A 57,671-nucleotide genomic window follows, 5' to 3' on the forward strand; every position below is an offset into this window, starting at 1 on the left:
GGAAGCGCCTGCGCGAAGCCGACAAGGCCGCCGATCAGCAGGCCGCCTGACCTTCACGCATCGCCATCATAGAGCCCGCCGCGCCCACGCGCGCGTGCCAATCATGCGGCCTTCGTCGTATGCGTACGTTTGTGTGTTCCTCTTTGTTTGTCCCTTTTCTTGTTTCATGCTGATGCGAGACTGGCGAAGCGGAACTCTGTCTCGTCGCTCCGCATGCGATGCAGGATGACAGCGAGCTTGCGGGCAACAGCAACTCGGGCTCGGGCCATACCGCGCCGCTTGGCCACGTTGTTTCGCCAGATTGATAGCGTGCCGGGGTCAGACCCAGATGTGCGCCAACATTGACTTCGCCGCGCTCGGCCCATTCGCCATCCCTGTAGACCGCGATGTCGTGTGTATTGCGGAAGCCCCGCACACGCGACTGTGTCCATCCATTCGATCGACCTGTCCGCTTTCCCATCCGGTTGAGCATGCCGGCAATGGCTTTGTCAGGCATCATTCGTGCGCAGGCGCGGATCAACTCCACCGTCTCAGGCTCGACGGACCACAGCGTCTGACCCCGCCGGTTCTTTCTCACCGTCAGGCGGGTATGATCGCCGCCCTGCCAACGCAACAACAAATGAATCTGGTCACCCTCGACGTGTGCCACGACCTCGCGCAACACAACCCGAATGATACGCTTACGCGTGACGGAAGTGGCCGCCTGATGATACCAGTTGGCCTCCATGTCGGCCCCCATTTGCAATAGGCGCTGGCGCTTATAGCGCGACAATCTGGGAGAGAAGCCGTATTGCCTCGCCGTGGAATGCTCCCGACCGACATTATCCGTTGCCTCATCACAATGTTCCCCACGACTGGGATCCGGATCAATTCGTCATCGGCTCGATTGCCGGCTCGAACTGCATCACGCCGAACACCATTGCGTGCGCCTTTTCCTTTCGCCAGATCTTCAAGCGGCGCTGCAACGTGCTCAGCAACTGATCGGGATATTGCCCCGGACGCTCCGCTAGATGCTCAGTTCCTCGAACATCTTGCGTATCTCAGCACTCCGCTGTCGCCGCTGGTTCCAACTAAGCCCGCCGATCAAGCCGCCGTCTACCACCAGATCGTGGCCATTGATGAAGGTGGATTCGTCGCTTGCCAAGAACACCGCGGCATAGGCGACATCTTCGGGTAGGCCCGATCGCGGGATCGGCTGCCATCCCTTATTGACTTCGCGCAATACCGACGCCTGTTTCTCGGCGGCGACGCCCGACGCACCCATGCCGGTTGCGATCATCCCGGGCGAGATCGAATTGACGCGGACGCCGGCCTCCCCCAGTTCCATGGCAACACACTTGCTGAAATGGATCACGGCGGCCTTGGCGGCGCTGTAGTCCATGTACACGGAGACGGCCTGTTGGCCCGCGACGCTGCCGGTATTGATGATGCTGCCAGAGCCCTGCCTTTTCATATGGGGCGCAGCGTGTTTCATGCCGAGCATTACGCTGCGCACATGCGACGCCATGATGAGGTCGAAGCGCGCTACCTCCAGCCCCTCAATACCGCCAGTCTGCCCCAAAATGCCGGCGTTGTTGAACAGACAATCGATGCGGCCGAACCTATCGACCGCATGCTCAATCAGCGCCTTGACCTGCTCCTCGACCGTGACGTCGGTCTGGCGAAAGACGCAGTTTGACCCCAGCCGCTTGACCAGAACCTCTCCTTCGGGAACGCGGCGGCCCGCAACGACAATTTTTGCTCCCTCGGCTATAAACATTTCTGTGGTGCGCCGGCCAATGCCTTGGCTACCCCCGGTGATCACCGCGACTTTTCCATCGAGCCGGCCCATGTCGTCCCTCTTTCCTTGCAACTTGATTCGAACTGATGCGAAAAGCAACTCCGGCCCATGAACCATATTCCAGATTAACTCTATTCCCGACCAACTTTTGTCGCGCAAATAGAAGTAAGCACGAAGCCAGCCGAGCTGCCACCGATCACTAATCCGAGGCTAACGCAGTTTGCGTTTTCTCCGTTATCCCCTCATACCCGTCAGTAGCGTCTCCTGTTCACATTGCCTCCTGTCCTCTGTCTAGGCTCTGCCGGACATAGATACATTCCCTGGCCTCCCTGCGCACCTATCGTTCCTGGTAGGTATCTCGCGATCGAGGTTGGCGCTGCATGGTTGTCGTCCTTCCGGATTGCTCAATCATCATAAGCTTGCTGTTCTCGTCTTCGAGGCGTCAGCCAGGCGACCTATTTCAACTGGAAGAAGAGGTATGACGGGCTGTTTCGACCGAGATGCGCCGACTGAAGCAGCTCGAAGACGAGAACGCCAAGCTGAAGAAGCTAGTGGCGGATTCGTCGCTCTAGAATGAGATGCTGCGGGGTGATTCGCCGAAAGCGTGAAGCCTGCTCGGAAGTGTAGGCTGGTCGATGAGGTTTGCCCTAAGTTTGGAATCGATCGGCACGCTTGCTAAACCCTTGAGTTCGTTCGATCGACCTATCACCACAAATCGCGTCGCTGCTCCGGCGAGATCGGCGCGGCCTATTGCATCGAGGCTTCACCCCTGGCACGCAACGGACGCGACGCGCTCACGCTGATCGAATTTTGCGGTCTGGTTGGCGCGCCAATCGTCGATGAGGATGGCATCTACGAACCCCGCCATCCAAACGATCGGTTATTGCTGGCCATGAAGGTCTATGGGTCTCCCCATAGGGGCGCCCCATAGATTCATCACATCAAAGGGCCGATTGACAAAAAATGCGAAACCTACCGCTTGGGGAATCTCGTCGTCACGATGTAGCTTATGCGTGTTCCGTCTCAGACCCTAAGACTTACGTTGTAGCTGGTCAGGAAATCCTGGAGAGCCAGGATACGTTCCACCCCCCTGACGTTCTCGGTCGCGTTTAGCAGTGTGCGGGAGCTTTCGACTGACAGCAGTGGTGCCACTGCCGCATTGTGGTCATTCAGCAGCGTAGCGAACTGGGTGCACAATATTCTGTCGTAGGTGCGATCCTGGATAGTCGGATACGCGCTCTTCACTCGCTGCACCACAGACTCCGGCAGCAGGTCCGCTGTGGCGGCACGCAGCAGGCTCTTTTCGCGCCCGTCAAAAGTCTTGTGGGCCCAGGGGGTGCCGAAAACGTACTGAACGAGGCGGTGGTCGCAGTATGGGACCCGCACCTCGAGGCCCGAAGCCATGCTCATCCGGTCCTTGCGGTCGAGCAGCCTTGGCAGGTGGCGCGTGAGATAAAGGTAGCAGACCTCGCGCATGCGACGTTCGTGCGGATCGGCCGAGGCCGGTCCGGTCAAGGGGGGTACTTCGGCAAGTGCCCTGCGGTACTGTCCGTCGAGGTACTCGGGTAGGTCGAGCTTTTCGATGAGCCTGGGGTCTAGGTACTGCCGGCCGGTATCGTTAACGTACGCCCTGCTGCCGTGCCAAGGAAACGTGTCGGCCTGAACATGCGCGGGATCGCGGAACTCCGGGTAGCCGCCGAAAATCTCGTCGGCCGATTCCCCGGACAAGGCAACCGTCGAGTGTTGCCGGATCGCCCGGAACAGCAGATATTGCGAGCTATCGAGGTCGCCGCTTGTCAACGGCAGGTCGCGGGCTCGGAGGGTGGCGGCCCGCACGTTCGGGTCCATGAGTTCGTCTGCGGACAACGTAATGTCCCTGTGTTCAGTACCAACGAACTTCGCGACCTCCTGTACATATGGTCCATCGGGTGTAGCGCACATCGGGCCGGGGGTAAAGTTATCGGTGTAGCCGACGAAGTCGAGGGCGAACGACCGGATCCGCTTATCGCTGAAGCGGGCAGCCAGTGCTGTCAGTGCGGAGGAGTCAAGCCCGCCCGACAACAGCGTGCACAGCGGCACGTCGGCGATGAGCTGCCGTTGGATCGTGTCCTCGAGCAGCTCGCGGACGCGTCGAACGGTGGTAGGCACATCGTCGGTATGTCCGCTGTCGGTGAGCTGCCAATACGTCATCTGCTGGACGCCGTCGCGGGTCACGCGGACGATGTGGCCAGGCCGCACCTCACGCATACCGCGGAACACCGTTTCGTACGGGTCGGCGACGGGGGATAGGATGCGACGAAGCCCGTCGGCGTCGATGACCCGTTCCGCGAGACCGTTGGCGAGGATCGCCTTTGGCTCGGAGCCGAACAACACTCCGTGCTTGGTGGGGTAATAGTAAAGCGGCTTGACGCCGAGCCGGTCTCGTACGAGAAGCAGTTCGCGGTTGGCGCTATCCCAAAGTGCGTAGGCGAACATCCCGTTGAGTTCGCTCACCGCGGTGCAAGGGTCGCGTCGGCCCCACTCGCGATGGGCGTGCAGCACCACCTCGGTGTCACTGCTCGTGTTGAACCGATGGCCCAAGGCGGCGAGCCGTTGACGCAGCTCGCGGTAGTTGTAAGTCTCGCCGCCGTAGACGAGCACCAGAGCGGGTTGGCCGTCCTCCTGGAGCGTCATCGGCTGGCGACCGCCCTGGATGTCGATGATCGCCAGGCGGCGGTGTCCCAGCGCCGCGGGCCCGTCAATCCAAGTCCCCTCATCGTCCGGACCGCGGCAAGCCATGGTAGCCGTCATGTCGGCAAACTCCCTTCGCGCGTCGGGACCTCCTAGGTCACGATCGAAATCAATCCATCCACAGATGCCGCACATGTTTTGCTCCGGTACCTATGCGCAAACTGGCCCAACCGAATGCCGCCCGCGCGAATACGTGAGAATACTTCATGCCGCATCTTCGGCTCAACTCGAGTAATCTGGATGAATCGTGGCGGCTTGTTCCTACATGGCACGACATCTCGCAATGCGCACCAACCTACTTTGGTGGTTGTGTCAGTTGTTGTGCCTTCAAATGTTAGCGCGCGATGCGTCACTTTTGGGCTGGCGAGCCGATCTGTATCAAACAGGAGTACCAACCTACAGCTAGCATTCACGGATCGTCACGCTGCGTTCATGGCTCTCTTGTGGAAACAACGAACGCTTTTGGCTGTTCATGAATTTGGTGAATTCCAAATAGATCCCTAGCGGCTCTCTTGACTACGCGAGGAAGGCCAGCCAATGCACCGCGCGATCGTGTCCCGCTGCGTGGTGTAGCTGGCGGCATTGATCGCCGTGCTCTCCGGCATGGGCCGGGCAGATCAGCACGCCACGGCTGGCAGGCTGATCAGGGGATCATCGCTCATCTGGCTGATCGTTTCCAGGGTCATATATCTGGCCCGCTGCACTGCCCATTCATCGTTCTGTTCGAGCAGGATTGCGCCGACGAGGCGCACGATCGCATCGTCGTTCGGGAAGATTCCGACGACCTCGGTGCGCCGCTTGATCTCTCCGTTGAGACGCTCGATCGGATTCGTCGAGTGGAGCTTGGCGCGATGTTCCTTCGGGAAGGTCATGTAGGCCAGCACGTCGGGCTCGGCATCGTCCATGATTGTCGCCAGCTTCGGCACCTTCGGCCGGATCTGGTCGGCGACGGCACGCCATTGGGTGCTGGCGGCTTCCGAGGTCTCTTGGGCGAAAGCGGTGGCGATGAAGGCTGAGACGACCCTGCGGCCGCTCTTGCCGGCATGGGCCAGCACGTTCCTCATGAAGTGGACGCGGCAGCGTTGCCATGTCGCCGACAGCACCTTGGTGACGGCGCTCTTGAGGCCTTCGTGCGCGTCGGAGACGACGAGCTTGACGCCGCGCAGGCCGCGACGTGTCAGCTTGCGCAGGAACTCCGTCCAGATCGGCTCGGCCTCAGAGGTGCCAATCTCCATGCCCAGGACCTCGCGCCGGCCGTCCGCGTTGACGCCGACGGCGATGATGACGGCGACCGAGACGATCCGCCCACCGCGGCGGACCTTCAGGTAAGTGGCGTCGATCCACAGGTAGGGCCAATCGCCCTCGATCGGCCGCTCGAGGAAGGCCTTCACCTTGCCGTCAATCTCCTCGCACAGCCGCGAGACTTGGCTCTTGGAGATGCCGCTCATCCCCATGGCCTTGACCAGGTCGTCAACCGACCGGGTCGAGATGCCTTGCACATAAGCTTCCTGGATGACGGCGGTCAGCGCCTTCTCGGCCATGCGGCGCGGTTCGAGGAAACCCGGGAAGTAGCTTCCCTTCCTGAACCACCTGATGGGACACGACCCACCGCGGCGATGCAATGGGGCTTAGTACGCGTCCGAGGACGGTCGCCTTGCCGGCGAACGGATGGTGTAGCTGACTATCGGTATGGGATATCGCTACTGACTGTCGCCAAGTCACTCGGCTCGAGATTGTTGACGGTGGCCGCCGGCGCCGCTGGTCGGAGGAAGAGACGCTGCGGAGGCATCGAGCTCCAGGTGAAGTTCACGCAGATACGTCAGTGGCAGACGGGAACGCTCCGTCAACCGCCCCGATCTTCCGTCATCCAGATTGGGATCGCGAATCGACCGATATTGCGCCTGATCGCGAATGGCTGAACGTCGGCGTCATCGAGAATGGAATCAGAATGTTGTCTCATTTGACACGCAGTAAGGTGGCGACGATCCCGCCGCTGCTTGCGAATGCCTTCCGTCAACTACCAACACTAGTAAGTGGTTCGGCTGCCACATGCATGCAAAATGAGTAGTGCTCGTTATCGGAGAAGCAAGTTGCCAGTCGCGTGCAGAACTCGGGCATCCCAAATCGTGCACGATGTGAAAGCCGCCGCTCACAGGCAACGTGATGCCGTTAAAGCGATGCTCAACTATTTCATTGAAAGGGTGGGATACATGTTGTCAATGCGAACGGCACTTCTGATTGGAAGTCACAGGAGCACTCCTGCAGCGCTCAACCTCGGGTTCCGTATCGACACCGCACAATCCTACGAGAACGCGTCCGAAGTCGGCAAGGGCCTCCTTGACCCCGGCGTAAGGCGCGATTCCTGGCGACCAAGGGTCACTAGCATCCATTTCGCGCCGCGCGATCTGGAGCGCTCGGTCAGAGTGAGTTTAGGGCGAATGCCGCAACCCCACCTCGGCCTGTTGCTACTGCACGGCCCCAATCCATGCGTTCCGCTCGCCGAAACGCCTGGTGCGCTCGAACAGGCCAAAGGTCTCGGACTGACCCAGCATGTCGGAGTATCAAATTTCAATGTCGGGTTGGGCAAGAAGGCGGTTAGGACCTTGTCCGGAGCCATCAGTCTCCAATCAGGTTGAACATCGCCCTTATCTCGATCAGTCGAAAGTAATAGCGGCCTGCAACCAAGCTGAGCTCGCGGTCGTGGCCTACAGCAACCTTGCCATGGGCAAAATCAATAATGACGAACGTTGGTGCAGATCGCGCAATAGAGCCACAGCAGCCGATAGCCGAATATAGGAGAAAATATGAAAAAGGGCGCAACTGTCGACCAGGAATCAGCGAGAGCTGCAGACCTTGATAACCGATCGAAAGCTATACGTCGGAGGATACTGGAGGTGCTCGCCGCGAGGCAAGTTGCCGGGCATGTGGGCCCGTCATTCTCAATAGTAGAAATTCTTCTTGTGCTGTACGACGAATTTGTCCGATTTCCACGAGGTGGGCCGGCAATTGACGACCGCGACCGCTTCATTCTTAGCAAGGGGCACGGCTGCCTCGCACTCTACGCTGTGCTCGAGGAGGCGGGCCTAATCTCATCTCACAAGCTAGATCAATTTTGTTCAGTTGGCTGCGAACTCGGTCTTCTTCCGGAGCAAAACATCCTGCGTGGCATCGAGGCCACCACGGGGGCGCTGGGTCATGGCCTGCCGATAGCGGTCGGTATGGCGTTAGCGGCCAAAATCACCCAGAGGCACTTTCACGTCTATGTTCTGGTCGGCGATGGAGAGCTAAACGAGGGTGCAAACTGGGAGGCGGCGTTCCACGCTGTGAAGCATAGACTGTCCAATCTTACCGTATTAGTTGATCGAAACGGCCAGCAGTGCAACGGGCCAACGGAAAACGTCCTTCCAATGCCATTCATGCCGGCACTCTGGCGTGAAATTGGTTTTGATGTTCGTCATGCTCCTGGGCACGACTGTCGCGCTATTCGCGAGGCACTATTGTTTCCAATGTCTGATTCGCGTCCAAGAGTAGTCATCTGCGAGACGACAAAAGGGAAAGGACTGGGAGAGTTCGAAGGAAGTCCCGAGTGGCATTATAGACAAGTGCCGTCGATCAGCGCGGTCCCGTCTCTATTGTGAGTGCGTTCTTGAGAGGTAGAGATAATGCGTGGGACATTCCGAAACGTGCTCCAGCAGTTGGCGACCCGCGATAAGCGGATCGTAGCGGTTGGGTGCGATCTAACCTACACCAGCATGAGCGACTTCAGGGCCGCTTTTCCGGATCGTTCTTTTATGGAGGGCATCGCAGAGCAATATGTGGTTGGCATGGCGGCCGGGTTAGCCGGAGGCGGTTTGATTCCATACGTGGAGCTTGTTGCGGCGTTCGGTACAAGAAGAGCGTTCGAGCAGCTCTTTGTTGACATAGGTCTTCAGCGACTTCCAGTGCGAATTGTCGGAACCGGAGGCGGCTTAAGCTGTACTGAGTTTGGTCCTACCCACACAGCTCTTGAGGATCTTGCGATCTTACGTCAGGTTCCGAATATGGCAATATGCGCACCACGATCCAATCGTGAGTTGCGGCACCTCCTGTCGTCGACGATCGAGTGGGACGGACCATTATACATTCGTCTAAGTAATACCACCGCTGATAGCGACAGAGGCCCATTAGGAGAGTTAGGGCGTGCATGTCGCCTGCGGGATGGCAAAGACGCTCTGATTGTATCGACGGGAATTGTGAGTTCGACCATATTCGAGATCGAGGAAATGTTGACTAAAGGTGGACTTGATCCAGAGGTGCTTCATTTTCCGACGCTCAGTCCATTTGATTCCGAGGCTCTTTGCGAGGCTGCAAGCCGGGTCGCCTTTGTCATCGTTGTCGAGGAGCACAATCGGCATGGTGGACTGGGGAGTATAGTCGTCGAGACTCTGGCCGATGCGAGGATCTTACGACCCACGACCAGGATCGGAACAAGGTTTGAGCCGAGGTTGAACCACGGCACTTATCATGAGGCCATCGTTAACTTTGGCCTTCGTGGGCCGGCTCTTGCCGACGCAATTTTGGCCGCTTGCATCTAGGTCCGCGCATTTCGCTGATTGTGAACAGCCATTTCACACGAAGGAGGGTCGATGCTGACGGTCGTCAAAGCGTTTTTTCCCCCGCTGTTGCAGCGCGGGTTTGAGCACAATGTATGACGCGGACCCTGCCGAGCCAGATCCAACTTGTATACGGTCGCTGTCCGGAACAGCTACACCAACATCCCGTGTGTGGACGCCCCTTCGGATGCAAGAAGTTTTTTCTAAAGGCGTGGTGCGCAGGTTCAGGTGCTTCCGTGTGTCCGACCTGTTTTGATGCGGCCGGTCATAGGGCCGCTGGCCTGTATGGAGATCGCGGATCGGGTCCAATACGCTTGCGCCAAAGCCCGTCGCGGTCGCGAGGCGGTCGGGGAGGCAGGAAGGTCAGACGAGAGGTATGGCGCAACGGTCAGAAGACGGCATCGGAAAAGCCAGTAATATCCCAAGCGCCTTTGAGCGATACCGCCGTAGCCGGAGCTCTGTAGGTTCCTCCGTGCGCCATTAGCGCCCAGACGATCCTTGCCATCTTGTTCGTCAACGCGACCGTCACCGGCATGCGCGGCTTTCGGGCCAGCATGCTGGCCAGCCACGGGCTTGCCTTACATCCGTCGCGTGCGGCGACTTTTGTGGCCGAGCTCGTTCCGAGAATCAGCCGCTTTCGCAGGCTGCGCTCGCTCATCTTGGTTGTCCGGCCCAGCCGCTCCGTGCCCCCCGCTGGAGTGCTGCCTGGGCGTAAGCCCCAGCCAGGCGGCGAAGTCACGTCCTCGCCGGAAAGTCGAAGCCGCGGGCGCCAGAGCCACCAGGGCGGTGGCGACGACCGGGCCGATCCCGGGTATTGTCATCAGGCGCTTGGCGACCGAGTCAGCCTCGGCCCTGATGGCGATCTCACGATCCAGCAGCAGGATCCTTGCCTGGATCGCCCTGCAGACTGTCGGCGATCACCGCGAGCACCGGGCGCGCCTCGGCCGGCAGCTCAGACGAGGGATCAGCCACCAGGTCGATGAGCTTGCTGACGTGTCCAGGGCCTTGCCGCACGATTAAGCCAAACTCCATGAGGTGACCGCGTAGGGCGTTGATCAGCTGTGTCCGCAGCCGGACGAGGAGATCGCGTGTTCGGAACACTACAGCCGCGTCTTGCGCCTCTGCGCTTTTCGGGGTGACGAAGCGCATAGTTGGCCGTTGCACCGCCTCGCAGATCGCCTCCGCATCGGCCGTGTCGTTCTTCTGACGCTTTACGAACGGCTTCACGTAGGCCGGCGGGATCAGCCGGACCTCATAGCCTAAGGCGGCAATTTCACGGGCCCAGTAATGGGGCGCTGGCGCAGGCCTCCATCGCCACCAGACAGCGCGGCTGGCCGGCAAAGAACCCCAGCAGCGCATCCCGTCTCAGCTTTTTGTGAAAGATCACCCCGCCCGACGCATCGGCGCCATGCGCCTGGAAGAGCATCTTCGCTAGATCGAGACCGATTGTGCTAACTTCATCCACGGACGCCTCCTTCAAGTGGTGTTCTCAACACCTCCACTTTGGCACATAGATGCCGTCAGGGGGCGTCCAAGGCTGGAATCTCCAGCCACCGATCGGATCCCCGACCAGAGAGGCTGCAACGGAAAACCTCTCTACCAGCCTTCTCGACCACCTCATGAATATGGGCCAGGCTCCCGGCCCAAGGATGCCACGGGTAAAGAAGCTCGTGCTCCGCGATCCCGTGGGCGTTCTGTCGTCGTGTTGTACAACGAGGTGCGCCCGCATGGGGCGATCGGGCATAAGGTGCCGATCTCGTTGCTCAATCCCGATGGCGCCGCCAGCCCGCCATCGTGAGAAGGCCGGGAAACTCTACCTTCCGGCGGTCCAGAGAATGGTATCGGAGCAAATCGAGGCCGGACTCTAATCTCAGATGGAGGAAATTACCCGTGGCAGGTCAGCGCGACAATAAAAATGTGGGGCTGGTCCACCAGGGATCTCGTGACAGTTCCGCGCGAGTAAAACAGGCTTGTGATCAAACCGGAAAACTGTCCTCGGGCCGCCGGGCCACTGCGAACAAGGATAGCCCTATCGGCATTCGAACCCGACCCACTAGGTGACGCTCGAAGGCGAAAATCCCGGCAAAGAGTTGGTTTAGAGGGGCTGGCGGCGGCATGTCGTCGTGGGTTTGTCCGCCGGTCAGCTTGCTTGTTAGCCGCCGCAGCAAGCCAAGCGGAAACAGAAACGTGCTGAAGTAGCTAATATCCGCCGTCACCAGGCCGGCGCTTTCGATCGCCGATCTCAGGGCGGCGCGGGTATACCGCCGCTTGTGGTGATGCACTTCGTCATGTGCCGACCACATCCACGGATGCGCGGGCACCGTGATTAAGATCGCGCCTGCGTGCCGAAGCTTGGGCTTTAGCGCCGCAAGCGAGGCGCCATCCTTCTCGATGTGCTCGACCACGTCCAGCAGCGCGATTAGGTCGTAACTGCCATCCTGGGCTTCCAGCTGGTCCGGCAGTGCCGCGAAGCCGACCCTGAGGCCGCTCTTGCGGCTTGCGATCTCGCGCGCGGCAGCGTCGAATTCGACAGCGTCGACCGCGCCGAATTTTTGCAAAAGACCTAGGTTGCCGCCAGTTCCGCACCCCGCCTCAAGGATTCGTGCCTCGCCCTTCGGCGGCAGACCAAGCTGGACAAGGAGACGTTCGATTATGGCGCGGCGGCCAGTAAACCACCAATGAATTTCTTCGTTTGCGGCCAAGCGCTCATAGATGATTCTGTCCATCGCTCATCTCCGGAACCAGCTTCCTTGTCGAATCCCAGCATCGATCCCCATCGTAGAGCGGACGATGAACAACGGCCTTCCTTTCACTTCGTTGAAAATGCGGCCAATATATTCACCGAGAATGCCCAGCGAGAGAAGATTGAGGCCGCCGAGAAGCAGGATCGCGATCATGAGAGATGCGTAGCCCGGCGCATCGCGGCCGGTTATCAACGTCAGCAGGATGATGAAGAGCGTATAGCCAAAAGCGAATGTGGAGACCGCCGCGCCGAGATAGGTCCAGAGGCGCAATGGGACTGTGGTCGAGGTGGTAATCCCGTCGAGCGCGAAATTCCACAGTTTCCAGTAGTTCCATTTGGTCAGCCGGCTTCGCGCTTTTCCCTCACAACGGGGACTTCCTGGGTCGGGAACCCGACCCAGGAGACCAGGCCCTTCATAAAGCGCGCGCGCTCGGGCAAGAGTTTCAGGACGTCAATCACTTCGCGATCGATCAGGCGGAAATCGCCTACCTCAGCGGGTATTGGTCGTTCCGCCATCTGGTTGTAAGCGGAATAGAAGGCCCGCGCGGTAAGCCGCTTCAGCGCCGTATCAGCCCTCCGGTCGGCGCGGAGCGCATTGACGATCTTCGCGCCTTCCAGCCAGTTATCAACCAGCAGCGGGATTATCTCCGGCGGGTCCTGAAGGTCCACGTCGATCGGAATGACGGCGTCGCCCAGGGCATAATTCATCCCCGCCGCCAACGCCGCGTCCTTGCCGAAATTGCGGGAAAGCACGACAACCTTGACGGCGGAGTTGTTTCGCCGTTCGGCGGAAAGCGCAGCCAGCGTGGCGTCCGTGCTGCCATCGTCGACGAACACGATCTCGTAAGTACCCCCCTCGCCAATCCGCCGGGCAGCCTCTTCGAGGCAGGGGATGACGCGCCGGAGGAACGGTGCGATCGCGTCCTGCTCGTTCAGCACCGGAACTATCAATGAAATCAGCCGAGATATTCTCTGCGAACTCATCATCCACCCCCAAACCCCGGACAAGGCGTCAATCCCCGGCTATCTCGCTTCACACTCGCCTTCCTTGAAGACGAAGAGACTATTTCCTAAGAAACCAACGATGAGATAGCTTGCGATGGCTGGAATCTGGGCAAGATAATCACCGAGGCCAAGCCAAGCAGTGGCCGCAAGTACCACCAGGACATTTACGCAATATGCAAGCAGCATTACTATCAAAAAACGACCAACTCCTGATGCGATCGGTACCTTGCTCCGGAAGGTGAATCGCCGGTTCAGAAGAAAGCTCACAAATAAGCCTACTGCATATCCGGAAGCATTCGCGGCAATGGATGGCATTGCCACCCAGCCTAGGCAGAAAAAGATCACCGACAGGCCGACAAACGTGTTGACGCAGCCAACGAAAACGTAGCGAAGAGACGGGCCAAGCCTTGCCAATGGCTCGATGAGCTCGAAAGGCTTGGGTCTCGCACCACTATGGGCTCGGCTCGAATTCACCCGTCCATGCCTTCTTGAAGATAGATGACGGCGTTTTCATCTTTGTATGCTTGCCGCCAGCCTCCGAGTTCATCTAACATGGGGATGCGCCCGTCCTCGGCCGCGAGCAACGCCCAATCAATTTCGTGCTCCGCGATCAGCTTTTCGAGGATTGGCTTTCCTGCACTGCTTTCGGATTTGTGATCCTCGGCAGCAAAGCCACCAAGAAGGAGCTGATCAGCCCGCCCGTAGATATGTGTCTTGATTCCACGGAAAATTAGCTTTTGTCCCGGACTATCAGCATTCAACACATTTCCCGACACGCCATGCTCTCGCACATAGGCGAGTGCGCCCGACGCAGCATTTATCGGCGCGGGCTCCAGATCATTCTTGATGGCGAGGTAGCAGGCCGCCAAGAGGAGCATCCCACCGCTGATGGCGGGTGGGATCGTCCCAGCACGTTTCGAGAGCGTCCGCGCGTTCCCGGGCTGAAAGCTCGTGAGGGGCTGGCTGCGCAGCCAGCTCTCCACTTTGAACGGAGGAGCGAGGGGCTCCACACGCAGCGCCATGTTGCTCTCCAAAGCTATCACCAACCGCTGAACGACTTCGTGCGCGAGCTCGCTTCTCTCTCAGAAACGGGGCGCACCGTTTTCAAGGGAAGGAGAGCATCACTCGCGCGTGCACTCAGCCCTCACTCAGTGTTACTGCATCTCAATAGCAACGGTCGTGCCAGGGCCGTTCGCGCGCGGTAAGCTTCTGGTTCGCTTTGAAAAAGTTTGTACGCCGCAGACAGCGGCCCGTGTTTTGAACCGGACAGCCGTTGTACGGTTGTCAGAAACCGGACAAGGATCAGCCCGTGGTTTGCGCGATTTCCGCACCTCGTCACTCTCTATGAGAGATTGGCTACGCGTCTGTCGAGCGATAGGTCACTCACCAGTTTCTTCAGCTTACCGTTCCCTCTTTCCTCCTGGAACCGCTTCAACCGACGCATCTCCGTCGGCGGCATTCTGTCGTAATTGGTGACCGACACTACCGGTTCTTGTAGGCGATGGCGGGGTTCAGGTCAGTTAAAAGCCGCTGACGCTGATATGCATTGGAATGGGCCTGGTCGAGAGGCTGGCAGGAAGACCTATGTCAAGAGAGAACCACTTTGCCAAGTTGTCGCTCTTGCTGGAGCGGACCTTGCTGGCTCTGTCCGCCTTAACCACAGCGATCCATTTCGCTTGGCTGCTGTACTATAGCAACTACGGTCTCCATCTCACAGACGAAGGTTTCTACCTCAACTTCATTGCGAACCCATTCCCCTACGCCCTCAATATTCCGCCGTCCCTTTTCGGCTTCGTCTATCACTGGCCGTATCAGTGGGTAGGGGGCGATATTGCTGTGCTTCGCATGTCGAACGTCACGCTTACAATGGCACTGGGCTGGATCCTCAGCTTCCTTGTGATCCGGCGCCTCTGGACAGTGGGTTGGCTGCAGGCGGCGGTGCTATCGGCCGGGATCGCCAGCATGACATCACTCGTCTTTCGCTTCCGGCTGACGCTCACCCCGAGCTACTATGCGCTGGCCTTTCAGTCGCTTTTGATCATAATGATCGGCTTGCTACTGGCCGACCGGCTAGGGCGCATGCGCCAAGTCTTAGGGTGGACCTTGGTCGGCGTTGGCGGCTGGTGCTGTTTCATGGCCAAGCCGACCACCGCTGCGGCCATTGCCCTCATCGTTATGGTGTATGTCGTCGTTTTGCGCCGAAAGTCGCTGCGGCCCATGCTCGGGGCGGCGCTGGTCGCTCTCGCTCTACTGATTATGACCGCCTACTTGATCGACGGCGGCATCACCGGGCTGGTGACCCGGATGGTTAACAGCGCTGAGATGGAAATCCTGCTGGGTGACGGCCACGAGGTGTTTCGCAGTATTCGGATCGACTGGCTCGCCACTAGTCGCTCGCAAGTCGCCATGGCTGTGTTCCTGGCGGTAGCTCTTCTGCTCAGCATTCTCATGGGGTCTACGGACAAGTTGCTCCCATCGCTGGCTCTCGCTGCGGTGTTGATCGTAACAATAGCGATTGCGCTGCTGGGGATCGATCCAATCAGCATCCAGCCCTCAACCCTATTCCTGGTGCCGGCCTTCACATGCCTGGGCGCGATGCTCTATCGTAAGGGATTGGTTCTGCGCGCCCAGCCTGCCACCAGCATCGCTCTAGCGCTAACCTTTTTGGTCCTGCCGCACGTGTTCGCACTGGGCTCCAATCTCAATTACTGGTATCTTGGCGCGCTCGACGCCTTGTTCTGGATGCTCGCGGTCGTTGCTTTCCTGAGCCCTCTTGCGCAACAGGGACGCAGCGTCGCCACCCTATTGCCCCTGACTGTGTTGGCACAGTTGCTCACTGCATCAGTCAACAATGATAGTATCCTCAACCCGCCCTGGGACGTGAAAGATCTGCGCGCTTATACCGCTGTCATGCCCATGCCGGGTGGTGGAAAATTGGTGATCGCGGAATCCCTCCACCACTATCTGGCCACGGCCAGAGCCAAGGCCCGTGCGGCCGGCCTTGAAGTTGGTACCCCGGTGGTCGATCTCACTGGCGGCTCGCCAAGCCTGCTGTATGTGCTCGAGACGCGAGCGCTAGGTCTTCCATGGCAGAACGGATGGTTTCCCGGCGGTAGTGCGGTGGCGGTGGAAACGCTCGGACTTGAGAGCTGCGCCGATCTGGCCAAGGCGTGGGTGCTGATCGAGCCAGAGAGTCAGTATCATCTCGACCAAGCCAGTGTCATGGCCTCCTTTGGAGCCGGGCAGGCGGACTACGTCGCCGCCGCTACGTTCGACCCCACCGTCGTTGACCGGGTTTATCCGAATGGTCGGCAGTTTCTGTTAAAGCCAGTTCGCCCCGCCGCGCCGGCGGAGCAATCGTGCCGGGAAGCCAGGCGACAAACGGCCGGATAGCCAGAAATGAAGCCAATAATGGAAGCTGTGCGAAGCCGAATCGAGATTCCGCAGTTTACATACTGCATCAGCGACTTTCTGTTCCTGCCCGGTAATCTATCAGTTCCCACGACCGGACCGGGCGTTCTGGGCGACGCACCGTGGATGTCAGAAATACCCTTCGCGCTTGTTCTTTTCCATCGAGCCGGCCTCGTCCCGGTCGATCAGCCGGCGCTGGCGTTCCGAGGTTCGGGCAATCAGCATCTCATTGACGATGCTCTCGAGATCGTCGGCGTCGGAATCTATCAGGGCGATATGTTCAATTAAGGCTTGTTGAGATTCAGCGTGAATTTATGACGGCGGCTACGAGACGATGGCGGCAACACGCCGCTCGGTACAGGAGTATCTCGACACGTTGGACGATGCCGCGTGGGGGGCGGCGAGCGAGGTGAAGCCGAAGTTCGTATCAAGGTCCGACCCGGCGGCTCAGTGGACGGGAGCGATGAAGGGGCATGCCCTCTTCGCCTACGCCACCAACTATCTGATTGACCTGGATCACGCCGTCATCGTGGACGTCGAGGCAAGCCGCGCCATACGCCAGGCGGAAGTCGGCGCGGCACGCACCATGATCGATCGCGCCCAGGATCGCTTCGGCCTCTATCCGGAACGCCTGGCCGCCGACAGCGCGTACGGCTCGGCCGAGATGTTGGGCTGGTTGGTGCACGAGCGCGGGATCGAGCCGCATATCCCGGTCTTCGACAAGTCGGAGCGTCGCGATGGGACCTTCGAGCGGGCAGAGTTCAGCTATGATCGCAAGCGCGATCTCTACACCTGTCCACGCGGCAAGGAGCTCAGGCAGTATCGTCGGCGGTTCGCTTCACCCCGCGACGGTGTCGACGACGAGGGCTTCATGCGCTACCGCGCCAGCAAGCTCGACTGCGACGCCTGCGCCCTCAAGCCGCGATGCTGTCCGAACGGTCCAGCGCGCAAGATCCTACGCTCTATCCACGAGGGTGCGCGGGACATGGCCCGCGATATTGCCGCCACCGACGCCTATGTCACCTCGCGTCGCGAGAGGAAGAAGGTCGAGGTGCTGTTTGCCCACCTCAAGCGCATCCTGAAGCTGGATCGCTTGCGACTACGAGGACCAAACGGTGCCCGAGACGAGTTCCACCTGGCAGCTGCCGCCCAAAACCTCCGGAAACTCGCAAAGCTGATCTTCTTCTTCATTCCTGTCGAGATCGTAGATAAGGTCTGGCCGCTCGTCCGAACGCGGTGGCCTCGCCGGCACGTCGGCGCCGTTCAGGATCCTTGATGAGCGTGCCAGGACGGCATCGATCTCGGCAAATTCCTCAGCCAGAAGATCGCCCTCAGCATCCTCCCGAACATCGGCTTCAACGGAACTGGCTCCAGCCCCCTCCCCTTCCCGGTTTTTTTGGCCCTCCGCCGCCGGCATGGCGCCACCCCGGCCGGTTAGGGCCAAAAAACCTTCCCGGCCGAGCGCCCAGTCCGGCTTTTGCGAAAAAAATTCGCCGGCGAGTTCGCAGCACCGCGTGTGCCCGCATGAGCTCGTGGGTCGGGGTGCGGATGTCCATATGCGCGTCATGCAAGACGAGGTCCTCGAGGTGGACCAGCTCGCCCTCGAGCCACAGCGCGGCGGCCGCGTCAGCAAAGTGCTGGCGTTGGATGGACCCTTCGCGGACCGGCGAACGGGCCAGCCGCTCGTCGATCCGCGCCAAAACCTCTGTCGCTTTTACTTCCCGATTTCAAATGCCGGCATGTCATGTGGCGGTTAGATTTGCGCGCTAGAAATGGCGTGATTTTTCGCTAACGATTTCACTGACTGCTCGATTTGCCTATCGATTGCACACGCGAAAACTAGTTTACGCATTCCGCCACCACAGGCGGGCACATGGGCTACCCCCGTTTCCTGCTAAGTTCCTGCTGGGACACCCAACGGCGGTGGTTTATTCCCGATCGTTCCAGCCGGGCGCAAATCCGCACAAGCTCCGCGCCGATCGCGTCGCGCCGCGGACAGCTTTTCCTCGAAGATACGGTGGCAACCGGCCGTGCCAAGATCAGCGCGCTGCCGGTCGAGGTCCGGGCCGCACATCGACACACGGCATTGCCGATGAACACTCGGCCGACGTCGAAATCCGGTCGGCCGCTCGTGCTCCCGGACCGTTGCGAGCCTTCTTCCTGCGCGTGCGAGCCCGGCGCGGACAGCATGTCGCGGCCGTGGCAACCGCACGCAAACTCTCTGTCGTGATCTGGCATCTGTTGATGAAGGGCGAGAGTTACGCGTGGGCTCGACCCTCCCTGCATGCCAAGAAGCTGCGCGATGTGGAACTCAAGGCCGAGAGCAAGGCTGTGCGCGGCCAAAAGGGGGCCGCGCACGCCTACAACATCAAGAGCCACCGGGAAGAAGAGCGCCGCTGGGTGGAGCAGGCCGAGGGCGCCTATGCACGCTTCGTCGCTGGTTGGAACCCGCGAGGTCCGAGAAAGGCGCGCACGGATGCCGCAAACGAGGTGCGACGATAGAAGCTGCGCGGCAGGGCTCTCACCTCGGACCCTGCTCTTCGCCACGCGGTCGTCCGTGCGCGACAGGAGAATAGCGCAGATTTATCAAAAAGGCTCTTGTCGATCACATCAGTGGTCCACGGATGCCTGGCCTTGGTCGTGCGGTGCTCGATGTCATTCCTGGCGCAGGCGTATTCGAAGGCGTGAGCGCGGAAGAGTTCGCCATTTGCGATGGCCTCCTTGATCAGTGGCACGGCCGAGCCGCCGGCGCCGGGGGTGGTGAACTGGATGCCGTAGCACCTACGGAAGGAATGAGCGGGGGCAGCCGAGACAGCGGTGCGCGCAGCTTTTCGCTGCAAGCGCGCACCGCTGAAGGCGGCCATGGCCAGTCAAGGTTTCTCTAGAATGTGAGTGTTCACAACCCATTCGGAGAGGCCGACCATGACCAGCGCACATATTATACCCGCCGATGCGGTGTTGGTAGCCATCGACATTGCCAAGGTTCGCAACGAGGTTCTGATCGAAGACCCAAGCCATAAACGTCGCCGCCGGCTGCAGGTCCTCAACAGCCGTGCAGAGCATGACCGTCTGATCGAGATCCTTCAGGCCTATGGCAGACCCGTGATCTGCGCCTTCGAGGCGACCGGGAACTATCACCGGCCCGTCGCATGGCGCTTGGCTGAAGCCGGTTTCGAGGTGCGGCTGGTGTCGTCGCTGGCACTCGCCCGAACCCGTGAGGCTTTGCACAACAGCTGGGACAAGAACGATCCCAAGGATGCGCAGGTGATGCTGCACATGCTCAAGATCCAGGCGACCCAGCGCTACCATGATCCACTGCGCGCCGGCATCAACGATGTGCAGGAGCTGCCGAAGACCCATGAAGCGATCGCAAGGGCCAAGACCGAGATACAGCACCGCATCCTGACGCATTATCTGCCGCTGTATTTTCCCGAGATCGATCGCTTCCGGGGAAACAGCCGCAGCGATTGGTTCTTCGCTTTCCTCGATGCCTTTCCGACACCGGCAAGTATCACGACGCTGACGAAGGAAGAGTTTGTGACAGCCGCGTGGGATGTCGTCGGCCGCAAGGTCAGCAAGACGCAGATTCTGATGGATATTTACGAGACGGCACGCACATCGATCGGATTGCCGTTGCCGCTTGATGCCCCTGCCATTTGTATGTTCCGGATGGTCATTGCCGAAGCACGCAGCCTGATCCGGCAACGCAATGAGATCGAAACGCAGGCCGACGAACTGCTGCGGCACAGCCAGGATTACCAGCTCCTGCGACAGATCCCGGGCATCGGGCCGATCAACGCGTTGACGATCATTGCCGAAGCCGGCGATTTGCGCCGCTTCCATCATCACCGCCAGTTTCTCAAATTCTGCGGGCTGGACCTCTCAACCCAGCAGTCAGGCCAATATCGCGGCCAGACCCGCCTTTCCAAATTCGGCAATGCTCGGCTGCGCCGAACCCTCTGGATCGCCGGGCAAGTCGCCATCCGTCAGCGTGAGAATGGTTTTCGACACAAGTTCGAACGCTACATCGCGAGGGATCGCGACAATCCCGATCTGCGCCGCAAGGCGATGACCGCAATTACTGCCAAGATGGCCCGCGTCGTGCACGCCGTCGTTAAGAGCGGTTCCGTCTACCGGCCCTTCGTTGAAGGGCGGGTGCCAGGTGGAAGAACCTCTGTCAGCTAGGGCCGTAAGGGCATCGCTTTCGATGACCCTGTAGATAATGCTTGGGTCTTCCACCTGGATCAGAAGCTCGTGTTGAGGACGGTGAGGGCCGCCATCGTGCGTACCCTGTGTTTGCTATGGACGAGACCTTTTCCTTTGCCGGTGGAAGCCGCCTGGTTCGACTATGGAACTTGACGAGCGTCATGCGGCGAGAGCATGCTGACGAACAGAGAGACTTTGACTGTCTCCTCCATTTCCTTCCGCTCTTAGGACGTTGTCGGTGAGCACAGTGTGGATCCTGTAGGGAACAGCCGCGATCAGGCGCAGCAGGAAGTCTCTCGAGACAGCGGTGGTGGCCTTCTCATGCAGCTCGACAAAGGCGAACTTCGAGGTTCGGTCGATGGCGACGAACATGTGCAACTTGCCCTGTTCGGTGCGCACCTCAGCAACGTCGATGTGGAAGTAGCCGATCGGGTAGCTCTTGAATTTCTTCTTCGCCGGCTTGTCACCCTCGACATCCGGCAGCCGACCGATGCCGTGGGCGTTCTGTCGTCGTGTTGTACAACGAGGAACGCCCACATGGGCGATTGGGCACAAGGCCCCGATCTCCTTGCTTAATCCCGATGGCGCCGCCAGCCCGCTATCGTGAGAAAGCCAGGAAACCTACCTTCCGGCGGTCCAGAGAATGATATCGGAGCACGAGAATTTGAGCCTTCGTCCACGAGCGGTCCAAACATTGGGATCGGACCACGAGGTGAGCGATCCTACCAATTCTTGTAGGCGATTGTGGGGCTCAGGTCGGTTAGAAGCTCCTTGATCCTGAGGTCCGTTGGAATGGGCCTCTTGCTAGGAGGCTGGCATGAAGGTCTATGCCAAGAGAGAACCACTTTGCCAATGGAAGGACGTTGTCGGTCTTGCTGGAGCGGACTTTGCTGGCTCTGTCCGCCGTAGCCACAGCAATCCTTTTCGCTTGGCTGTTATACTACAGCGGTTACGGTCTCAATCTCGAAGACGAAGGTTTATACGTCAACTTCATCGCGAATTCATTCCCCCTACGCAATCAATACTCCGCCTTTCGGTTTCGTTTATCACTGGCCTGGGTGGGGGCGATATTGCAGTGCTTCGCATAGCGAACGTCAAGCTTGCCATGGCGCTGGGCTGGATTCTCAGCATGGCATCACTCGTCTTTCGCCCCGGGCAGGGCGGACTACGTCGTCGCGGCTACGTTCCACCCCCCGTCGTTGACTGGGATTATCGATATGGTTTGTATTTCTGTTCAAGTCCGTACGCTCCGCCGAACCGGCGGAGCAATCCTGCCGGGAAGCCAGGCGACAACGGCCGGACAGCCAGAAATGGCGCCAATAATGAAAGCTGTCCGGCGGACTTGCTTTGATTGGGCACGATGTCGATGCCGGCGTGAACCTCTGAGCGTCCCGAGCTGGCCTCTGTATCCGCCGTTTCCTGCTTGATTCGTCCCCGGGGACCATTCGCCTGCGATGGCGAACCGTGATGGGCGCGTCAGAACAACCCGCTACGGTTGAAGAATTCGGGGCGAGGGCCTGATGACGAAGCATCGCATATTGGCAATTTTCTTCGCAGCTACCGCGCTGATGCTTCCGGCTTTTTTGTCCGGGCACATCATCGGCCACAGCAGCCATTTTAACGTCCCTTGGTCAGCCGGTTTTGCTAAGCAACTGTTCGCTGGGGAATTATACCCGCGCTGGCTTCCCGACATGACCCGGGGCACCGGGAGCCCTGTGTTCTATTTCTACGGTCCGCTGCCGTTCTACTTGGCAGCACCGTTCCATCTGATCACAGAGCCAAGAATGGCTGTCATGCTTGGATCGTGGCTCATGTTGGCGCTTTCCGGGGTTGCTTTTTGTCGCTTGGCTACGGCGTTCGTGCGATCGGGACCGGCGTTGTTCGCGGCCGCGTTATACATGGCAATGCCCTATCACCTCTCGATCGATATCTGGCATCGTGCGGCCTACGGGGAGCAGGCCGCATTCATCTTCATCCCCCTTTGCCTGCTGTGTGCGTTCTCACTCGGTCGGGGATGGATCTGGGCGCTTGGCTTGGCGGCAAGTTACGCTGGTTTGGTTCTCTCACACTTGCCGTCGACTGTGCTGTTTTCCCCCTTTCTTGTGGGATTCTGCTTTTGGTCGGCGTGGCGCGCCGAAAAACCGGCTGCTGTATTAGCGCGCGCTGCGGCTGCTGCGGTCCTAAGCGGCGGATTAACTTCGGCATACGTCGTTCCCGCCCTGTGGCTCCAGGATATGATTCAAGCCGATGTCTGGGGAATCTACCGCCCTGCCGAGCATCTCCTTTTCAACGGGTCAACGTACGCGATGTACGAATTCCTTTCGCTGATGGCGGGAGCGGGAGTGCTGGTAAGCGCTGTGGCCATATGGGTGACGGCAAGTTCGGGTCGCTGGCGTGCAGTCGCTCCTTGGACGGTCATCTCTGCAGCCGTTCTTCTTCTTGTGACGCCGGCGTCAGGTTGGTTGTGGGGCCTGTCCGAGACGGTCGACCGGGTTCAGTTTCCCTGGCGCGCCTTGACGATTTTTGATGCGGCAACGTGCATGCTCGTCGCCGTCGCATTAGATGCGCGCGGTGCGGGCTACAGGATGGCAACAGGCATCGCGGTTGTTCCGGTCTTTGCCGTCATCACGGCAGCGTTTGTGCTCGGTCGCGGGGTAGTTGGCCCTGGAATTGCAGGGCTTCGCCCCACTCCAGATGCTTTAGAAGATTCCCTCATTGCTGCTCACGCCGACGCGCTTGAATACTTGCCGGCCTGCCGTGGTCGCTCGGTGGGAGAGGAGACCACGTTGGTCGCAGTGGAGAGAGATCTCCGTCGAGCGCGCCGCATCGTCGATCCGCGCATGCCCCTTCTATACTACTACCCCTTCTTGGAGGTCGTGGCGGACGGTGCCCGCGTCGAAGCGCGGTGCGATCGGCAGACGGGGTTCTTGATCGCGGATATCCCGGATGCCGCCCAGACAGTTGAGGTAATACGTCGGGGTACGACTGCGGAAGTCATTGGCCTCGCCGTCAGTATGACATCTTTGCTGGTGTGGATTGCAGGCTTCGTTGCGGCGGTGGACTGGAGAGGCGCTCTGAAGGCTTCGCGGCGATAGTGTCCTGAAGGTTCTGCAAAAAACTCTTGTCGGGCCACATGAGAAATTGACCCCCGCATTGCCTCAAGCAAAATGTTACCGATAGTGTCGCTGTTCCGAATGGGATGGTCAGGTGTTGTCATCCCGATTCGGAGGATGGATGGCAAGGCGGATCAGCATAGCGACACGGTCGGAATTGGTGGAAGCAATTGTCGAGCGGTATCGATCGGGGAGCCGAAGCGATAAGCGCCTCATCCTCGATGAGTTCGTCGCGGTGACCGGTTATCATCGCAAGCATGCGATCCGAGTGCTCCGTCATCGCGCGTCGAAGACACCCGGCAACAAGAGGCACAGCCTTCGCTATGGCGGCGATGTTCGCGAAGCGCTCGTGGTGTTGTGGGAGGCATCGGAGCGGCTGTTTCCAAACGGCTGCGGCCGTTGATACCTGTCTTGTTGCCACCGCTTGAGCGGTATGGCCGGCTAGAGCTCGATGCCGCGCTCCGCGGCAAGCTCCTGACAATGAGCCCCCGTGTTGTGGCTCGCGGCGGCCAGCGCCGCCGAGCAGGAATGAGTTCGGCGGTTCGCCGATCGGTGCCGGTGCGCACCTTCGGGGATCCGCCGCCCGGTTACGTCGGGGTCGATTTCGTGGCGCATTCCGGCACATCTTCGTCCGGCAGCTTTGTGCAGACGATGGTGTTGACCGACATTGCTACGGGATGGACCGAATGCGTTCCGGTCCGCACGCGCGACAGCGGCAATGTGAGCGTGGCGATCAAGCAGGCCCGCTCGTTCTTTCCCTTCCCCTGCGGGGCGTAGATTTCGACAACGACCGGCCCCTTGACCGTAACGATCCGCAGTCTGTGTCCAGATATCGACTGGTGGCTGCAATTTCCCCTGACGCGGAACTCCTCCTCTGCGTTGCGGTCGCACGGGCGATGCAGCCGTCTCTGCGGAACTCTTCCTGCCCGCAAGAGACCGCGGTGGTCGCGGTCAAAAGACCTCGCGTGAGCTTCACAGCGCGCATCTCAACCTGCAGAACATCCGCAGGGCACTCGCCCGGCCGGAGTTCCGGCTGCGGTGAGGCGGCTGCCTATACGCCACCACTCAGAGACCGTTTTGAAAAATCGGCTTGCTATGGGTTCCGTCTGAGGCTGGGTTATGATTCAAGCTGTGGATGTGGACAGAGCAGAGCCGTGGCCGGATGGCCCAGATTGCCAAGAAGACCAAGCGCTACCCGTCTGATTTGACGGATGAGCGACTATCTGAGGTGTCAAGTTGCAATCGCGAACTCTTTTCGCGCGTCGCGTGCTTTTGCATTGAGAATGACGAGCAGCTTGCGGGCGAGTGCAATGCGAATGACCATCTTTTCCTTTCCGGCAGCCTGCAACCGTTGCTTGAAAGCGGCCAGATGCGGATCATATTTGGCGACGATGCCAGCAACGAGGAAGAGAACGCCGCGCGGCCCCGCGCGACCGCCGCGCACTGGTCTTCGACCGCTGCGCTTGCCGCTGTCATTGGCGATCGGGGCCAGGCCGGCCAGCTTGGCGATGGCCTTGTTGGAGAGGATGCCGATCTCGGGCAACTGCGCCATCAGCCGCGCCACGGTGCGAGAGGCAACCCCCTTGAGCGAGCGGAAGGCCCGGTCGAGACATGCCCACAGCGGATCGTCATCGATGAGTGTGGCGATCTCACCCTCGAGCCTGCGGCTCTGGCGCGCAAGCAGCGCGATCACCTCATCAAGGCTGGCGATGGTTTCGGCGTCGGCAGTGCTCTTGCGCTGCTTTTGAATGGTGAGATCACCTCCCACCTGGGAAAGCCGCGCAACCAGCGCCTTGAGCCGCTGCTGGGCCGCGCTCGGCGGCGGCGTCGGCTTGAGCCGCTTGACGGCACCATAACGGGCAATCACGGCGGCATCGATCCTGTCGGTCTTCTCCAGGAAGCCCATGGCCTCGGCGAAGTAGCGAACGCTCCTCGCATTGGCCATGCCGCAGGGTTGCCCCATCTCCCACAACAGCAGGAAGGCCAACCGTTCGTAGCCGCCACTGGCCTCCAAGACGACGAGTTCGACGTCATTGGTCTGACACCAGGCGGCCAGATCGGCAATGCCTGCCGCATCGTTGGCGAAACGGCTTGCCGTTCCAATCGGCTCGATATGGGCGTCGAGCCAGTCTTTCGAAATATCTATTCCACAGAGGGTCGTGTTCACGGTAACCTGCCTTGTGCGTGCGATTGGAGCCAAGCGACTATTCGGTCGTGCGTGACGAAGGCGAAGATCCCAGGCTCATCCACGGTTGTAGCCGCAGGGGTGTCGGGCGACTTCGCCAAGCCTCGAATCGGATGGCCGTCCGGTTCGAGGCTCAGTCGCTTCCATCGCACAAAGTCTCCTCCGTGCAGATACAAGGAGTGGGAGCAGTTCGCACCGCTGATGCCCAAGCCTGGGCGTCGCGGGCGTCCGCGCGAGATTGATTTCCGTGAGGTGGTCAACGCGGTGCGCTACCTGGTCCGTTCCGGTTGCGGTTGGCGGATGCTGCCGATCCATTTCGGACCCTGGCAGACGGTCTACGGCTGGTTTCGCGAATTGGCGCGGCGCCTTCTGTTTCAGACCATCCACGACGTGGCGCTGATGCTGGATCGCGCGCGAGCCGGGCGCGAGGCCAGTCCCACGGCTGGCGTGATCGACAGCCAGTCGGTCAAGGCTCCGCAAGCTGAAACAAGGGGTTACGACCGGCAAGAAGATTGTCGGCCGCAAGCGACACATTGCCGTCGATACGGATGGGCGGCTGTTGATGGTCAACCTCACCACCGCCGATATCTCCGACAGTGCCGGCGCTCAGGCGATCCTGGATGGTATCCGCAAGCGCTGGCCCTGGGTCAAGCATCTGTTCGCCGACGGCGCCTATGACCGGCTGAAGCTCATGGACAAAGCCACCTGTCTCGACTTCGTGGTCGAGATCATCCGTCGATCCGACGACCAGAAGGGCTTCGAAGTTTTGCCCCGCCGCTGGGTCGTCGAGCGGACCTTCGGCTGGATGACCCGATTGCGCCGCCTCGTGCGCGACTACGAGCAGCGCATCGACGTCTCTAACGCCATGATCCTTGTCGCAATGGGCGGCAATCTCATTCGCCGAAACGCTCATCCGTGATTTTCAAAACAGATGGGGTGATTGGGGGTCTCGACCGAGCCAGATGATGGCGGCTGCGCCTGTCGAAATGTGAAAACGTGGTCGATGTGAGTCGCCACAAACATTTGGAAGGAGCAGCCATGAAGTACTTTGCCGGACTGGACGTGTCTTTGGAAGAGACCTCTATTTGCATTGTCGACCAGACTGGCCGGATCGTGAAGGAGGCGAGAGCGTTGAGCGATCCACAGGCGTTGTGTGAAGCGCTGAAGGGGACCGGCTTGCCGCTTGAGCGGATCGGCCTGGAAGCGTACTCGCTGACGGCCTGGCTTCACGATGGACTGCACGCCGAAGGCTTGCCGGCGACCTGCATCGAGACGCGCAGGCCAACGCGGCGATGAAGACGATGCCCAACAAGACCGACCGCAATGACGCTCGCGCGCTGGCGCAGATCATGCGCACTGGCTGGTATCGGCAGGTGCATGCCAAGAGCAGGCAGTGCCGGCTGTGGCGTTCGCTGCTGGTTGCCCGCCGCACGGTGCTGAACGAGATGCGTTCGATCGAGAACGTAGTGCGGGCGATCCTGCGCGAGGCCGGCGTCAAGCTGGGCCTGCCGTCGCGCAGCGCGTTTGCCGGCCGCGTGCGTGAGTTGACGGGCGCTGACGCCGAGGTGATGGCGATGGTCGAGCCGCTGCTTGCAATCCTCGGTATCATGTTGAGAGAGTTCGCCCGCCTGACGAAGCAGGTTCTCAACATCGTGCGCAATGAAGAAGTCTGCCGGTGGCTGAAGAGCGCGCCGGGCGTCGGGCCGATCACCGCGCTCGCCTTCCGCGCCACGATCGACCGGCCAGAGCGGTTCGGCTCGTCGCAGGCTGTGGGGGCGCATCTGGGACTGACGCCGGCACGCTACCAGTCCGGCGAAACCGACATCCAGGGAAAGGTCAGCCGATGCGGCGACGAACTTGCACGCATCGCGCTTTATGAGGCGGCCCACACACTGCTGGTGCGATCGAAGAAGTGGTCGAGCCTGAGAGCATGGGGCATGAACAAGGGGTCGGAACAAGATGGGGTGGTTGCCGCCCTCCCCAGACGGCATCGCAGTGTGCCAGAGTTGTGATCCATAAAGGTCACACAGCGGAGAGGACGGCAAATGAAGAATATAATGATCGGGGTTGATCTGGCAAAAAATGTTTTACAGCTCCACGGGGCGTCGATGACGGGCGAGGTACTGTTTCGCAAGAAGTTGTCGCGCGGGCAGTTTCTGCGTTTCATGCAGAGCCAGCCGACGGCTGTTGTCGTCATGGAGGCTTGCGGCAGCGTCCACTACTGGGCACGCGAGTTGATGTCGCTGGGCCATGAGGTCAAGCTGATCGCACCACAATATGTGCGCCCTTTCGTCAAGCGTCAGAAGAACGACGCTGCTGATGCGGAAGCGATTGTCATTGCGGCACGACAGCCGGAAATGCGTTTTGTCGAACCTAAAACACCGGATCAGCAAGCACGGGCTGTTCTATTTCGAGCGCGAGAACGCATTGTCCATCAACGCACGGAACTAGTGAACGCGCTGCGCGCAATGCTCTATGAATATGGGCATGTTATTCCTGTGGGCCTCGGACACATCAAACGGTTGGAAGCCATATTGAACGACGCGGCTGGTAACCTCCCCGATCTCGTACGCGAAGAAGGCCATGATCTCTTGGCACAAATCGGTGAAAAGACCGTCAGAATTGACAACAAGACCCAGAAGCTGGCCTCTCTCGCCAAGCAGACCGATATGGCGCGGCGTCTTCAGACTATGCCGGGTATCGGGCCGATGACCGCTGTGGCGGTCGAAGCTTTCGCGCCAACGATGGAAAACTTCAAATCGGGGCGCAACTTTGCCGCCTGGCTTGGCCTCGTGCCGCGACAGTTTCGTCCGGCGGCAAGGAAAGGCTGGGTAAGGTCTCGAGGGCCGGCCAGGTCGACATTCGTCGGCTGCTGATCATCGGTGCCATGGCTCGCGTAAATTGGGCGAGCCGCAAGGCAACATCCACTGATCCCTGGATGATGCGTATGCTTGGAAGAAAGCCCCGAATGCTGGTGGCGATCGTGCTGGCGAATAAGATGGCACGTATGATCTGGGCGATGCTGATGCGGCAGGAAGATTATCGGAATCCGGGGTTGCCGGCGGCTGCATGAACGCAGCTATCGTCAATGTCGGCCAACAGGTGTGAGAAGTCGATGACCCGAATGGGCACAAGATCGAACGATCCGGCTCAGGAAAACAGCACTGCTCTTCGAGCTCAGAGCTCGTGAACAAGATTTGGACCTGATCCGCTGATCACCATCCCGGCCAGCGGTCGCTGAAAACGCCGCAAATGAAGGCCTGACAGAAGACCGCATTCGATCACACGTTCAAAAGGTAAGAAACGACTTGCACAACGGGCGGCAACCACAGAAGAGCAGTGCGAAATCGTACGCGGCCTTTATCAACCAAAGACAGCTACGGCTGATTTGATAATGATGCCGCCATCCGGGCTTCGGCGCATCTGACGACCCGTGGCGGTGCGAAAAACATTCGTCAATTGCAGCGCAGGCGGCACGCGCGACCACAGGGCTCGCACGCTCTCCCGGCCATGCCCGGTTTTGCGAATGACGTTTCCTGTGACGACGCGCTGCGACCATCGGAAGCCGATCGCGTGGAAATACAGGTCGGCATGCTGCGGGCTGATATGATGAAAGACGCCGGCGATGGTACGGCGGACGCGGGAGTTGAAGCCCTCCACTGAATTGACGTGGACGGCGTCGCGAACATACTCACCGCTGGAATGCTTCACTGTCTCATGCTTGGCAAAGCTCTCACCAATGGCCATGAATGCCTTCCACTCGTCGCTCATCAAATGAGCTCCCGATTCGATCTGCGCTTCAATGACGCGTTCGCTTGCTCGCGCCGAGAGACCGGTCACGACCGCGGCACGCGCGTCACCGGCCAGAGTGCCAGGCATTACATCGGTCGGTCGCCGCACCATTGCCATGACCGGCGTTTTGTCCGTATTCGTCTGGCCTTTCCGGCCGCGGCCCGGAGGCGGGTCGTCGGGATTCTTTCTGGGCCTTCCACCGAGATGGAAATGGTCGATCTCCACCGTGCCGGCGAGCATGTTCTCCCGCGCCCCCATGAGACGCAGTGCATGTCCCATCCGCCAGGCCGTTGGCTGGCTCACCCCGAGCGCCTCGGCCAGGCGCACCGACGACAAGCCCTTGTCGGATTGCAGTAACAGCCACATAGCCTTCAGCCAAACACGCGCTTCGTGGAGTGCAGAGGCGTGTGTGTCGTCACCGTGAACTGGAACCGGCAATCGCCGCTGGAACATTGATAAAGACCCGGTCGGGCGCGCCGCTTGCCGGTATCGCGATCGGCAAGCGCAATCGAGCGTTTGAATCCGCAGGCGGGGCAGATCCGGCCATCCGGCCACACCATGCTTTCCAGCAACCGACGGCAATGCTGCTCATCCCGGAAGGCCGCGATCATTTCTTCAACAGTCCGAATGCTGGAAAGCGCTGCAAGCATTTCAGGCATTCTCACCTCCTTCAGATCAGCCCAAAGAAATCGCAGGAAAAGCCTTAGACCACAACGATATTGCCGTCTTTGGTTGATAAAGGCCGCGTACGATTTCGCACTGCTCTTATTCCGACCCCCGCTTAGCCACGCGCGCTACATCTTCGCCTCCTACGTCATGCATGCACCAGGACCTGCAGATTCTGCTGCGCGTATCGCGCCAAAACCAAGGGCGAGGTCGAGCGACCGTTTCGCTATGTCCACGAGGACTTCTTCCTGGCCCATTCCTTCCGCAATCTCAACGATCTGAACAACCAGTTGCAGGACTGGCTCGACACCGTCGCCAATGGCCTCCTGCATCTGTGTCAGCGCGGTGATCCAACCACCGATGTGCTGGAGCGAGGCATAGTCCGTCTTCAGATGCCGATCAAAAATCGGCTCGTGATGGGCGGTTCGGTTGCGGAAAGTGCGGACGTAATCCAGAGGAGTGTGCACAGATTTACGGCTAAGACGGATATAGGGGAACGTTTTGAACACACCCGCCCACCAGATCGTCATCTCCTAGTTCGCCTCCCGCCGACAGTCAGACGGCCTCCAGCGTCGAGGAGGGTCACCCATAAGCCGAATGAAAGCACCGCGACCATGTGCGGCGGATCGTCGGGAAAGGGGCCTATCATTCCCAGTCCCGCTCCGGTTCGGAGAAAGGTTCGATGTGGCCGAAGCTCACCTCCCGAAGGCGAGGCGCGGAATTGACAACAGCATCGTCAATCTGATGTCGTTCCCACCTTTGCCAGTTACAGTTAGCGAGACCTGATAACGGTGTTGGACCGTGACGTCCTCAACCGTCCCTCCAAGAGAGACATAATCTTTGTCGATGCTGTCGCGGACCGAAAAATCGAACGATGCCTGCACTCGCACTTTGGCGGAGATCGGGACGAGGAAACGATCCTCTGCTCGTCCTCATGCCCGGCATACTCGATGTTCTCGATGACAGCCTCCTCGACTTCCGCATCCCAATTCATGAACGCGGATGCGTCGAGCTCGAAATCCAGATCGTCGAGATCGCGCTGGATCGCATAAACAATCGCGACTGCCACAGGGCCTTCCGGTTCCTTAGCGATAGAGGCAATGCAACGGGCGACAACCTCCTCGTCTTCGTGGAATAGCGCCAAGGCTTTGCCGAGGTCGTCCGCGCAGTAGAGATATTCGCTCTCATGGCAATACGCAGTCCATCCGTGATCCTTGCTGACGACGAGCACTGGACCGTTGTTTTCCGACCATTTCCGTAGAGCGGCGAGCGCAATGGCATCCGGGAATTCATGTTTCTTGTTCGACCCTGCGAATGGTGGATCTCCGCCGAAGTATCGGGTCACAAGCTCGGCAATGTCGATTGCGCTGTCGGAGGAGATGACCTCCCATGCTAATTCCATCGACAAAGGCCTGGAATAGGCCGCTTGCATGGTCGGCGACGGACTCGCGGGGCGTCAGTGCAGCCGCAATGTCTTTGACCGCCTTCGCATCAGCCTTCCAGACTTTCGTGTGCGCCTTCAGAGCCGACTGCAAGTGCGCGTAGGCGGTGTCATGAACCGTTGTCATGTGACTCTTCACCTCCCCGGCGACGATGTCCGCCATGAGCGCTGCGACGTTCTTGGTTCTGAGGTTTCCGATGCTCAACAGAATCCGATTATCGAGATTCCCATTGGTGTTGAGACCGTCGATGATGTTCGCGTCGATAGTGAAACCCTTCACCGCACCCGCCTCGATCATCCCTCTCATCTCGTCGGCATCATATGGTGGCATCTAATCCCCGTTCCTATATACTCTCCCCGGCTAGGCGATTGCCTCGGCCGTCGCATCCTCTTCCGTGCGAAGGCGATGATGCGCCGCTTGCTGCGCTTCTATGAAGAAGCTCTTTCCGGATATGCCTGCACGATCGAAGAACGCCTGATTTCTCTCTCTCGCGTCGCTGAGGAGAGTGTCCCAGGCAATCAGCTCTATGGAGCCCTTGAACCCGGATCGAGGCTGATAGAACCGACCACGGCCATCGGCCGTGCGATCCCAGGAATAGGTCCAATCGTCCATCTTCCCGACAATGTCGGCGACGATGAAGCAATAGAAGACGGTGTCTTCCTTGAGCTTTATCGGGCGCCCTTTGACGTCCAGTTTCCCTCCTTCCAGCAATCGCCGAACATAGCGCTCGACCTGGTGCTGCGGGTTCTCGTCGTCGCCATAGCCGGTTCGACCGGGGCGCTTGAACTCCACCAGCAGCACGCGTGACGGATCATCGGTTTGGCGCAATCCATGCACATGGTCGAAGATCAGCACGTCGGGGCGCTCGTCGCTCTCGACAGAACTGGAGAGGTTCTGGAATTCCTCATCGGAACTGAAATACTGCGCGAAAGTCAGTCGTTCGTCGATAATCCAGAGATCGTGAGACGCGGCAGGCACGACCTTGCGCGCGCCATCGCTCAATGTGTTGATGCGTAACGGGCAGATGAACGAGTGCAGAATGTCTTCCCGCTGATAGCTGCTATCGCGCGTGTCATCGCGGACTTTTTCCAGGAGGATCTCGATGAAATCCAACACGACCTTGCGCCGAACGATGTATTCCGCGAGGCTTTTCTGCTCTGTCTCTTCGATCGCCTTGCCGGCCGCTTCGATCGCCTTCGCGAACGCGTTGACATCCACAGACGGCTCCTTCAACCGTGCGAGAACGGCACGGATTTTTTCCGCCTGCCTCTGGTCTCGCCTGTAGCGCTCACGGGAAAGGTGGCCGAAGATGGCGTCGTCGTTCAGTTCTCCCGATGGGATTTTCCCTTGGAGCTCGTCGACGTCGCCGAAGGCGATCGACGGGTAGGATTCCGCGATCGCCCTGACTCGCGTTCGTTGATCAAGGCGGAGCGCGTTCAATGGCTCGGCTAAAAACTCCTCAATATGGGGTGTACACACGTCGTTGACGATGCGGTCGAGGACGACATCCTCGAACAGGAATTTCGTGCGCTCCTGATTGACATTTCGATCGAGGAAATCGCCTGTCAGGACAGCGTGGAACACCCTGTTCTCATTGGCACCGAAATATTTCAGGCCGAGCTTCGCGTCTATCTTGTGTGAATGAACCGTTCGATCGTGAGCAATGAAATGGACGAAGTGCGAGCCTTGCAGATCCGCACTAGCGATCTTGTCACATTCCATGAGGGTCAGTGTGAGCGCTCCGTACTCTGAGGTCGGGATATCTTTCACTGTCTTTCTGCGGTGGATGATCGAATTGATTTCTTCTGGATAGTGACGAGTCTCGTCCCCGCAGTGAACGGTGATCTGGGGTGAGCGGGAACCAATGAACGTTGGTAGAAAGTGGGAGGTGAAGTGTTGGAACACATAGGCCGACCGGCCGGGGAACTTGACCCGATAACCATTGTCACGGAGCCCGGCGAACTCAACGGTCATACCCGAGGCCGAACTCTGGCTGTCTGCCTCACGTTCCTCATAGTCCTGAATCTGGTCCGATAGCGAGAGGACAAAGCGGAATCGTCGGCATTTGAGGATTCCGCCCTCGGAGAAATTACTGGCCACGGTGGTGTTTTCGAAGCAGTCGAGCCAAAGAAGCCGACCGACGCCCTTTCCACCACGAGCAATCTTGTTGTCGGTGTCTGTTGTCGTGAATGCTTCGAAGTTTTTGGTATCCAGACCTACGCCATTATCCTCGACGAGGATCTTCACCGGGACCTGCTTTCGTCCCGTGACGATATTGACAATAATGCGCCCCTTTTCGGCGACATGCTTTCCAAATCGGTCCTGCACGCTGTGAATCGAATTGCTGACAGCTTCGAACAAGGGTTGCATGGCGTCGGCTGTCTTTGCGGGTTTTGGTAGCCTCTCTATTCTTTTGACAAGATTGCTTTGAAGCGTCGCCATTTGTTTCCCCCCGGGCAGATTCAACACCTTATTGCACTGCACAGGGACCTGAGCAACGCCCAGTATTTGTCGTCAACGGTGTTTGGACATCTCCGGGGTCTCCAACGTTTTGGCTCTCCAAAACGGCTCGCGCGGACTAGCGGAGCAATACCCCATCGATGTAGATGTTCCGTACAATCTTGACCCAGCTGGGGTTCATGCGAACACCGCTGCGCGGATGCGAACGCAGAAAATCCGCCACCTCATCCAAACTCGAGAGGTGGGTCGGATCCACGTTAGATCCGAAGTGATGGCAGGCAAAATAGCCATTGGAACCGGGCTCAACCCGCGCGGTCACCATCCCGCCAATGATACGTTCAATACGAGCTACCGGCATTTCTCCGCCCCCCCTTTCCTAGGCACACCCGCCTCCCAGCGCGCACCCTACACCTACGTCAATTCGGCGGCCTTCGCGACTATAGCGGCAGAACCGCAGCTCACAGCCGGCTGGCTATTCAACATCCACTTCCATATCATCGCAAAAGCCCGGCATGATGTCGCCCGCTAGCAGCTTTTCCTTCGACAGCAGGCCGGCATCCTCAAGCGCCTCGAAATCCGGTAAATCCCGCAGCGTGTCGAGGCCGAACTGCAGCAGGAATTCTTTCGTCGTCACATAGGTGTAGGGCGCGCCCGGCGTCGGACTGCGCGGGCCGGACGCGATCAGGCCGGCGCCGCGCAGACGGCCGATCAGGTCACGGCTGATCTCCTTGCCGAAGAAGGACGACAGTTCGGCGCGGGTGATCGGCTGGAAGAAGGCGATGCACATCAGCACCAGCACGTCCGACTGCGTCAGGTCTACGGCAGGCCCACCGACGGCGGTGCCAAATGCACTGCGGATGGCGTCGGCATAGGCCGGCCGGGTCAGGTGCCGAAAACCGCCGGCGACGGCCACCAGGTCGTAGGGCCGGCCACGCAGTTCTTCGCGAATATCGTCGATCAGGAGATCAATGCTGCAATTTTTGCCGACGATGCGGGCGAGCATTTCGCGTGTCACCGGTTCGCTGGCCGCGAAGATCGTTGCTTCGACACGGTTCATCCATTCCCGCCAGCGCACCGCCGGCGGCAAATGGTCCAGTTCCTGGTCGAAGAGATGATCATCTGATCTCCCCTTCCCCCGTCGCGCGCGAGCCGTCTCGGCCATCGTTGTCACAGCCCGAAAATGCGGAACGTGCTACGGCCGGACAGCTCGCGCACGGCGCCGAGCTCGACCAGCCGATCGAACAGGCGGCGCAGGCCGCGGTCGCTCATGCCGATGTTTCTGTCTGCGCGCGATGCCATGATCGCGTCCTCCGACAGCAGTCTGTCGACGATGGTGTCTGCCCCTTTCGCCCGCAGCTTTGGCGCGACGGCGAGCAGTTTTTCCGCGCGGCGTCCAAGGTCCGCCGACAAGTCGATCGCGCGCAACGCTGCGCGCGCCTGGGCGGCGAGCGCCTGCGCGGCAAACAGACTCTTGGCACGCTCAGGATCTGTCTCAATGCCTGTCGCCACAGAGCTGGCTGCCGATCGACCCGGGCGGGCGCTCGTGCCCAACGCTGCCTCGGCGCCCAGCAGCGGCACCGCATGTGTCCAACCCAGGCGTTGCGCCAGCAGCGCGTCAGCAAGCCAGGCTCCGACGGCGCGCCCAAAACCGTGTCGTTCGGCGGCCATGAACGTACCTGTCAGCATTGCGACCATTCCGGCGCCGGCACCGACTTGCCGGAGATCATCCGCCAGGCCGCTGACCAACGGCTTGTCCGGGGCATAGCCAAACTCCTCCAACACCGCGGCGAGGTTTTTTTCCTTCAGGAGATCTTCCGCGGAACGCGCCGCCAGCCGGCGCCAGGCGAGCAACAAAAGTCCGGCGGGACCGACGGACAAAAAATCGCCCGGGCGCGTGAGCAGCACGGCATCGCGCAGCGCATTTTCATCCTCGACGCGGCCGGCCTGCTTCGTCGTTGCTGCGGCCGCCGAAAGCGCCAGCCGTTGCCGCCAGACGCCGGCCCATCGATCATGCCGGCGGACCACCGCATCGAGCCCGCCGATGGCGGCGCCGGCAGCGAGCGCGACGTCTTCGACGCCTTTGCCCGCGAGGCTTTGCACATCGGAGATGGCCCGGCGCAGCCAGGCCGGCACCGTTGCCATCGGCGCAGTCGAAGGGGTACCGGCAAGCGTGGCGTGGTGGCGCGGAGAGGGTTTGGGACGCAGAATCATCGAAAAGCACGATGAATCATGGCGGCGCTTTTGGCAACAGAAAGCGCCAAAAAGCGCTGCACTTGTCGTGCAGACAAAACGAACGATAATGTTGCCTTATCATTCGTTTTCCTCTTTATAGAGAGAATGGCCTCTGTCGTCGACCAAAACCCGGAAAATCGTGCTCGGCGGCCCTCCGGAGTGTCCCACAGCACGGGGCCGCAAGACGACGTTGCAGCCCCGCGGCTGTCGGCCGAGCCCGCGGCGACGCCCGCCGACGATCTGCCCGACATCGTCGATCTCGTCCTGGAGATGGGTCGCGCCGGCGACGAACCCGCAGATGCATCCTCCTCCCCTTCCCTGCCGGCGCATCTCGAGCGGCTCGCCGATCGCGCCCGCGAGTATGTCGACGCGGCCAGCTCCGCCAACACGCGTCGCGCCTATGCCGCAGATTGGAAGCATTTTTGCGCGTGGGCGCGCCGCCAGCATCTCGATGTGTTGCCGCCCGATCCCCAAGTCGTCGGGCTCTACATCACGGCGTGCGCCTCGGGCACGGCGACGGGTGAAAAGAAGCCAAACACAGTGTCGACGATCGAGCGCCGGCTTTCCTCGCTCTCGTGGAACTATTCGCAGCGCGGCCAGCCGGTCGACCGCAAGGACCGCCATATCACGACCGTCATGGCCGGCATCCGTAACAGCCACGCCGCCCCGCCCCGGCAGAAGGAAGCGATCCTGCCGGAGGATCTTCTGGCCATGTTGGAAACGCTCGACCGTGGCAGCCTGCGTGGCCTGCGCGATCGCGCCATGCTGCTGCTCGGTTTTGCCGGGGGATTACGCCGTTCTGAGGTCGTCGGTCTGGATTGCGGCCGCGACCAGACCGAAGACGGCCGCGGCTGGATCGAGGTACTCGAAAAGGGCATCCTCGTTTCCCTTCGCGGCAAGACCGGCTGGCGCGAAGTCGAAATAGGCCGCGGCTCAACCGATACCACCTGCCCGGTTATCGCCCTGCAGATTTGGTTGAAATTCGCGCGGATTGGCCACGGACCGCTGTTTCGGCGCGTCACCGGCCAAGGCAAGGCCGTTGGCGCCGAGCGCCTCAATCCCCAGGAGGTCGCACGGCTGGTCAAGCGCGCGGCGCTTGCTGGCGGTGTTCGTAGCGATCTGTCCGAGGGTGAGCGCGGGGCAAAATTCTCGGGCCATTCGCTGCGCGCCGGTCTTGCCTCATCGGCCGAGGTCGACGAGCGTTACGTTCAAAAGCAGCTTGGCCATACGTCCGCCGAAATGACCCGCCGCTACCAGCGGCGCAGGGACCGATTTCGTGTCAATCTCACCAAGGCGAGTGGACTGTAGGCCGGGAAGACCCCCCTCCCCTGCACTTTGGATTCCAAGGGCACTTATAGCCAAGACAGCTGGTCCTTCGGCAGCCGGCCGCTCGGGTCGAACACAGTTACCTTGTGCGGGAGGTCCGGACCCCAGTCCCAAAGGACCAGGTTACGATCCTCCGTCTCGGCGCTCGGCGCGAAACTTGGGACTACAATGCCGGTAATACCTCGAGGCCGCAGCCGGTCGTAGATGGACCAGGACGCCGGCCGCTCTCCGTCGCTAAGAGCCGTCGCCCAGGCGCAGGCCATGTCCTCGAGCGCGACAGAAAATTCTCCCCTCGCCTCTTGCGTTGTCAGATCCGCGATGTCGTCGCAGTCGATCTCATAGGAACACAGCACGCACGGATCGATCCGCTGTGCAAAGCCCTGGTTGGCTTCCTTGATCGCAGTCATGATGGTCAGTGCCAGATAGAGTGCCGGCACGCCTTTGGGATTGAATCGGGCGCCTCGGATCGCCGCTCCTTCGCCGGAAGTCGGCTTGAATGCCCAACGTGGATCGTGTGCGCGGTAGCAGGTTCTGACGAACCTCACGCAAACCCGCCAACGGCCATGTGATCGAGATAATCACGGACCGCTGCTGCCTTGCCGTCCTTCACCAGCGCCTCAGCGGTGCGTCCCCCAAATGCTGGAAGCGGCTGAGCTCGATACCAGGCCATCGCCTGCTCCTTGCCGCCCGCCCAATCCGTCACGCGGCTGATGATCTCAAGCATTTCCCGTAGACGCCCCTGTGTTTTAACCGTAGCGCTGCGCTCTGAGCGATAAAGGGTCTCGCGCGCAAGACCGGCGGTCTGGGCCAACTGACCCTTGGACATGCCAAAACCGTCCGCGACCTGTTCGATCGCGATCTTCCCGTTCCGGTCCATGTAAGACAAGATGAGAGGTCCGTTCTGCTCGGGTATCTTGAGTGCCTGGCCCATAATGCTCATCCCACCATATCGAGAGTCATATTTCTTGTGCAAAAGATATGGCAGTTCTCGACAGCTTTCAAGCACCAGGACCGACCAATTTGAGCCGCTGCATCGCTACGACCCACAAGCGCCCGCGGACCCACGCCGAATTACTGCCCTATCGCGCGGATCAAACCCTGAGCTCCTGCCCCGCAAATCCCTGGCGCCCCACACTTCATCCGGTCATCTTCGCTGTTGCCCCATTGGCCTTCAGCGCCGCCATGAGCATCGGTCCGACAGAAAACTGCCCTGCCCTCGCCTTTTCGGTCAGCACCCGCAGATAACCACCTGCCGAGTTGATATGTTGCGCCCTCTGGAGGATGCAGGCGATCACGATCGCGGCAACCTCCTGGCCCATCACATGGCAGGCCTCCTCATACGCTGACGGCGAAACGCCAAGGTACCCCCGCACCTGGGCGGCGGTCATCATCAAGTCGCGCCAGGTTCCGATCCCGTTGACGGCATAGTCCGCAATCTCGGGGCAGGCTTTCAGCACAAGTCCTATTGGGTAGCCTTTCGGCTTCTCGGCCGGAATGGATCCTGGCTCGACTGCGGCCCTGCTTTTCTCTAAAGCCGGTTCAAATACAGAAATAGAGTCTGTGTTTGAATCAGATTGCTGCCGCTCATTTTGGGACTCATTGCCGCTTGGATTCATGGAATTCGTGAAGCTTTCCAGCATCCTATCCACTTCATCGTGCAGCGCGGTCAGCTCCGCAACGATCCCCTCCAGCTCCGATAGCCCGGCGCGGCGCGGAATTAGCTCTACAATGGCCCGAAACCGCCTCCAGATGGCTCCCCAGTCGCCGGGAGCACCCTCCTCGATCGCCGCCTCGACAAGCTTATGGATGTCACGGCGGTGCAGCGTTATCCGCTCGCGCATCAATTTGAGTGCCCGGTTGTCGGCGCGGACCTGCTCGGCCGCGCGCTGAAACTCCGCAGCTCGCGTCAGCAGCGGTGCCAAAGAAAAACCGAACGCTTCCTCCACAGCCCCGCCCTTTCCCTTGCGAGCGAACCTTTTGCCATTCGGACTGTCCCGGCGGATGATCAATCCGCAATTCACCAGCTCCGCGAGGTTCCTTCGCAGCGTGGAATCGGCCATGCCGTGCGCCCGCAACGACAGCTGCGCATTTGACGGAAAGACCATCAAGCCGTTTTCTTCGCTGATCTGGTCGTCCGGATAGAACGACAAAAGCCCGCTCAGCACGGCCAGGGCACGATCCCCCACGCCGATTAACGACTTACCCTCACAGAGCCAGCGATGGACCTGCCACTTCTCAACGAGGGATCCTTCCGGAATCTCTCTTGATGCCGTGTTCGCTTGCACCAGGGCAAGCGTCATCGGCCGCCGCCCAAAGGGCGTCGTAGCGTATTGCCTCTCCATTTCCTTCACCCTCGATCAGGCAAAAGAACTCTGCTCACCAAAACGGCGCCAACGACTCTTGACAGTGATTCGGGGAAGTGCGATTCTCAGCTTGCTACAGACGTGAGAAGGGCTTCCGCGACGGTGACGTTCGGGGGCCTTTTTCTTTTGCGGTTTCAGTCTCCTGTTTTGTTTGCCACTTCCGACTCCCGGAAAGCCTCGAAAAGCTCGTCGAGTTTGTCGGCGATGAATGCGCCGAAGGGGGATGCATCCCTGGACTTCAAGGCAAGCGTAAACACCTTTCCCGTGTCGGTGATCTTGGCTCGAACCGACTTGTCCTGAGGCGCCCACGCCTTTTCCTGAGCCTTCGATGATGCCCGTGGGCGTTTCACCGGGGCACTCAAAAAGTCGAAGAGACGAGCAAAACGAGCTTCACTGCCTAGGTGGCCGAAATCGGCGCTCGTCACACACTCTGCCGCCCTACCCGCGGTTCCAGGATGCTCCATGAGTTTGGCAAGCTGCCACCAGCGGTCTCTGCCAATGCTCTTGGCGGCGCCGACTGCCAGAATGATCTGCTCGGGAATGTGGCCGGTAACAGAGCGCATCTTCGAGAAGGTCGTATCATCGAGCGCAAGGGCTGACTTCACCGTTTCCGGCGAATGGCCCCGATTGAGAATGCGGTCAGCAAAAAGCGTCCTTTCGATGAAGGACAGGTTGGCTCTGGCGGCGTTCTCTTGGCCCTGGGCGATGACATGGTCCTCATCGTCCATCTTCTTGACGACGGCCCGAACGGGCCTGTCTAACTGGCGGGCGACCCTGACGCGCCTATGGCCAAAGACTGTCTGAAAACGGCCAGGAATCTCCGGGTGAGGCCTGACCAAGACCGGAGAGTCCTGCCCTCGCTGACGAATTGCCGCCAGCAACTCCTGGAACGCCTCATCGTCATCGTCCATGCGGTCCGAGACGAATGACGTGTCGACCAACGCCGGATCGAGATCGACGACCGAACTCTTTGAGAGCTCCTCGAACGACTGCATGATCGACCGGGATGCGCCGCGAACGGCATAACCCGAGACATCCCGGTTATCCGCGACTGACGTCGCTGGGCCCATCACACTGCCGAATACGTCCTTGCGCGCCATTCAATCGCTCCAATTCGCGGTTAGTCGACTGATTTCACGAGCACAATTGTCACTTTTTACTGCCGTAAAATGCGCCGTCATGATCGCCCCCATGCGCGATGAATTAGCGTTGCGATCTCAGAGTTCACGGCGTCCAGCGATTCGAGCGCTCGGTCGTAGGTTGAACGGGTAAAAGACGATTTCTCCACCTCGTAGAGCGTCTGTTTCGTCAGGCCCGCGTCCGAAATTGCCGTCGACTTGAGCATGGGATTCTCGAGGATCTGGCCTGCAAGCATCGATTGCATGAAGCCGACCATCTGCGCCTGCGGAATGTCTGTCGGTTCGTAGCGCGTGATCAGATAGCGAAACCAATCCAGCTCTATCGATGCGCCGGCAGCTTTGATGGTCTTCAAGATGCCGCCGAGCATCAGCAGGAACTGGCTCATCGACATCAAGTCAAGCATCTGCGGGTGAACGGTGATGAGCACGGATGTCGCCGCCGACATCGCCGTTAAGGTGAGATAGCCAAGCTGCGGCGGGCAATCGACAACGACGACGTCATAGCGGCTGTCCACTTCTGACAGCGCCTTTGCGATCCTGGTGAAGAACTGGCGGCCGGCATTGGACGATTTGTCCTGCATGGCGAGCGGCGTGTCGTACTCATACTCCTGCAGCTCGAGATTGGCTGGAATGATATCCAGGCCAGGGAAATTCGTCGGCATGATCACCTCGGAGATCGGCTTGCGCTCGTCATCGTAGCGGATCGCCTCATACAGAGAGAGGTTGCGATCGAGTTCCGGCTGAAAGCCGTGGAGCGCGGAGAGCGAGGCTTGCGGGTCGAGATCGATTGCAAGGACGCGGTGGCCGGTCAGCGCAAGGTGTTGGGCGAGGTGGGCGGCGGTCGTTGTCTTGCCGCTTCCACCCTTGAAATTGACGACAGCAACCACCTGGAGCTTGTCGCCGGGCTTGCGGTGTGGGACGTACTTTTTGACCTCGGTCCGGCCGTGGCGGTCAAGGAAATGGCGCAGCTCAAGCATTTGATCGGCCGTGTAAGAGCGCCGGCCGGACGGGATTTGATCGGGCAGGGGCCCTTTGCCCTCAAGATGAAGGCGCTTCAAATTGTTCTGCGACACACCTAGATAGTGGGCTACCTCAGCCATCGAAAAAGAGCGCAGCGTCTTCGTCGCGTTAGGTGGGAACTTCTCCATGCGAAGCTGGTTGAGGCGTCGCGATATCTCGGCACCCTGCTCGAGAATTTTGTCATCGAACTCGAAGCGTGGTAGCCGCATGGCGATGTTCATTCTCGTCGGAACCTGAATTGGCGCTTTTTGCGATGAAACTATTCAACAACCGCCATTAAGCTCCGATTCGGCCAACCCCCGCAAGAAGTTTTAGGTTAACAGAAGGTTAATGGCGCGGGTCGGCCCTTTTTCTGCCGGCTGATGCTGGCATCACAAAAGTCCGTGCTCATTGGCCGAAACCGGAGTTTTTCCGTTTTCCCAACTAAATGTATGTTTTCTCTGCGATAAGGACCAATTTTTACGGCAGTAAATCACAGTCGTCAGCAGCCAAGGATTGCAGATAAGGGCTGCGCAGGGCAGGGCGTTTGGATGTCGCCTGCGAGACCGGCGAGGGGCTCTTGCGGTGCTTGGGGATTGTAGCGTCCATCCGGCCCAGGCTGCCAAACGGTGAGACAGCAGGCGCGGGCCCGACCGTGTTCGAAGGGGAAGGGCAGGTGAGCAATGGTGGAAGGACGAAGCTAAGTGAGGCCGCCTGGCTTTGGGCAAGTCGCTTAAGGCAACCGATTGCGTTGGCGCCTGGCGGCGTCGATCGCGTACCTGTCGGCCCTAATGATCTTGTTCGAGAAATCCAAGCAGGCGCGTCGGGTCGCTGGCGTCGGGCGGGTGCATGGAAATATCTCGCATTTTGGATGCGTGACAATTCCTTGCCCCGACGCTCAAAGGATAGGGGGCGTATAAACCGGAATCCAGCGCGCGTCCGCAACGTTGGACAAGCTTCGCGCGCGGGATGGAGGAAATTCGCCCCCGCCGTGGCGGTGAACGGGACAGCCGCAGGAGCGTCAGCAAAGCCACGGCCGAAGACCGGGACGCGGGACCGACTGTCCCCGCCACGGCGGTCCGTAAACCGCCTTAGGGATGGAAGCTGGGCGGCCGAGACCACCGGTCGGCCGCCTGGGCGCGATGCTGAGTCAACAAAGTGGGTGGAATAGGGCTTTGTTTCGTCGGCGGCGATCCAGACGGGCGGCCATGCTGTTGATCGACGCCGGATGTCGCCAACGTGGCGCTCTGCGATTTCGTGCAGGCAAGCGGCGACAGTTGGCGTAGCGATCAATCGAAGACATTTTGCAGCTGTGGCAGTAGTTATTGCGACGTCAGAACATCCCGATTAGGAACTAATGAGATCAACAAGGAGACTGACCATGGCGGACGACGCGAGTGAACAGGCAAACAGCAATCTGTTGGGCCTGACGGCGGATATCGTTGCGGCTTATGTCCAGAACAACGCGACCTCTGTGTCCGGACTTCCGGACTTGATCGCCAGCGTCAATTCGGCATTGTCAGGATTGCTGCAGCCTGCAACGCCACCGGCGACAGTGCTCACGCCCGCCATTAATCCAAAGCGATCAGTGACCCCAGATTTCATCGTTTGTCTGGAAGATGGAAAGAAATTCAAATCGCTGAAGAGGCATCTTGCTACACACTTCGGCATGACCCCTGCACAATACCGAACCAAATGGGGATTGCCAGCGGACTATCCAATGGTCGCACCAAACTACACTGCACGGCGTTCCGCCCTTGCAAAGTCCATAGGCCTCGGCCGCAAGCCAGCCGCAAATACACCTGCCAAGAAAGTGCCGACAAAGCGGAAGGCAAAGGCCTAGTCACTTTCCTCTATCTCGATTCTGGACTCGCCCGCCTGGCTGACGCATTCTTTCCCTGGAGGCGTTGGGCCGTGTAGTTTCAGCAAGCGACGAAGGCCCTGGGGTCCGATAGGTGGGACTAAAAGGGGCAGGTGGCGCGGATCGTGGCGGTCGCATGATAAATCACCTTCAGACTGCTCGCGTGTTGATGTCCACCTTATTTGATCAAGGGACCGCCTATGCGAGAATTGCCAAAGAATATCGACGCCGACCTTGTAATCGAGATCAGTCAATTGCTCGATGATCATCCTCATTTGGTTCCGGTTCCGATCCATCAACTCACTGTGCTGGTTCGCCAGAGGGTCAAGACTGGTTTGCCTGATCGGTCCATTGAAGAGTTGATCGTCGAGATGGCCACGACACGCCAACTGGCATTGGCTTTTGATCTGCCAGGCGAGGGGAATGTTGTGCGCCTCCCGGTGAGACGATAAGACGGGGCAATGCCTACACAGGACGCTTCAGAGAAAGCAGTGCTTTTCGGCGACAATCGAGATTGGCAATCCTTCGTCGCACCAGCCGGTAGCCTTGACTATTTTATCGCCAAATGACGAATGTTTCCATGATTCGGTGGGTATAGGCGCCTATCACCAGACCCTCTGTCTTCTGGCTTAAACCTCCCGAGAAGCCACCGCGGTCTGCAAGCTGTTCTCGAGCTTAGGTCCAATTGCGTTTTATCGCGATGCCTCGGGCCCGGTAGGTAGTCACGACGTTGAGCTTCCGACGGATGTTCTGCAGCTGGAACCGACCGCACGTCGACTGACATTGCGAAGTGCTGCGATATCGTCGTTGGTCTTGCCCTGCAGGAGCCCATGCGAGGCATTCCAGCTGAAAGCTCGTCAGTCGGGACGGGGCTGCGCTCATCAGCCCGTCGTCATTGCGGCTCTGTAGGTAGCCATCGATGAAGGCACCAAGTGTCAGAACGGAATACCCGTCCGCTAACATCGTGGTGTCGGGTTTCCGCTCAAGGGACGAGAAGGTGAAGAGGGCACGCCTTCCGAACCCGTCGAAGATCGGGATCGACATCCCGAACGGATGCCAAAATTTCGGGCTTCGCCAAAGAAGGTTCGGTGAGACCTTCTTGCTGGAACGGGCAACCCGTGCTCTCGAGGAGACCGCTTCGACGACAGGGGCCACTCTAGCGAGGCCGTTGTCGCCTTTACTTCCCGATTTCAATTGAAACGCTAAGCCAGAAATCTCGCCCTTTCCGCCCGTCGCGTAGCTACTTCCACCGGGGGACGGGAGGGGGGCATTTCAAAGACCGGAGGCCTTGGTGAGGTTGGTGCGGAACCGATCACGCCGGCGCTGATATTTGCGGGTCATCTCGGCCGAGGCATGGCCGAGCTGCTTCTGCACGTAGCGCTCCTCGATGCCGGCCGAAGAGGCAAGGCCCGCGCGCAGCGAGTGCCCTGAGAACAGCAGCGCGCGCTCCCCTTCGGGAAGATCGGCGCGGACGCCGGCGGCGAGTGCCGTCTGCTTGACCAGGCGGGCGACATGCTTGTCGGAGAGACGTTCGACGTCGACGGTCTTGTTGTCCCGAAAAATGCGGCGGAAAAGCGGGCCTCTCCCGATGCGGCCCAGCCTGATCCAGGTCTCCAGCGCCACCAGCGGGCAAGAAAAATCGCTGGAGCCGCGGCCGACTTCGACCTCGCGCCAGCCGGTTTTTCCCCGCAGGGTCACCAGCACGCCCTTGTCGGCAAAAATCTCGATCCAGCCGGCGCCGTCACTATTGTCGTCTCGCACGACGTCGAGGCCGACGATTTCGGAGCGGCGCAAGCCGCCGGCGAAGCCGAGCAGCAGGATGGCGCGGTCGCGCAGGCCGCGCAGATCATGGCGGAGCGTCGCGATCATCGCCAAGAGATCGTCGCCGAGCACGGCTTCCTTCTGCCCTGGCGGCTTTGCGTGCTTGCGGCGAATGCCGGCGAGGACCGTGGCGATATGCCGATCGGATCGATCCATTGGCAGGCCGCGCTGGGCAAAATTCCAGGCGAGGCCGGAGAGGCGGCGTTCAATTGTGGCGACCGAAAGGGGAAGCAAGCCCCGCTGGGGTTCACCGGCGGCGGTGCCCGAGGCAGTGCCCGAGGCAGTGCCTGAGGCACAGGCGCTGATATAGAGCCCGATTATTTGTACCTCTGGCGGCAGGGGCTCGAAACCGTTGCGCCGGCACCAGGCGGAAAAATGCCGCCAGTCCTTGGCGTAGGCGATCTGGGTGTTTTCGGAGCTGGCGGCCTTGGCGGAGGCCGTCGCGGTCTCGACAAGGGCTTCCAGGCGCGCCGGCGCCCACCGGGTGGGGGGTGAGGCGCCCATTTCCAGCACCAGATCGACGATATCGGGCAGATCGCCATCTGGATGGTCGGCGGGCGGGAGGTCGATTTTGGTGGGTTTCGATGGGGGATCTTCCATGATTTGGCAGGCTATCCGCATACGTCCGATAAGGCAAGCTTACCGGACATAAAACGATATCGACAGGTGCGGCGGTTCTTGCGCATTTGCGTTGCCAGAAGCGCCGCTGTGATTCATGCTCTCAACGATGATTCTTCGCCCCAAGCCGCTCTCGCGCCACGCAGTCCAGCCGCTCGGCGCCGCGCCGATCGCGCCCATGGCGACTGTGCCATCCTGGCTGCGCAGGGCAATCGAGACGTCGCAAAACCTTGAGGATGCTGCGATCGCCGCGGGCGCCGCCATCGGCGCGCTCGATGCGATAATCCGTCGGCAGGAGCGATGGGCTGGCGCCTGGCGGCAGCGTCTCGCGCTCGCCGCGGCCGCGGTGACGGCGCGGCAGGCGGGGCGCACCGAGGACGAAGCCGGGCTGCGCGACGCTGTGCTGCTCGCCCGCCCCGGCGATTTTTTGTCCGTCGGCCCCGCCGGTCTTTTGCTCCTAGCTTGGCGCCGGCTGGCAGCCCGGCCCGCAGAGGATCTTCTGACGGGGGGAAACCTCGCCGCGGTATTGGAAGAATTCGGTCACGCCCGCGACGACGAGGCGGTCGGCGATCTGGCGGATGAGCTTCGGCAGCTCGGCGCCAGCGCCGGGACGGTCGGGACGCTGACGGGTGCCGTCGCGGCCGCCGAGCGCTACGGATTCGGGCGCGTCGTCGGATTTTGGCTTGCCGACGCGCTACTCGCGCAAAAGCTGGGCTGGCAGCATGCCGTACCGCTCCTGGGCGCCGAGGCGTCCTTGGGTATGAGCGCTCGCCCGCGTCGATCGGCAACGAGCTCTCCGGTGACGGGCATTGAAACAGAAACCGAGCGTGCGAAAGGTCTGCTGGCCGCCCAGGCGCGTGCCGCGCTGCGCGCGATCGACCTGTCGATCGGACTTGAGCGCCGCGCGGAGCGGCTGCTCGCCGTCGCGCCGAAACTGCGGGCGAAGGGCGCAGACGCTGTCGTCGAACAGCTGCTGTCCGACGACGCGCTCGTGGCATCGCGCGGGGACAAAAAGACCGGGATGAGCGACCGCGGCCTGCGCCGCCTGTTCGACCGGCTGGTCGAGCTCGGTGCCGTGCGTGAATTGTCAGGTCGTCCGACCTTCCGCATCTACGGGCTTTAGGAAATGGCTGAAGCGGCGCGCAAGAGGCGAGGGCAGGGCCGGTCAGATGACCGCCGATCAGCTGACCAGCTGTTTGACCGGGAGCTGGATCACCTGCCGCCCGAGGTTCGTTGGAGGGAATGGATGAACCGGGTCGAGGCCACGATCTTCGCAGCGAGCGAGCCGGTGACCCGCGAGGTGCTTGCCCGGATCGTCGGCAGGACCTGCAGCATCGATCTGTTGATCGACGACATCCGCGAGGAACTGCGCGGCCGACCCTACGATCTGGTCGCGATCGCCGGCGGCTGGAAGCATCTGACGCGGCCGGCCTATGCCGACGCCATCCGCAGTGCATTTGGCACAGCCGTCGGCGGGAGCGGGGGTGCCGTAGACATGACGCAATCCGAGGTACTGGTATTGATGTGCATCGCCTATTTCCAGCCGATCACCCGCGCGGAACTGTCGTCGTTCTTCGGCAAAGAAGTTTCGCGCGACCTGATCGGCCATCTGCGCGGCGCCGCCCTGATTGCCTCCGGACCGCGCAGCCCGACACCCGGCGCGCCGTACACCTATGTCACGACGAAAGCGTTTCTGGTGGAGTTCGGCCTCGACACGCTGCGTGACCTGCCGGATTTCGAGGCGCTCGAGGATGCCGGCTTGCTGTCGAAGGAAAAACTGCTGGCGGGAGACATCATGCCGGGCTTTTCCAATGACGGAGACGAGGACGCAGGTGTCGCCGGTGATGAATAGCATGCTGCTCCCCGAGAAAGCGGTTCGCGGGCTTCCGCGCAGGACCGCGAGAACAGGGTGACGCTTCGTTCGGATCGCACGATCAGTGGCGCGCGAATAGGCCTCGAGCAGAACCGCAAGGTCAGCGCCGGGCGGGGGTGACCGCACCGAGCTCTGCGATCCTTGATGCTTGTCCATGAAATCCGCGAAGTGCGCGATCAACCTACCATGGCCGCCTGCAGCCAGAATAAGCCGACGCCGCCGGGCAACCGCATCGTGCTCATCTGCCGTCAACCAGCTGACAGGCTTGTCCGCGAGCCATTCGAAGCAGCGGATACGCGAGGACGTGGACAGGTTCGTGAGCGTCTTTCCCGATGCGACGCCTGCAATGATAGGCACGCGCAGCAGGCGCGAAATCAGCTCGCCGATCGTCGTCGCTCCCTTGGCCATCTCCACCTTGCAGATATCGTCGATCGACCGTTCCAGCCGTCGTGCCGACGTTTTGACGAAGACCTTCGATGCCCTGCGCAGATCGAAAGCGCATCGGGCGCAGAACTGCTGCGGCATCAGTTCGGTCTGGTCGAAGGATGCAATCCCGCTTCGACAGGCGGGACATCGATCGCGCAGGCCGCAACCATGCAAGAAGCAGGAGATGCGCGATGCCAGCCGCCACTGCCGCCGAAAATATGGCGCCTCGTCGCCGGCAAGGCATTGAGGGCAATACTGCATCCAGGTCGAACGATTCCGGCGCGCGTTCTCGCGCAGCGGCAGCAGAAGCGGTGACAACGCTGGACCAGTCATCGCCATCCCTGAGATTGCTTCCTGCGGAACGCCTGACTGATGACAGAGCAGAGCCGCGACATCGCGCGGAAGCCGAAGGTCGAGGCGAGGCGACCACATCCCGTCGCCGAGCCCGAGGACGTTGGCGAACAACCGCGGTGCGATTCCGTTCGCAATCGCGAGGCGGTGGAGCCAGCTCGACAGCAATTCATCGGGCTGCGGGTCAATGGCCACAGGCCACCGATCCCGAACGACATCTCCGTATCGCTCGCGGATCTCGATGGCGAAACCCGCGCCTGTCGCGTCTCGGTTCACAGCAGGCCGCCGCGTGCCGGAGCCCGTTGGCGCTTCGAGACCGGGACGTAGTGCAGCTCCTCGAGCCCGGATTTCGTGATCCGCTCCACACCGGACCTCGCCGCGGCCGCAGCCCCTGCAGCGACGATCGCCACAATCTCGCCGATCAGTCCCTCGGAGAGTTGGAAGATCATCCGCGCCAATTTCTCATCGGAAAGATCGGAAGCACGGGCGAGCGGCAAGGCGGCTTCGAGGCTGTCCAGGAGCGTTAGGAATTCCTCGCCGTACTGCCACCGCGGCACCGCGAGCAATTCGAAGCGGGTCGCCATTTCTGCGGTCTGGTTGATAAAATCGTAGACGGCGACCTCGCCGATCAGAACCGGCGAAATGTCAAACTGGCGGCCAATCCGTCTCAGGAACGCAAGAACCGCCTCGACGTCTCGCGACCGGCCTCGCAGCGCATTGTGGAATTCGTCGAAGATCAGGATTTTGGGCTTCAGGCTGTCAAGCAGATGATCGATCTGTTCGGCCTTGCGGCCGACATTCCGGCCGTTGCCAACCGGAGCACGCAATGCCTGCAGGATGCTTCCATAAAAATGGGCAAGTCCGGCCCCCTCACGCGTCTGCACCACCCAAACCCGCTGCTGCTCGGCGGTTTTTAGATGCTCCACGGCAAACCGCTCCGCAATCATCGTCTTGCCGTTGGCATAGGGTCCGACCAGCATCAGGCCTCGGGTCCGTAGCGCCGGCGGCCGCGCCAGCAGTTCGGCCAGACGTTCATGCGCTTGCATCGCGACCTGATGCCCGATCCATCGCTGCGCCTGGATGTAGGCGATCCGGTTTTCCGTGCTGCGGTCGAGATACGGACGAACGTGGTCGAGCAGATGGTCCATCATGTCACCAGTCCTCGACCGGCAGCCGGCGCTTCGGACGCACGGGATGTTCGGTCGGCGCCAGCGTCGGCGGGCGCATGGCGTCATAGGGTTTGGCGGCCTTTGCCGCGTGCGCTCGACGCACGGCATTGCGCAGCTCGATCTTCGAAGGCTTTTGCCCGCCGGCGATTTCCGCGATCCGGCGGCGGAGCGTCACTTTCTCGACATCCGTTCGCGCATTCGTGGCGCGTCGTTTCCAGCGGTCGGCTTCGTGCTCCCACAACGTGATCGGCGCGAGCAATCCGTCGCGCCGCTGCACGGGTCGAAACTCCCTGGTTTCAGGATCGCGGACATAGACGTGGCTGATGTCGCGCGGGTCGTATCGCACCTCGAGCTTGTCCAGCCGGTCTCGCTGTGGGACCAGGCCGCCCAGCCAGGGCGAGTAGTAATCCAGAGCGAACATGCTGACGCCCTGCGGCGAGATCCGCCTTTCCGTGCCGGGCAGGAATGCCAGCAAGACGCGCATCGGGTCATCGTCACAGCGCGAAAAATCTTGCCCCTGCCTGTCCCACTCTGTTGCCGGCACCTTCAATGTCTTCGCGTTTTCCTGAAGGTTGTGGTCGATCACCGCGAACGCGACGCATCGTTCGAGATCGGCGAAGCTGAGGCGAGCTCGTCGCTCTGCGGGATAGTGGTCGCGGTCTGCCACGGATCGGCCCGTCGAGCCTGGCTGCGTTGCCAGAACAGAGTTGAGCTTGCCGAGCAGCCTCTCAACCACCCCGCCCTGATGGACGCGGCCGCGATCCCGGTAGCGGATCCGAATGCCGTAGTCCTCGCACCCGCGCTGGAAGGCATTCCCTTTGAACTCCCGGGCTGAGTCGGTGACGAGCGACCGTGGTCGACCGAACATCGGCCATCCATGCTCGATGCCGCGCGCGGCCAACCATGCCTCCCTTGGACACATGGCTTGCGCCAGGCAGAGCGCGACCGACAGCGCCGACGGCTTCTCCAGCGTGAGGCAGGATCCAAGAATGCAGCGGGTCGCCACGTCGGTGACGATCGTGAGAAATGCCCGCCCGATGAACGTTCCGCCGCCGTCGACGACCTCCACGAAGTTGATGTCGGTAGGCGTGTGATCGATCTGACAGACATCGAGCGGGCGCGCCGCATGGATATATCCCGGCCGCGGCTTGAGCCGGCGGAGATGCTTCGGGTTCGCGGATCGTTTCTTCGCGATCTCCTCGGGGCTGAACAGCCCGGGTATCCGGCGGGCGACGGTGAGATAGGATGGAGCGGCTAGGCCGGTCTCCTCGCAGCGAGCGCGGACCTCCGCCACGACGGGAGCAAGCGGCGGAGCCTCCAGCACCAGCCACTGCTCTCGCAGCGTCTTCGCGATGATCTCCTCGATGCCCTGGTCAAGGCGCTTCTTACGGACGCCATCCAGCCGGGGCAGCAGTGATGTCACGGTCCGATCGATGCGGTAACGCGCGAGCAGGTTGTAGACCTGTCGGGTCGAGAGGCGCAGCTCGGCCGCGGCCCGATTGATTGCCGCATGTCGGGGGCCCGAACCGTCGAGAATCCTGTCCAGCTCACGCGCTACGCGGCGCGCGGCCGACCACGCTTCATCGGAATGTGACGCGGCTGGCGTCCCTTGTCGGTGGTGTAATCGGTTCGGCAAATTGAGTGGTCAGTGCAATCGTTAGTTAAAAATCGCGTCGGCTATAACGCCCAAACCTAAACAGGATATGACATCTGCGCCTTTGAAATCGGGAAAGCAAAAGCGACAGACGTGATCATGACCCTGCCGTCGAGCCTGACGCAATCAGCCACCGATAGGAGGCGTCTCGTATCGCTTAGGGCCCCCGTCGTCCTTGGAAGCTTCACGATTGAATCTCGCGTGGCGGGGTAGTGTAGATCGAGGCTGGCACGCCGGCATCGAGGATCGGCGCTGTTCAAACACTCAAACGTCTCTGCGTCTCGCTTGCCTCACTCAAAATCCAGTCGCGAAAGCTCCTAACCTTCGCAATACGCGCTTTTTCGGTGACGGCGATGGCGTAATACCCATCTTGGGTTGGCACGGAATTGTCGATCGCTATGACTATTTTTCCTGACGCCAAGGCGTCGTTTGCGGAAACGTCGCGTACTACGGCTAGACCTTGACCCGTGCTGGCAGCTTGAATCAGCAATGTGTCGTCGGGATAGCTTGGTCCTTTCATGGTGCCTTTGGGCAGCCTCACACCTGAGGCGGCGAACCAGGTTGACCAGTCTGTCCGTATCCGGTCATGCAGGAGAGGATAGCGCAGGCAATCAGCCGGTGTCGTCAGAGGGCCGTGCATCAAAAGATCGGGGCTTGCGACGACAATGAGTCGCGGCGAGAAAAGGCGAACCGCATCCAGTCCCGGCCACTTCCCGGCTCCATAGCGAACACCGACGTCGATCGCTTCGGCCTTGAGGTCGACGGGCTGTTCGGTGATCTCAATACGCACCTCTATGGTCGGATGCAGTTTTGAGAAACGCCCGATCCTCGACGTAAGCCAGCAGGCAGCGAAGGTGGGGGTGGTCGTCACGATCAACGTTTCCGGTCCCGGTCGCCTGTCGGCAAACAACGAAATCGCATCGTCAATCTGCTGGAAGCCGGGAGCGAGGTTCCCATACAGAAGCAGCCCCTCTCGTGTCAGCTTGATCTCGCGGTTCCCACGGGCGAACAGGCGAACGCCGAGTTGAAGCTCCAATAGCTTTATCTGCTGGCTTACCGCTCCTGGCGTCACGCCCAGGTCCTTTGCAGCGCCTTTTACGCTGCCGTTTCGCCCGACCTCGACAAAGGCGCGCAGAGCGGGGAGAGAGACTGGGATCGTCATACTTCAATTTAGCTATACTAAACCGACGCGCAATAGAAATCAGTTGTCGAAATTCTCACGACGATCTACCCGCTGCTCGCAGGGCGTCTTTGATGGTGTGATCGGGCTTATCTCTATGCATTCGGAAACAGCGCAGGGCGTCGATCCACTCCACGAAGAGCATTCGCTTATGTTGGCAGCGGCGAGCCAGGGGCGGCATCACGGCCTGCTCAAAACGATTGTCCTGACTGTAATATTCGCTGGTTTCATCGGGATCACGTACGGGTTCTCGATGGATCTCTTCTCGATCCTGATACCCGACATGATGAAGAGCATCGGCTTCAACTATGTCGAGACCGGCGCGGTTGCGGGGATTGCTCGCTTCGGCTTTCTGCTGGCAAGCCTGCTTGCCGGCCTCCTCGCCCCCACGATCGGCTACGGCCGGACGATTGTCGGCTCCGTCCTCCTTTCGCTCTGCGCTCAGATTGGAATGGGCGTCTCGCATTCGGTCGGGATGCTATACGTTCTGGCGTTTGTCCTCGGCGTCTGTTCGTCCGCAGTCTACGTCCCGATGGTTGCCGTAGTGACAAAATCCATACCGTTTCAGCATCGGGCCAAGGTGTTCGGAATCATTTCCAGCGGGCAGAGCTATGCCGACTTCGCGAGCGGCCTGCTCGTAGCCTCGCTGCTTCCCAAAATTGGATGGCGGAACATCTGGTTTTTCATAGCAGTGCTCGGCATAGCCATCGCCACGTTCTCCGTTTTCTACCTGTTTCGCCGTGGCGTCATAGAAAAGACTGTCGAGGTTCGGACCGATGTCCCGGACTCCGATCGATCCGATATCAGGAAGCGCCTGCGCGCCATCAGCAACCCCCAATCCATGATGATCTGGCTGATTATGCTCGCAAGCGGGCTCAGCACCTATCCGTTCCAAACATACATATCGCCCTTTGTCCGTGATGAACTGGGCTTCTCAGTCGACCTCGCCGGTGGCATGTGGTCGGCGATCGGGTTCGTAGGCATGTGGGGCGGCTTCGCCATGGGCTTCATTGCCGACCGCGCTGGCATCCGGACTGCGCTCACAATCTGCTACCTCGCTATGTCGGCTGCTTCGCTGCTAATGTTTTTCCACCCCAGTGCGCCCAGCCTGATGGCCGCTGCCGCCCTTTATGGGCTGGCCTACTTCTCCATGTACGGCCTTTTCCCAGCCTACATCAGCAAGTCCTTCGACCCGGCTGCCTCAATATTCGTCTTTGGCGTCGGCAACGTCCTTCTCGGACTTTCAACGACCCTGGGAGGGTTCTTTGGGGGTTTCGCAAAGTCCGTCTTCGGAACGTTCCATCCTGTCTATCTGTCGGTGTCTGTTGTGAGCTTAGGTCTCGTGTTTCTGACCCTCTTCTTGAAACGCGAAGGGGTCAACTCGAGTGCCGCCGGAACCCCTTCCCCGGTGACCGCTGCTTAGCGTACTGTCCAAACCGGGGGAGATTCCGAAGGGCACCAAAGCCGTCGCAGACTTTTGCAGCGTGCGAAGGTCAAGGAGTTGTGCGACAGTCGCAAAGGAGCCCGAAGCCATCATCCGGCTCGGTTTCAATATATCGCCGCTAACGCCGGATGACGATAATCCCGGCCAGTGCGATGAGAACGATACCGAGCATGGAAGCTGCATCCAGACGTTCCGAGAAGAGCACGACGCCCCATAGCACTGCGAAGGCCAGATAGGAAAAGTCCCAGGTCGAAATGATCGAGGATGGTCCCAACTGGTAGGCGATGGCCGTGCCGACGCTGCCGATCAGCATTGTCATGCTCAAAAACCCGATCAGCGCCCATTGGGTCCAGCCCATTGGAACCCACTCGCCCATGAACAGGCTTTGCCCACTCTCGCTCCCTGCCATCACGGTCGCCAGGCTCGCGCCACCCCCGAGAACGATCGCTATCAGGTTGAAAATCAGTGCCAGTACGAAAGGGTTCTCGCCGCGGCTCTTGGTGCGCGTCAGCACCATCGCCAAAGCGTAGAGAATCGCGGAAACCAGCGGCATCACCGCATATGCTCAAGTCGCCCGCTTGCGGCTTCAGCATGAGCAGCACACCGACGAATCCGAGGGCGACTCCGACCCAACCTTGCACCCCGACAGGTTCCCTGATCCCGAAGGCCGCAAAAAGGGTAATGAACAGCGGGATCGTGTAATAGACCGCCGCCGCCATCGAGAAGTCGAGGTGCGGTAGCGAAGCGTAATAGATGAGCAGGCTCGATAGAAGCAGGCTGCTTCGCACGATGGCCCAGCCTGGATAGGCCGGGCGCAACGGTACCTGCGGAAGGCGCCATCTCAGGATCGAGATCAACAACGGCAGCGTGACGCAGGACCGCAGGAAAATGAACTGCGAAAGCGGCATGTGCGAGAGCGTGACCTTGATGATCGCATCAGCGATGGAAAGCGTCACGTCCGTGAAAACCATCGCTGCAACGGCGATGGCCACCCTGTCTTCCTTGAGGGCCGTCTGACTGGTCGGCATTTTCGCGTTCCCTTCTTCGTGCGCCGAGGCTACCGGGCCGAGAACGTTCCAACAATTCCGATTATACGGAAAAGTTGTCCGTGCTATTGTACAATGAGCAGCGACACGCGAAAGAGGATGCGGAGCTTTGGACAGCGTGAACGACATGATCCTTTTGGCCGAAGTCGCCGAAACGGGCAGCTTTACCCGTGCCGGGGGGCGGATCGGGATGCCCAAATCCACGGTCAGCCAGCGCATCGCCCAGCTTGAGGCACGTCTGGGACTGCGGCTCCTCAACCGTTCGACCCGGCACGTAAGCCTCACCGGCAGCGGCCAGGTCTATCTCGAATACTGCCGCCGCGTTCGCGCAGAGGTCTCGGCCGCGAACATGGCGATGACCAATCTGAAGGAACAGCCTGTCGGGACGCTGAAGATCACCTGCCCAGAGGTAACAGCCAGCTATTTCATGCCGACCTTCCTACACGGATTTACCACGCAGTTTCCCCGGATCACGGTCGAGCTGATCGCCACAAACCGGCATCTCGACATCATCCGCGAGCAGGTTGATTTCGCTTTTCGCGTTGGCACGACCACAGGTCAGGACCTGATCGTGCGGCGTGTCTCGTCGATCAAACGGGTTCTCGTCGCCGCCCCAGCCTACCTGGCGGCTGGCAGTCCTCCTCGGAAACCGACCGATCTTCTACATCACCGCTGCCTGGTGCATGATGCGCAGCCTGAATGGGTGTTCTCGTCAGACGACGCACCGATCGTCATGCGGCCGCCTGCGGCCGCGACTTCGGATTCTATGGGGTTTCTGCTGCAATCCTGCATCGCGGGCGGCGGGGTCGCACTCCTTCCCGCTTATGTGTGCCAGCCGTCCGTCGCGGTCGGCCGCCTCGTGGAACTGCTACCGGGCTGGGAAATTCCACCCTATGAAATGATGCTGATCTTTCCCAACCTGAAGAACCAGTCCAAGGCGCAGGTCGCATTCCGCGATTATGTGGATACCTTCGACTTTTCAGCGTTTGTCATTGGGCGATAGCCGGAACTTCCCGAGGTCTAACGGCCGCTTTGTTCCGCAAAGCGGACTATCTGTCGCAAAATTCCTAAAACCGCGACAGAGCATTTGATGCTAGGTTTCCGGTCGTTTTCGCATCCCATGTCATTGCCGCAACTAGTAGAAATACCGCGACATGATGTGCGACAAGCCTTTGGTTACCGACCTGACCTCGACGTCGGCCGTTTTCATCGGCTATGCCGTGTGTCGATGCGCGGCCCGGACGTTGACCGGCAGCGCGCCCGGCTGGAACCCTCGGGTGTCAACCACTACCGTTGAATGTCCAGCAGGAACTGGGTTGGCCCCTGCGCTCTCACCTGATGGCGGCGGAATGCGTAAACCAGTTTTCGCGTGTGCAATCGATATGCAAAATCGAGCGGCCAGTGAAATCGTTAGCGGAAAATCGCGCCTATCGTAGCACCCAAACCTAAGCAGCACATGACGTTCCCGCTATTGAAGTCGGGAAGTGAAAGCGACAGCCACGGAGGTCTTGGCGCGTCTCGACGAGCGGCTTCACCGCTCGCCGGTCCGCGACGGCTTTGTCGAGCGCCAGCACTTCGCCGACGCGGCCGCGGCGCTGTGGCTCGAGGGCGAGCTCGTCCACCTCGAGGACCTCGTCCTGCACGACGCCCACATGGACATCCGCACCCCGACCCACGAGCTCACCCAGGCCCACGCGGTGCTGCGAACCCGCCGGCGCATTTTTGCGCAAAAACCAGACTGGGCGCTCAGCCGCGATGGGTTGACGCAGCTTACAGGGCGCTGCGGCGCCATGCCGGCGGGGGGCCAAAAAAGCCGGGAAGGGGAGGGGGCTGAAGCCGGCACCGTTGAAGCCGACAGTAGGGATGACGTTGAAGACGATCTGTTGGCAGAAGAATTTGCCGAGATCGATGCTGTCCTGGCACGCTCATCAAAGCTCCTCAGCGGCGCCGACGTGCCGGCGAGGACACAGCGCGCGGACGAGAGGCCGGACCTGATCTACGATCTCGACTGGAATGAAGACGAACGGCTAGGCGAATGGCAGCA

Annotated in this window: 43 protein-coding genes and 17 pseudogenes (1 of these 60 running past the window's edge); 27 read left to right on the forward strand and 33 right to left on the reverse strand. The window is 60.2% G+C overall.

Features of this window, described 5'->3' with window-relative positions; genetic code table 11:
- Positions 1–164 precede the first annotated feature (164 nt).
- The 3 genes and pseudogenes from JQK88_RS16605 to JQK88_RS16615 all read right to left on the reverse strand — a co-directional run.
- A pseudogene (locus tag JQK88_RS16605) lies at positions 165–343 on the reverse strand (IS110 family transposase); the annotation flags it as partial.
- A 523-nt stretch (positions 344–866) separates the two neighbouring features.
- A pseudogene (locus JQK88_RS37910) lies at positions 867–995 on the reverse strand (hypothetical protein); the annotation flags it as partial.
- 11 nt (positions 996–1,006) lie between these two features.
- Positions 1,007–1,831: an SDR family NAD(P)-dependent oxidoreductase gene (locus tag JQK88_RS16615; RefSeq protein ID WP_203278869.1), complete on the reverse strand. Its 825-nt coding sequence runs from the start codon at positions 1,829–1,831 to the stop codon at positions 1,007–1,009.
- Positions 1,832–2,209: 378 nt separating this feature from the next.
- On the opposite strand from JQK88_RS16615, the pseudogene JQK88_RS36185 reads away from it, so the two are divergent.
- Positions 2,210–2,349 (forward strand): annotated as a pseudogene (locus tag JQK88_RS36185) (transposase); the annotation flags it as partial.
- Between the two features lie 454 nt (positions 2,350–2,803).
- Here the strand turns inward: JQK88_RS36185 and asnB are convergent.
- On the reverse strand, positions 2,804–4,645 hold the full coding sequence (gene asnB / locus JQK88_RS16620; protein ID WP_203278870.1) for an asparagine synthase (glutamine-hydrolyzing): 1,842 nt from the start codon (positions 4,643–4,645) through the stop codon (positions 2,804–2,806).
- 482 nt (positions 4,646–5,127) lie between these two features.
- Positions 5,128–6,093: pseudogene (locus JQK88_RS16625) on the reverse strand (IS256 family transposase); the annotation flags it as partial.
- Between the two features lie 636 nt (positions 6,094–6,729).
- Between JQK88_RS16625 and JQK88_RS37440 the strand changes: the two are divergent.
- From JQK88_RS37440 to JQK88_RS16640, 3 genes are all read left to right on the forward strand, one after another.
- A complete protein-coding gene (locus tag JQK88_RS37440) occupies positions 6,730–7,146 on the forward strand; it encodes an aldo/keto reductase (RefSeq protein WP_376740426.1) in 417 nt (138 codons plus the stop codon).
- Positions 7,147–7,314: 168 nt separating this feature from the next.
- Entirely contained in the window at positions 7,315–8,148 is an 834-nt protein-coding gene (locus JQK88_RS16635) for a transketolase (protein ID WP_203278872.1), read from the forward strand.
- A 24-nt stretch (positions 8,149–8,172) separates the two neighbouring features.
- Entirely contained in the window at positions 8,173–9,084 is a 912-nt protein-coding gene (locus JQK88_RS16640) for a transketolase family protein (RefSeq protein WP_246749863.1), read from the forward strand.
- Between the two features lie 406 nt (positions 9,085–9,490).
- On the opposite strand, the pseudogene JQK88_RS16645 reads toward JQK88_RS16640, so the two are convergent.
- The 6 genes and pseudogenes from JQK88_RS16645 to JQK88_RS16665 form a co-directional block, all read right to left on the reverse strand.
- Positions 9,491–10,567, reverse strand: a pseudogene (locus JQK88_RS16645) (IS110 family RNA-guided transposase).
- 511 nt (positions 10,568–11,078) lie between these two features.
- On the reverse strand, positions 11,079–11,828 hold the full coding sequence (locus JQK88_RS16650) for a class I SAM-dependent methyltransferase (RefSeq protein ID WP_203278874.1): 750 nt from the start codon (positions 11,826–11,828) through the stop codon (positions 11,079–11,081).
- Positions 11,829–11,831: 3 nt separating this feature from the next.
- A complete protein-coding gene (locus tag JQK88_RS36190; RefSeq protein WP_246749864.1) occupies positions 11,832–12,116 on the reverse strand; it encodes a hypothetical protein in 285 nt (94 codons plus the stop codon).
- A 68-nt stretch (positions 12,117–12,184) separates the two neighbouring features.
- Positions 12,185–12,784: a glycosyltransferase family 2 protein gene (locus JQK88_RS36195; protein ID WP_312037289.1), complete on the reverse strand. Its 600-nt coding sequence runs from the start codon at positions 12,782–12,784 to the stop codon at positions 12,185–12,187.
- An 84-nt stretch (positions 12,785–12,868) separates the two neighbouring features.
- On the reverse strand, positions 12,869–13,324 hold the full coding sequence (locus tag JQK88_RS16660) for a GtrA family protein (protein ID WP_312037290.1): 456 nt from the start codon (positions 13,322–13,324) through the stop codon (positions 12,869–12,871).
- Positions 13,321–13,872, reverse strand: a complete 552-nt coding sequence (locus tag JQK88_RS16665; protein ID WP_203278876.1) for a hypothetical protein — start codon at positions 13,870–13,872, stop codon at positions 13,321–13,323. Before JQK88_RS16665 ends, JQK88_RS16660 begins: the two co-directional genes overlap by 4 nt.
- 562 nt (positions 13,873–14,434) lie before the next feature.
- On the opposite strand from JQK88_RS16665, the gene JQK88_RS16670 reads away from it, so the two are divergent.
- Positions 14,435–16,243 carry a hypothetical protein gene (locus JQK88_RS16670; RefSeq protein WP_203278877.1) on the forward strand — a complete coding sequence of 603 codons (1,809 nt, stop codon included), beginning with the start codon at positions 14,435–14,437 and terminating at the stop codon, positions 16,241–16,243.
- 147 nt (positions 16,244–16,390) lie between these two features.
- Here JQK88_RS16670 and JQK88_RS16675 read toward each other — a convergent pair.
- A pseudogene (locus JQK88_RS16675) lies at positions 16,391–16,528 on the reverse strand (sulfate adenylyltransferase subunit CysD); the annotation flags it as partial.
- 70 nt (positions 16,529–16,598) lie between these two features.
- On the opposite strand from JQK88_RS16675, the pseudogene JQK88_RS16680 reads away from it, so the two are divergent.
- The 4 genes and pseudogenes from JQK88_RS16680 to JQK88_RS16695 form a co-directional block, all read left to right on the forward strand.
- A pseudogene (locus tag JQK88_RS16680) lies at positions 16,599–17,441 on the forward strand (transposase); the annotation flags it as partial.
- Between the two features lie 376 nt (positions 17,442–17,817).
- Positions 17,818–18,018: a hypothetical protein gene (locus JQK88_RS16685; RefSeq protein WP_203278878.1), complete on the forward strand. Its 201-nt coding sequence runs from the start codon at positions 17,818–17,820 to the stop codon at positions 18,016–18,018.
- 442 nt (positions 18,019–18,460) lie between these two features.
- The gene (locus JQK88_RS16690; protein WP_203278879.1) at positions 18,461–18,763 is read left to right on the forward strand and encodes a hypothetical protein; all 303 of its coding nucleotides are present in this window, start codon (positions 18,461–18,463) and stop codon (positions 18,761–18,763) included.
- A gap of 420 nt (positions 18,764–19,183) precedes the next feature.
- Positions 19,184–20,480 (forward strand): annotated as a pseudogene (locus JQK88_RS16695) (IS110 family RNA-guided transposase).
- Positions 20,481–20,698: 218 nt separating this feature from the next.
- Here JQK88_RS16695 and JQK88_RS16700 read toward each other — a convergent pair.
- Positions 20,699–20,992: pseudogene (locus tag JQK88_RS16700) on the reverse strand (IS481 family transposase); the annotation flags it as partial.
- A gap of 995 nt (positions 20,993–21,987) precedes the next feature.
- On the opposite strand from JQK88_RS16700, the gene JQK88_RS16705 reads away from it, so the two are divergent.
- The 4 genes and pseudogenes from JQK88_RS16705 to JQK88_RS37445 form a co-directional block, all read left to right on the forward strand.
- Complete coding sequence (locus JQK88_RS16705; protein WP_203278881.1) at positions 21,988–23,562, forward strand: putative glycosyltransferase family protein; 1,575 nt, start codon at positions 21,988–21,990, stop codon at positions 23,560–23,562.
- Between the two features lie 139 nt (positions 23,563–23,701).
- On the forward strand, positions 23,702–23,983 hold the full coding sequence (locus tag JQK88_RS36200; RefSeq protein ID WP_246749865.1) for a hypothetical protein: 282 nt from the start codon (positions 23,702–23,704) through the stop codon (positions 23,981–23,983).
- Between the two features lie 125 nt (positions 23,984–24,108).
- Entirely contained in the window at positions 24,109–24,357 is a 249-nt protein-coding gene (locus JQK88_RS36205; protein ID WP_246749866.1) for a hypothetical protein, read from the forward strand.
- A gap of 358 nt (positions 24,358–24,715) precedes the next feature.
- Positions 24,716–24,814: pseudogene (locus tag JQK88_RS37445) on the forward strand (IS5/IS1182 family transposase); the annotation flags it as partial.
- Here JQK88_RS37445 and JQK88_RS16715 read toward each other — a convergent pair.
- Positions 24,812–25,747, reverse strand: coding sequence for an IS110 family RNA-guided transposase (locus JQK88_RS16715; protein ID WP_203278939.1), 936 nt, complete (start codon positions 25,745–25,747; stop codon positions 24,812–24,814). The pseudogene JQK88_RS37445 and the gene JQK88_RS16715 overlap by 3 nt on opposite strands.
- A gap of 126 nt (positions 25,748–25,873) precedes the next feature.
- Here JQK88_RS16715 and JQK88_RS16720 point away from each other — a divergent pair.
- The 3 pseudogenes from JQK88_RS16720 to JQK88_RS16730 all read left to right on the forward strand — a co-directional run bounded on the left by JQK88_RS16720 (position 25,874) and on the right by JQK88_RS16730 (position 28,838).
- Positions 25,874–26,684, forward strand: a pseudogene (locus tag JQK88_RS16720) (IS5 family transposase).
- A 119-nt stretch (positions 26,685–26,803) separates the two neighbouring features.
- Positions 26,804–27,705 (forward strand): annotated as a pseudogene (locus tag JQK88_RS16725) (IS110 family RNA-guided transposase); the annotation flags it as partial.
- Positions 27,706–27,810: 105 nt separating this feature from the next.
- A pseudogene (locus JQK88_RS16730) lies at positions 27,811–28,838 on the forward strand (IS110 family RNA-guided transposase).
- A 290-nt stretch (positions 28,839–29,128) separates the two neighbouring features.
- Here the strand turns inward: JQK88_RS16730 and JQK88_RS16735 are convergent.
- Positions 29,129–30,216 (reverse strand): annotated as a pseudogene (locus JQK88_RS16735) (IS1595 family transposase).
- 177 nt (positions 30,217–30,393) lie between these two features.
- Between JQK88_RS16735 and JQK88_RS16740 the strand changes: the two are divergent.
- Positions 30,394–30,555, forward strand: a pseudogene (locus tag JQK88_RS16740) (IS21 family transposase); the annotation flags it as partial.
- 440 nt (positions 30,556–30,995) lie between these two features.
- On the opposite strand, the gene JQK88_RS16745 reads toward JQK88_RS16740, so the two are convergent.
- The 6 genes from JQK88_RS16745 to JQK88_RS16770 form a co-directional block, all read right to left on the reverse strand.
- Positions 30,996–31,625 (reverse strand): PIN domain-containing protein, encoded by a 630-nt coding sequence (locus tag JQK88_RS16745; protein WP_203278882.1) that lies wholly within the window; start codon positions 31,623–31,625, stop codon positions 30,996–30,998.
- The gene (locus JQK88_RS16750) at positions 31,513–31,962 is read right to left on the reverse strand and encodes a hypothetical protein (RefSeq protein ID WP_203278883.1); all 450 of its coding nucleotides are present in this window, start codon (positions 31,960–31,962) and stop codon (positions 31,513–31,515) included. The genes JQK88_RS16745 and JQK88_RS16750 overlap by 113 nt, the downstream gene beginning before the upstream one ends.
- Positions 31,963–32,025: 63 nt before the next feature.
- Positions 32,026–34,107 carry an ATP-binding protein gene (locus JQK88_RS16755; protein WP_203278884.1) on the reverse strand — a complete coding sequence of 694 codons (2,082 nt, stop codon included), beginning with the start codon at positions 34,105–34,107 and terminating at the stop codon, positions 32,026–32,028.
- Positions 34,108–34,243: 136 nt separating this feature from the next.
- Positions 34,244–34,483 carry a hypothetical protein gene (locus JQK88_RS16760; RefSeq protein WP_203278885.1) on the reverse strand — a complete coding sequence of 80 codons (240 nt, stop codon included), beginning with the start codon at positions 34,481–34,483 and terminating at the stop codon, positions 34,244–34,246.
- Positions 34,484–34,597: 114 nt separating this feature from the next.
- Entirely contained in the window at positions 34,598–35,287 is a 690-nt protein-coding gene (gene scpB, locus JQK88_RS16765) for an SMC-Scp complex subunit ScpB (protein ID WP_203278886.1), read from the reverse strand.
- A 5-nt stretch (positions 35,288–35,292) separates the two neighbouring features.
- Entirely contained in the window at positions 35,293–36,336 is a 1,044-nt protein-coding gene (locus tag JQK88_RS16770) for a DUF1403 family protein (RefSeq protein ID WP_203278887.1), read from the reverse strand.
- A gap of 126 nt (positions 36,337–36,462) precedes the next feature.
- Between JQK88_RS16770 and JQK88_RS16775 the strand changes: the two genes are divergently transcribed.
- Positions 36,463–37,665: a site-specific integrase gene (locus JQK88_RS16775; protein WP_192250429.1), complete on the forward strand. Its 1,203-nt coding sequence runs from the start codon at positions 36,463–36,465 to the stop codon at positions 37,663–37,665.
- Between the two features lie 44 nt (positions 37,666–37,709).
- Here JQK88_RS16775 and JQK88_RS16780 read toward each other — a convergent pair whose 3' ends face one another.
- From JQK88_RS16780 to repA, 5 genes are all read right to left on the reverse strand, one after another.
- The gene (locus JQK88_RS16780) at positions 37,710–38,228 is read right to left on the reverse strand and encodes an RES family NAD+ phosphorylase (RefSeq protein WP_192250168.1); all 519 of its coding nucleotides are present in this window, start codon (positions 38,226–38,228) and stop codon (positions 37,710–37,712) included.
- Positions 38,225–38,614: an MbcA/ParS/Xre antitoxin family protein gene (locus tag JQK88_RS16785; RefSeq protein WP_192250172.1), complete on the reverse strand. Its 390-nt coding sequence runs from the start codon at positions 38,612–38,614 to the stop codon at positions 38,225–38,227. The genes JQK88_RS16780 and JQK88_RS16785 overlap by 4 nt, the downstream gene beginning before the upstream one ends.
- A 205-nt stretch (positions 38,615–38,819) precedes the next feature.
- Complete coding sequence (gene repC / locus JQK88_RS16790) at positions 38,820–40,025, reverse strand: plasmid replication protein RepC (RefSeq protein WP_192250175.1); 1,206 nt, start codon at positions 40,023–40,025, stop codon at positions 38,820–38,822.
- Positions 40,026–40,180: 155 nt separating this feature from the next.
- Positions 40,181–41,146 (reverse strand): plasmid partitioning protein RepB, encoded by a 966-nt coding sequence (repB, locus tag JQK88_RS16795; RefSeq protein WP_192250177.1) that lies wholly within the window; start codon positions 41,144–41,146, stop codon positions 40,181–40,183.
- Positions 41,147–41,223: 77 nt separating this feature from the next.
- Positions 41,224–42,426, reverse strand: coding sequence for a plasmid partitioning protein RepA (gene repA / locus JQK88_RS16800; protein ID WP_192250180.1), 1,203 nt, complete (start codon positions 42,424–42,426; stop codon positions 41,224–41,226).
- 1,139 nt (positions 42,427–43,565) lie between these two features.
- Between repA and JQK88_RS16805 the strand changes: the two genes are divergently transcribed.
- Positions 43,566–44,027, forward strand: a complete 462-nt coding sequence (locus JQK88_RS16805) for a Ros/MucR family transcriptional regulator (RefSeq protein WP_192250182.1) — start codon at positions 43,566–43,568, stop codon at positions 44,025–44,027.
- Between the two features lie 218 nt (positions 44,028–44,245).
- A complete protein-coding gene (locus tag JQK88_RS16810) occupies positions 44,246–44,497 on the forward strand; it encodes a hypothetical protein (RefSeq protein WP_203278888.1) in 252 nt (83 codons plus the stop codon).
- Between the two features lie 820 nt (positions 44,498–45,317).
- Here the strand turns inward: JQK88_RS16810 and JQK88_RS16815 are convergent.
- Entirely contained in the window at positions 45,318–46,466 is a 1,149-nt protein-coding gene (locus JQK88_RS16815) for a tyrosine-type recombinase/integrase (protein ID WP_203278889.1), read from the reverse strand.
- Positions 46,467–46,581: 115 nt separating this feature from the next.
- Here JQK88_RS16815 and JQK88_RS16820 point away from each other — a divergent pair, with 115 nt between their 5' ends.
- The 3 genes from JQK88_RS16820 to JQK88_RS36210 all read left to right on the forward strand — a co-directional run bounded on the left by JQK88_RS16820 (position 46,582) and on the right by JQK88_RS36210 (position 49,098).
- On the forward strand, positions 46,582–47,607 hold the full coding sequence (locus tag JQK88_RS16820) for a DUF1403 family protein (RefSeq protein WP_246749868.1): 1,026 nt from the start codon (positions 46,582–46,584) through the stop codon (positions 47,605–47,607).
- Between the two features lie 3 nt (positions 47,608–47,610).
- The gene (gene scpB, locus JQK88_RS16825) at positions 47,611–48,336 is read left to right on the forward strand and encodes an SMC-Scp complex subunit ScpB (protein ID WP_192250194.1); all 726 of its coding nucleotides are present in this window, start codon (positions 47,611–47,613) and stop codon (positions 48,334–48,336) included.
- 165 nt (positions 48,337–48,501) lie between these two features.
- Positions 48,502–49,098 (forward strand): hypothetical protein, encoded by a 597-nt coding sequence (locus tag JQK88_RS36210; protein WP_246749869.1) that lies wholly within the window; start codon positions 48,502–48,504, stop codon positions 49,096–49,098.
- On the opposite strand, the pseudogene JQK88_RS36215 reads toward JQK88_RS36210, so the two are convergent.
- The 4 genes and pseudogenes from JQK88_RS36215 to JQK88_RS16845 all read right to left on the reverse strand — a co-directional run.
- Positions 49,000–49,410, reverse strand: a pseudogene (locus tag JQK88_RS36215) (TniQ family protein); the annotation flags it as partial. The gene JQK88_RS36210 and the pseudogene JQK88_RS36215 sit on opposite strands and share 99 nt — an antisense overlap.
- A complete protein-coding gene (locus tag JQK88_RS16835) occupies positions 49,407–50,285 on the reverse strand; it encodes a TniB family NTP-binding protein (protein ID WP_192250200.1) in 879 nt (292 codons plus the stop codon). The gene JQK88_RS16835 and the pseudogene JQK88_RS36215, both read right to left, overlap by 4 nt.
- Position 50,286: 1 nt before the next feature.
- Complete coding sequence (locus JQK88_RS16840; RefSeq protein ID WP_203278890.1) at positions 50,287–51,939, reverse strand: TnsB C-terminal domain-containing protein; 1,653 nt, start codon at positions 51,937–51,939, stop codon at positions 50,287–50,289.
- A gap of 274 nt (positions 51,940–52,213) precedes the next feature.
- Complete coding sequence (locus JQK88_RS16845) at positions 52,214–53,119, reverse strand: LysR substrate-binding domain-containing protein (protein WP_203278891.1); 906 nt, start codon at positions 53,117–53,119, stop codon at positions 52,214–52,216.
- Positions 53,120–53,234: 115 nt separating this feature from the next.
- On the opposite strand from JQK88_RS16845, the gene JQK88_RS16850 reads away from it, so the two are divergent.
- Positions 53,235–54,560: an MFS transporter gene (locus tag JQK88_RS16850; RefSeq protein WP_203278892.1), complete on the forward strand. Its 1,326-nt coding sequence runs from the start codon at positions 53,235–53,237 to the stop codon at positions 54,558–54,560.
- 139 nt (positions 54,561–54,699) lie between these two features.
- Here the strand turns inward: JQK88_RS16850 and JQK88_RS36220 are convergent, their stop codons facing one another.
- A complete protein-coding gene (locus tag JQK88_RS36220; RefSeq protein WP_246749870.1) occupies positions 54,700–55,134 on the reverse strand; it encodes a DMT family transporter in 435 nt (144 codons plus the stop codon).
- A 94-nt stretch (positions 55,135–55,228) separates the two neighbouring features.
- Positions 55,229–55,525, reverse strand: a pseudogene (locus tag JQK88_RS37450) (DMT family transporter); the annotation flags it as partial.
- On the opposite strand from JQK88_RS37450, the gene JQK88_RS36955 reads away from it, so the two are divergent.
- The 3 genes from JQK88_RS36955 to JQK88_RS16865 all read left to right on the forward strand — a co-directional run.
- On the forward strand, positions 55,470–55,598 hold the full coding sequence (locus JQK88_RS36955; protein WP_281434868.1) for a hypothetical protein: 129 nt from the start codon (positions 55,470–55,472) through the stop codon (positions 55,596–55,598). The pseudogene JQK88_RS37450 and the gene JQK88_RS36955 sit on opposite strands and share 56 nt — an antisense overlap.
- Positions 55,599–55,754: 156 nt before the next feature.
- Positions 55,755–56,630 carry a LysR family transcriptional regulator gene (locus tag JQK88_RS16860; protein WP_246749885.1) on the forward strand — a complete coding sequence of 292 codons (876 nt, stop codon included), beginning with the start codon at positions 55,755–55,757 and terminating at the stop codon, positions 56,628–56,630.
- Between the two features lie 505 nt (positions 56,631–57,135).
- A protein-coding gene (locus JQK88_RS16865) for an RHE_PE00001 family protein (protein WP_281434869.1) crosses the window boundary here: on the forward strand, positions 57,136–57,671 show its 5' portion. It continues 403 nt past the right edge of the window; only the first 536 of its 939 coding nucleotides appear in the window; its start codon is at positions 57,136–57,138; its stop codon lies off the right edge, out of view.

Origin of the sequence: Mesorhizobium caraganae (assembly GCF_016836705.1) — a bacterium.
GTDB classification, from domain to species: Bacteria; Pseudomonadota; Alphaproteobacteria; order Rhizobiales; family Rhizobiaceae; genus Mesorhizobium; species Mesorhizobium caraganae.

Bases quoted from the DNA above. Each gene is read 5' to 3' on its own strand.
- JQK88_RS16615 (WP_203278869.1), bottom strand. From the start codon at position 1,831: ATGGGCCGGCTCGATGGAAAAGTCGCGGTGATCACCGGGGGTAGCCAA.
- asnB (WP_203278870.1), bottom strand. From the start codon at position 4,645: ATGTGCGGCATCTGTGGATGGATTGATTTCGATCGTGACCTAGGAGGT.
- JQK88_RS37440 (WP_376740426.1), top strand. From the start codon at position 6,730: ATGCGAACGGCACTTCTGATTGGAAGTCACAGGAGCACTCCTGCAGCG.
- JQK88_RS16635 (WP_203278872.1), top strand. From the start codon at position 7,315: ATGAAAAAGGGCGCAACTGTCGACCAGGAATCAGCGAGAGCTGCAGAC.
- JQK88_RS16640 (WP_246749863.1), top strand. From the start codon at position 8,173: ATGCGTGGGACATTCCGAAACGTGCTCCAGCAGTTGGCGACCCGCGAT.
- JQK88_RS16650 (WP_203278874.1), bottom strand. From the start codon at position 11,828: ATGGACAGAATCATCTATGAGCGCTTGGCCGCAAACGAAGAAATTCAT.
- JQK88_RS16665 (WP_203278876.1), bottom strand. From the start codon at position 13,872: ATGGCGCTGCGTGTGGAGCCCCTCGCTCCTCCGTTCAAAGTGGAGAGC.
- JQK88_RS16670 (WP_203278877.1), top strand. From the start codon at position 14,435: ATGTCAAGAGAGAACCACTTTGCCAAGTTGTCGCTCTTGCTGGAGCGG.
- JQK88_RS16685 (WP_203278878.1), top strand. From the start codon at position 17,818: ATGCGCGTCATGCAAGACGAGGTCCTCGAGGTGGACCAGCTCGCCCTC.
- JQK88_RS16705 (WP_203278881.1), top strand. From the start codon at position 21,988: ATGACGAAGCATCGCATATTGGCAATTTTCTTCGCAGCTACCGCGCTG.
- JQK88_RS36200 (WP_246749865.1), top strand. From the start codon at position 23,702: ATGGCAAGGCGGATCAGCATAGCGACACGGTCGGAATTGGTGGAAGCA.
- JQK88_RS36205 (WP_246749866.1), top strand. From the start codon at position 24,109: ATGAGTTCGGCGGTTCGCCGATCGGTGCCGGTGCGCACCTTCGGGGAT.
- JQK88_RS16745 (WP_203278882.1), bottom strand. From the start codon at position 31,625: ATGGAATTAGCATGGGAGGTCATCTCCTCCGACAGCGCAATCGACATT.
- JQK88_RS16750 (WP_203278883.1), bottom strand. From the start codon at position 31,962: ATGATCGAGGCGGGTGCGGTGAAGGGTTTCACTATCGACGCGAACATC.
- JQK88_RS16755 (WP_203278884.1), bottom strand. From the start codon at position 34,107: ATGGCGACGCTTCAAAGCAATCTTGTCAAAAGAATAGAGAGGCTACCA.
- JQK88_RS16760 (WP_203278885.1), bottom strand. From the start codon at position 34,483: ATGCCGGTAGCTCGTATTGAACGTATCATTGGCGGGATGGTGACCGCG.
- scpB (WP_203278886.1), bottom strand. From the start codon at position 35,287: ATGGCCGAGACGGCTCGCGCGCGACGGGGGAAGGGGAGATCAGATGAT.
- JQK88_RS16770 (WP_203278887.1), bottom strand. From the start codon at position 36,336: ATGATTCTGCGTCCCAAACCCTCTCCGCGCCACCACGCCACGCTTGCC.
- JQK88_RS16775 (WP_192250429.1), top strand. From the start codon at position 36,463: ATGGCCTCTGTCGTCGACCAAAACCCGGAAAATCGTGCTCGGCGGCCC.
- JQK88_RS16785 (WP_192250172.1), bottom strand. From the start codon at position 38,614: ATGGGCCAGGCACTCAAGATACCCGAGCAGAACGGACCTCTCATCTTG.
- repC (WP_192250175.1), bottom strand. From the start codon at position 40,025: ATGGAGAGGCAATACGCTACGACGCCCTTTGGGCGGCGGCCGATGACG.
- repB (WP_192250177.1), bottom strand. From the start codon at position 41,146: ATGGCGCGCAAGGACGTATTCGGCAGTGTGATGGGCCCAGCGACGTCA.
- repA (WP_192250180.1), bottom strand. From the start codon at position 42,426: ATGAACATCGCCATGCGGCTACCACGCTTCGAGTTCGATGACAAAATT.
- JQK88_RS16805 (WP_192250182.1), top strand. From the start codon at position 43,566: ATGGCGGACGACGCGAGTGAACAGGCAAACAGCAATCTGTTGGGCCTG.
- JQK88_RS16810 (WP_203278888.1), top strand. From the start codon at position 44,246: ATGCGAGAATTGCCAAAGAATATCGACGCCGACCTTGTAATCGAGATC.
- JQK88_RS16815 (WP_203278889.1), bottom strand. From the start codon at position 46,466: ATGGAAGATCCCCCATCGAAACCCACCAAAATCGACCTCCCGCCCGCC.
- JQK88_RS16820 (WP_246749868.1), top strand. From the start codon at position 46,582: ATGCTCTCAACGATGATTCTTCGCCCCAAGCCGCTCTCGCGCCACGCA.
- scpB (WP_192250194.1), top strand. From the start codon at position 47,611: ATGGCTGAAGCGGCGCGCAAGAGGCGAGGGCAGGGCCGGTCAGATGAC.
- JQK88_RS36210 (WP_246749869.1), top strand. From the start codon at position 48,502: ATGCTTGTCCATGAAATCCGCGAAGTGCGCGATCAACCTACCATGGCC.
- JQK88_RS16835 (WP_192250200.1), bottom strand. From the start codon at position 50,285: ATGATGGACCATCTGCTCGACCACGTTCGTCCGTATCTCGACCGCAGC.
- JQK88_RS16845 (WP_203278891.1), bottom strand. From the start codon at position 53,119: ATGACGATCCCAGTCTCTCTCCCCGCTCTGCGCGCCTTTGTCGAGGTC.
- JQK88_RS16850 (WP_203278892.1), top strand. From the start codon at position 53,235: ATGCATTCGGAAACAGCGCAGGGCGTCGATCCACTCCACGAAGAGCAT.
- JQK88_RS36220 (WP_246749870.1), bottom strand. From the start codon at position 55,134: ATGCCGCTGGTTTCCGCGATTCTCTACGCTTTGGCGATGGTGCTGACG.
- JQK88_RS36955 (WP_281434868.1), top strand. From the start codon at position 55,470: ATGAACTGCGAAAGCGGCATGTGCGAGAGCGTGACCTTGATGATCGCA.
- JQK88_RS16860 (WP_246749885.1), top strand. From the start codon at position 55,755: ATGATCCTTTTGGCCGAAGTCGCCGAAACGGGCAGCTTTACCCGTGCC.